52 protein-coding genes (1 of these 52 running past the window's edge) are annotated in these 54,721 nt (G+C 63.3%); 6 read left to right on the forward strand and 46 right to left on the reverse strand.

Going from position 1 to position 54,721, the window contains the following annotated elements; all coding sequences use genetic code 11:
* Positions 1-119: 119 nt before the first annotated feature.
* The 16 genes from LJ737_RS10545 to LJ737_RS10620 form a co-directional block, all read right to left on the reverse strand.
* Entirely contained in the window at positions 120-560 is a 441-nt protein-coding gene (locus LJ737_RS10545; protein ID WP_227765453.1) for an Hsp20/alpha crystallin family protein, read from the reverse strand.
* 220 nt (positions 561-780) lie between these two features.
* On the reverse strand, positions 781-1,593 hold the full coding sequence (locus tag LJ737_RS10550) for a hypothetical protein (RefSeq protein ID WP_227765455.1): 813 nt from the start codon (positions 1,591-1,593) through the stop codon (positions 781-783).
* A 20-nt stretch (positions 1,594-1,613) separates the two neighbouring features.
* Positions 1,614-2,807 (reverse strand): M20 metallopeptidase family protein, encoded by a 1,194-nt coding sequence (locus LJ737_RS10555; protein WP_227765457.1) that lies wholly within the window; start codon positions 2,805-2,807, stop codon positions 1,614-1,616.
* Between the two features lie 57 nt (positions 2,808-2,864).
* Positions 2,865-3,260, reverse strand: a complete 396-nt coding sequence (locus tag LJ737_RS10560) for a hypothetical protein (protein ID WP_227765459.1) — start codon at positions 3,258-3,260, stop codon at positions 2,865-2,867.
* A 3-nt stretch (positions 3,261-3,263) separates the two neighbouring features.
* On the reverse strand, positions 3,264-3,821 hold the full coding sequence (locus LJ737_RS10565; protein ID WP_227765461.1) for a sporulation protein: 558 nt from the start codon (positions 3,819-3,821) through the stop codon (positions 3,264-3,266).
* Positions 3,802-4,497: a deoxyribose-phosphate aldolase gene (gene deoC, locus LJ737_RS10570; protein ID WP_227765463.1), complete on the reverse strand. Its 696-nt coding sequence runs from the start codon at positions 4,495-4,497 to the stop codon at positions 3,802-3,804. Before deoC ends, LJ737_RS10565 begins: the two co-directional genes overlap by 20 nt.
* 39 nt (positions 4,498-4,536) lie before the next feature.
* A complete protein-coding gene (locus tag LJ737_RS10575) occupies positions 4,537-5,523 on the reverse strand; it encodes a helix-turn-helix transcriptional regulator (protein ID WP_227765465.1) in 987 nt (328 codons plus the stop codon).
* Between the two features lie 146 nt (positions 5,524-5,669).
* Positions 5,670-9,071: a preprotein translocase subunit SecA gene (gene secA / locus LJ737_RS10580; protein ID WP_227765467.1), complete on the reverse strand. Its 3,402-nt coding sequence runs from the start codon at positions 9,069-9,071 to the stop codon at positions 5,670-5,672.
* A gap of 256 nt (positions 9,072-9,327) precedes the next feature.
* The gene (locus tag LJ737_RS10585) at positions 9,328-10,239 is read right to left on the reverse strand and encodes an SDR family oxidoreductase (RefSeq protein ID WP_227765469.1); all 912 of its coding nucleotides are present in this window, start codon (positions 10,237-10,239) and stop codon (positions 9,328-9,330) included.
* Positions 10,236-11,534, reverse strand: a complete 1,299-nt coding sequence (locus LJ737_RS10590; RefSeq protein WP_227765471.1) for a family 1 glycosylhydrolase — start codon at positions 11,532-11,534, stop codon at positions 10,236-10,238. The genes LJ737_RS10585 and LJ737_RS10590 overlap by 4 nt, the downstream gene beginning before the upstream one ends.
* A gap of 69 nt (positions 11,535-11,603) precedes the next feature.
* Positions 11,604-12,788, reverse strand: coding sequence for a UDP-galactopyranose mutase (glf, locus tag LJ737_RS10595; RefSeq protein ID WP_227765476.1), 1,185 nt, complete (start codon positions 12,786-12,788; stop codon positions 11,604-11,606).
* Positions 12,789-12,855: 67 nt separating this feature from the next.
* On the reverse strand, positions 12,856-14,076 hold the full coding sequence (locus tag LJ737_RS10600; RefSeq protein ID WP_227765478.1) for a glycosyltransferase family 1 protein: 1,221 nt from the start codon (positions 14,074-14,076) through the stop codon (positions 12,856-12,858).
* A gap of 177 nt (positions 14,077-14,253) precedes the next feature.
* Entirely contained in the window at positions 14,254-14,781 is a 528-nt protein-coding gene (locus LJ737_RS10605; protein WP_227765481.1) for a GNAT family N-acetyltransferase, read from the reverse strand.
* A 1-nt stretch (position 14,782) separates the two neighbouring features.
* Positions 14,783-15,571: a diaminopimelate epimerase gene (dapF, locus tag LJ737_RS10610; RefSeq protein WP_227765484.1), complete on the reverse strand. Its 789-nt coding sequence runs from the start codon at positions 15,569-15,571 to the stop codon at positions 14,783-14,785.
* Between the two features lie 22 nt (positions 15,572-15,593).
* Positions 15,594-16,076 (reverse strand): DinB family protein, encoded by a 483-nt coding sequence (locus LJ737_RS10615; RefSeq protein ID WP_227765486.1) that lies wholly within the window; start codon positions 16,074-16,076, stop codon positions 15,594-15,596.
* A 13-nt stretch (positions 16,077-16,089) separates the two neighbouring features.
* Entirely contained in the window at positions 16,090-16,461 is a 372-nt protein-coding gene (locus LJ737_RS10620) for a hypothetical protein (protein WP_227765488.1), read from the reverse strand.
* A gap of 89 nt (positions 16,462-16,550) precedes the next feature.
* Here LJ737_RS10620 and LJ737_RS10625 point away from each other — a divergent pair, with 89 nt between their 5' ends.
* From LJ737_RS10625 to LJ737_RS10635, 3 genes are all read left to right on the forward strand, one after another.
* A complete protein-coding gene (locus LJ737_RS10625) occupies positions 16,551-17,444 on the forward strand; it encodes a class I SAM-dependent methyltransferase (RefSeq protein ID WP_227765490.1) in 894 nt (297 codons plus the stop codon).
* 150 nt (positions 17,445-17,594) lie between these two features.
* Positions 17,595-18,536 (forward strand): Ppx/GppA phosphatase family protein, encoded by a 942-nt coding sequence (locus LJ737_RS10630; protein WP_227765491.1) that lies wholly within the window; start codon positions 17,595-17,597, stop codon positions 18,534-18,536.
* A 185-nt stretch (positions 18,537-18,721) separates the two neighbouring features.
* A complete protein-coding gene (locus LJ737_RS10635; RefSeq protein WP_227765492.1) occupies positions 18,722-19,783 on the forward strand; it encodes an Ldh family oxidoreductase in 1,062 nt (353 codons plus the stop codon).
* 82 nt (positions 19,784-19,865) lie between these two features.
* Here the strand turns inward: LJ737_RS10635 and LJ737_RS10640 are convergent, their stop codons facing one another.
* Together LJ737_RS10640 and LJ737_RS10645 are read right to left on the reverse strand one after the other, a co-directional pair.
* Positions 19,866-20,942 (reverse strand): FUSC family protein, encoded by a 1,077-nt coding sequence (locus tag LJ737_RS10640; RefSeq protein WP_227765494.1) that lies wholly within the window; start codon positions 20,940-20,942, stop codon positions 19,866-19,868.
* 245 nt (positions 20,943-21,187) lie between these two features.
* Complete coding sequence (locus LJ737_RS10645; protein WP_227765496.1) at positions 21,188-22,036, reverse strand: murein L,D-transpeptidase catalytic domain family protein; 849 nt, start codon at positions 22,034-22,036, stop codon at positions 21,188-21,190.
* A gap of 241 nt (positions 22,037-22,277) precedes the next feature.
* Between LJ737_RS10645 and LJ737_RS10650 the strand changes: the two genes are divergently transcribed.
* Positions 22,278-24,653: an alpha-amylase family glycosyl hydrolase gene (locus tag LJ737_RS10650; RefSeq protein ID WP_227765498.1), complete on the forward strand. Its 2,376-nt coding sequence runs from the start codon at positions 22,278-22,280 to the stop codon at positions 24,651-24,653.
* A 282-nt stretch (positions 24,654-24,935) separates the two neighbouring features.
* Here the strand turns inward: LJ737_RS10650 and LJ737_RS10655 are convergent, their stop codons facing one another.
* From LJ737_RS10655 to LJ737_RS10680, 6 genes are all read right to left on the reverse strand, one after another.
* Positions 24,936-27,254, reverse strand: a complete 2,319-nt coding sequence (locus LJ737_RS10655; protein ID WP_227765500.1) for a TonB-dependent receptor — start codon at positions 27,252-27,254, stop codon at positions 24,936-24,938.
* A 167-nt stretch (positions 27,255-27,421) separates the two neighbouring features.
* Positions 27,422-27,817, reverse strand: a complete 396-nt coding sequence (locus LJ737_RS10660; RefSeq protein WP_227765501.1) for a hypothetical protein — start codon at positions 27,815-27,817, stop codon at positions 27,422-27,424.
* A 151-nt stretch (positions 27,818-27,968) separates the two neighbouring features.
* Positions 27,969-28,661, reverse strand: coding sequence for a HupE/UreJ family protein (locus LJ737_RS10665; protein WP_227765503.1), 693 nt, complete (start codon positions 28,659-28,661; stop codon positions 27,969-27,971).
* 19 nt (positions 28,662-28,680) lie between these two features.
* The gene (locus LJ737_RS10670; RefSeq protein ID WP_227765505.1) at positions 28,681-30,018 is read right to left on the reverse strand and encodes a tetratricopeptide repeat protein; all 1,338 of its coding nucleotides are present in this window, start codon (positions 30,016-30,018) and stop codon (positions 28,681-28,683) included.
* Between the two features lie 143 nt (positions 30,019-30,161).
* Positions 30,162-32,276: a DUF4331 family protein gene (locus LJ737_RS10675; protein ID WP_227765509.1), complete on the reverse strand. Its 2,115-nt coding sequence runs from the start codon at positions 32,274-32,276 to the stop codon at positions 30,162-30,164.
* Positions 32,277-32,666: 390 nt separating this feature from the next.
* A complete protein-coding gene (locus LJ737_RS10680) occupies positions 32,667-33,503 on the reverse strand; it encodes a murein L,D-transpeptidase catalytic domain family protein (protein ID WP_227765511.1) in 837 nt (278 codons plus the stop codon).
* 99 nt (positions 33,504-33,602) lie between these two features.
* Between LJ737_RS10680 and hscA the strand changes: the two genes are divergently transcribed.
* On the forward strand, positions 33,603-35,465 hold the full coding sequence (gene hscA / locus LJ737_RS10685) for a Fe-S protein assembly chaperone HscA (protein WP_227765513.1): 1,863 nt from the start codon (positions 33,603-33,605) through the stop codon (positions 35,463-35,465).
* Positions 35,466-35,653: 188 nt separating this feature from the next.
* On the opposite strand, the gene LJ737_RS10690 is transcribed toward hscA, so the two are convergent.
* On the reverse strand, positions 35,654-36,514 hold the full coding sequence (locus tag LJ737_RS10690) for an aldo/keto reductase (protein ID WP_227765515.1): 861 nt from the start codon (positions 36,512-36,514) through the stop codon (positions 35,654-35,656).
* Between the two features lie 92 nt (positions 36,515-36,606).
* Positions 36,607-37,218 carry a YdeI/OmpD-associated family protein gene (locus LJ737_RS10695; RefSeq protein ID WP_227765518.1) on the reverse strand — a complete coding sequence of 204 codons (612 nt, stop codon included), beginning with the start codon at positions 37,216-37,218 and terminating at the stop codon, positions 36,607-36,609.
* Positions 37,219-37,283: 65 nt separating this feature from the next.
* Here LJ737_RS10695 and LJ737_RS10700 point away from each other — a divergent pair, with 65 nt between their 5' ends.
* On the forward strand, positions 37,284-38,489 hold the full coding sequence (locus LJ737_RS10700; protein WP_227765520.1) for an anhydro-N-acetylmuramic acid kinase: 1,206 nt from the start codon (positions 37,284-37,286) through the stop codon (positions 38,487-38,489).
* On the opposite strand, the gene LJ737_RS10705 is transcribed toward LJ737_RS10700, so the two are convergent.
* From LJ737_RS10705 to LJ737_RS10800, 20 genes are all read right to left on the reverse strand, one after another.
* Positions 38,486-38,938 (reverse strand): hypothetical protein, encoded by a 453-nt coding sequence (locus tag LJ737_RS10705; protein WP_227765522.1) that lies wholly within the window; start codon positions 38,936-38,938, stop codon positions 38,486-38,488. The genes LJ737_RS10700 and LJ737_RS10705 overlap by 4 nt on opposite strands.
* 126 nt (positions 38,939-39,064) lie before the next feature.
* Positions 39,065-43,075, reverse strand: coding sequence for a CARDB domain-containing protein (locus LJ737_RS10710; RefSeq protein ID WP_227765524.1), 4,011 nt, complete (start codon positions 43,073-43,075; stop codon positions 39,065-39,067).
* Positions 43,076-43,267: 192 nt separating this feature from the next.
* Positions 43,268-43,582, reverse strand: a complete 315-nt coding sequence (locus LJ737_RS10715) for an FtsB family cell division protein (RefSeq protein ID WP_227765526.1) — start codon at positions 43,580-43,582, stop codon at positions 43,268-43,270.
* Between the two features lie 361 nt (positions 43,583-43,943).
* Complete coding sequence (eno, locus tag LJ737_RS10720) at positions 43,944-45,215, reverse strand: phosphopyruvate hydratase (RefSeq protein WP_227765528.1); 1,272 nt, start codon at positions 45,213-45,215, stop codon at positions 43,944-43,946.
* A 370-nt stretch (positions 45,216-45,585) separates the two neighbouring features.
* On the reverse strand, positions 45,586-46,158 hold the full coding sequence (gene rplQ / locus LJ737_RS10725) for a 50S ribosomal protein L17 (protein WP_227765531.1): 573 nt from the start codon (positions 46,156-46,158) through the stop codon (positions 45,586-45,588).
* 155 nt (positions 46,159-46,313) lie between these two features.
* A complete protein-coding gene (locus tag LJ737_RS10730; protein ID WP_111478212.1) occupies positions 46,314-47,303 on the reverse strand; it encodes a DNA-directed RNA polymerase subunit alpha in 990 nt (329 codons plus the stop codon).
* A gap of 103 nt (positions 47,304-47,406) precedes the next feature.
* Positions 47,407-48,012, reverse strand: a complete 606-nt coding sequence (gene rpsD / locus LJ737_RS10735) for a 30S ribosomal protein S4 (protein WP_078013175.1) — start codon at positions 48,010-48,012, stop codon at positions 47,407-47,409.
* A 92-nt stretch (positions 48,013-48,104) separates the two neighbouring features.
* Positions 48,105-48,497 carry a 30S ribosomal protein S11 gene (gene rpsK / locus LJ737_RS10740; protein WP_078013176.1) on the reverse strand — a complete coding sequence of 131 codons (393 nt, stop codon included), beginning with the start codon at positions 48,495-48,497 and terminating at the stop codon, positions 48,105-48,107.
* 81 nt (positions 48,498-48,578) lie between these two features.
* Positions 48,579-48,956, reverse strand: coding sequence for a 30S ribosomal protein S13 (rpsM, locus tag LJ737_RS10745; protein WP_059072190.1), 378 nt, complete (start codon positions 48,954-48,956; stop codon positions 48,579-48,581).
* 21 nt (positions 48,957-48,977) lie between these two features.
* Positions 48,978-49,094, reverse strand: a complete 117-nt coding sequence (gene rpmJ, locus LJ737_RS10750) for a 50S ribosomal protein L36 (protein WP_071890035.1) — start codon at positions 49,092-49,094, stop codon at positions 48,978-48,980.
* A gap of 9 nt (positions 49,095-49,103) precedes the next feature.
* Entirely contained in the window at positions 49,104-49,322 is a 219-nt protein-coding gene (gene infA / locus LJ737_RS10755) for a translation initiation factor IF-1 (RefSeq protein WP_078013177.1), read from the reverse strand.
* Positions 49,300-50,106 (reverse strand): type I methionyl aminopeptidase, encoded by an 807-nt coding sequence (gene map, locus LJ737_RS10760; RefSeq protein ID WP_227765533.1) that lies wholly within the window; start codon positions 50,104-50,106, stop codon positions 49,300-49,302. Before map ends, infA begins: the two co-directional genes overlap by 23 nt.
* Positions 50,107-50,109: 3 nt before the next feature.
* Complete coding sequence (secY, locus tag LJ737_RS10765) at positions 50,110-51,423, reverse strand: preprotein translocase subunit SecY (RefSeq protein WP_227765535.1); 1,314 nt, start codon at positions 51,421-51,423, stop codon at positions 50,110-50,112.
* A 17-nt stretch (positions 51,424-51,440) separates the two neighbouring features.
* Positions 51,441-51,887 carry a 50S ribosomal protein L15 gene (gene rplO / locus LJ737_RS10770; RefSeq protein WP_111478208.1) on the reverse strand — a complete coding sequence of 149 codons (447 nt, stop codon included), beginning with the start codon at positions 51,885-51,887 and terminating at the stop codon, positions 51,441-51,443.
* Between the two features lie 13 nt (positions 51,888-51,900).
* Complete coding sequence (rpmD, locus tag LJ737_RS10775; protein WP_126691129.1) at positions 51,901-52,080, reverse strand: 50S ribosomal protein L30; 180 nt, start codon at positions 52,078-52,080, stop codon at positions 51,901-51,903.
* Positions 52,081-52,086: 6 nt separating this feature from the next.
* Positions 52,087-52,605 (reverse strand): 30S ribosomal protein S5, encoded by a 519-nt coding sequence (rpsE, locus tag LJ737_RS10780; RefSeq protein WP_078013182.1) that lies wholly within the window; start codon positions 52,603-52,605, stop codon positions 52,087-52,089.
* A gap of 6 nt (positions 52,606-52,611) precedes the next feature.
* Positions 52,612-52,959 (reverse strand): 50S ribosomal protein L18, encoded by a 348-nt coding sequence (rplR, locus tag LJ737_RS10785; RefSeq protein WP_227765537.1) that lies wholly within the window; start codon positions 52,957-52,959, stop codon positions 52,612-52,614.
* A 9-nt stretch (positions 52,960-52,968) separates the two neighbouring features.
* Positions 52,969-53,523, reverse strand: coding sequence for a 50S ribosomal protein L6 (gene rplF, locus LJ737_RS10790; protein WP_078013184.1), 555 nt, complete (start codon positions 53,521-53,523; stop codon positions 52,969-52,971).
* A gap of 29 nt (positions 53,524-53,552) precedes the next feature.
* Positions 53,553-53,951 carry a 30S ribosomal protein S8 gene (rpsH, locus tag LJ737_RS10795; protein ID WP_059072181.1) on the reverse strand — a complete coding sequence of 133 codons (399 nt, stop codon included), beginning with the start codon at positions 53,949-53,951 and terminating at the stop codon, positions 53,553-53,555.
* A 278-nt stretch (positions 53,952-54,229) separates the two neighbouring features.
* Positions 54,230-54,721, reverse strand: partial view of a suppressor of fused domain protein gene (locus tag LJ737_RS10800; RefSeq protein WP_227765540.1) — the 3' portion only. It continues 48 nt past the right edge of the window; only the last 492 of its 540 coding nucleotides appear in the window; its start codon lies off the right edge, out of view; its stop codon occupies positions 54,230-54,232.

The following is a 54,721-nucleotide window of genomic DNA, read 5'->3' on the forward strand; positions in this document are numbered from 1 at the left end:
CTTTAACGGTAGATACCCGCCGGCTCGTACAGGGTTGCATCGATTTGCTATTGCTACAACACGCGTACCAACAAAAAAGGCACCAACGAACGGTGCCTTTTTTGCAGTCTGGTAGCCGCTTAGCGCACCTCGATGAGGCGCTTGGTGGTTTTATCCGTGTCGAAGGGCAGCGTCAGGCGCAGCACGCCGTCGGTCAATTCGGCTTGGATGGCGTTGGCATTGACGGTTTCGGGCAGGCGGAATTTGCGCGAGAACGTGCCGTAGCTCGACTCGGCGCGGCGGACTTTCACGGCGTTTTCGCCTTCGGTCACGGGGGCTTTCCGCTCGCCGCTCACCGTCAGGAAACCTTCCTGCACGTCGATGGTCAGGGCTTCCTTAGCTACGCCGGGGAGTGTCAGCTGCAGCTCAAAGCCGGCAGCAGTTTCAAACACGTCGGCGGCGGGCATGAAGCCAGTCCCGGTGGCGAAACCAGGTAGGGTATCGTTAAACAACTGGTTAAACACGGCGTCGAAGGGACGCACAACACGACGGGCGGGCAGGGTGTTGAACATGGTTGCCATAGTAGTATGCGGTTGGGTTGAGTTCGAAAGTGAATGACATCCGCCGTTGCGCGGACGACTGTCTACTTATCAATTTCGTACCAACTGATTTTACCAGACAAAATGTCTTAAACCAAGATTATTTATTACAACTTGCATTTACTCAATCTGACATTTTCTGCCTTACGAACTCCCATTGCCCAAAATTTGCGCAAACCACTTTACGACAAAAAGGCAGAACCTAGTGCTGCGTGGGCAGTTGTATACGTTTGAAAGGCTCCTTGTCTTCAAATAGCGTGAAACGCAGATCAACTCCTACGACAGGCGTGCGCACGTTGGTTCGGCCGCCAGACACGATGTTGCCGTCGGCGTCGAATTGGGGCAAATACACGGCGAAGTCGCTTTGCCGGGCCACGTAGGGCGTCAGGTCGACGTGGTCAGACAGGCGGAGGCCGATTTCGGCCCGCCAGATGCCTTGTTCCAAAGTCCGCTCGTCGGGCTGGTCATCGGGCGGCTGCAGGCGGATGTTAGCGGCGGCCTCGTAAGCCACGCGCGGCCGGAGCTTCACTCGCTCGTTCACGCTGTACACGCGCTCCAGGTCGAGGCGCAGACGGGCTTGGCCGAGGTTGCGCTGCGGTTCGGGACGGAATTCGTAATCCAAGCTCAGGCGCTGGCCGAAGGTAAAACCAAACACGTCGCCGCGGTGGCGCACCAGCAGCTCGGGCCGCGGCAGAAATTGCAGACCGCGGTTGTCGTAGTCGCGGCTATAGAACGCCGCGCGCAGGTTGGCGCCCCAGCTCCAGCGCTCCGACCAGAAATGCTCGTAGCCGGCCTGTACCCAGTTGTATTCAAACAGCTCCCCGTACTTACCGAAGCTGTGCTGGCCGTGCAAGCTGCCCCAGAAAAAGTCTCCGTTCTGGCGGGCCAGCTCCAATTGCAGCTCGGTGCGGCCGGTCCAGGGGTTACGCAGTGTGCGCTGGGCCTGGGCCGCTTCGGGCAGCAACAGCCCCAGCAGGCCGCCGGCCAGTAGTACGCGAGTCAACGTAGCTTTCATAAACAACGAATAAAAGGCGGCTAGTGCGCGGCCAGCTCGTGCAGGGCCAGCCAAGCCATCAGGCCCGGGCCCACGGTCAGGGCTTGGGCTTCTACGTCGAACGTGGGCGTGTGGACGGAGGAGGCGAAGCGGCCGTCGAGGGCGCGGGTGCCGAGGCGGTAGAAGCAGCTCGGGGCCTGCTGCGAGTAAAAGGCGAAGTCCTCGGAAGCCATCCACTGGTCGATGTCGACGACGTTGTCCTCGCCGAGGTAATCGACCATGGCGGCGCGCACGCGGGCGGTTACGGTCAGGTCGTTGTCGAGGCAGGGGTAGCCGCGGCGGATTTCCAGCTCGCAGGTGGCGCCCATGGCGGCGGCCAACCCTTCGCAGAGCTGGCGCAGGTGCACGTGGGCCTGCTCGCGCCAGGCTTCGTCCATGGTGCGGAACGTGCCTTCGATGTAGACCTCGTTCGGAATGACGTTGGTAGCGCCGTTGGCAATGACTTTGCCGAAGGACAGCACCGAGGGAATTTTGGGGTTGGCCCGGCGGCTCACCAGCTGCTGGGCGGCCACAATCAGGTTGGCTGCCACCAGCACCGTGTCGATGTTCTGCTCGGGCATGGCGCCGTGTCCGCCCTTGCCGCGCACCGTCAGGTACAGCTCGTCGGCCGAGGCCATGTAGCGGCCCGCGTGAATGCCCACTTTGCCGGCCGGCAGCTGCGGAAACACGTGCTGCCCGAGCACCGACTGCGGCGCGGGGTTTTCCAGCACGCCTTCCTTGATCATGATGGAGGCGCCGCCCGGCACCAGCTCCTCGCCCGGCTGAAACATGAGCTTGATGGTGCCCTCAAACTCGTCGCGCAGCTGGGTGAGGATGCGCGCGGCGCCGAGCAGGGACGAGGTGTGCACGTCGTGGCCGCAGGCGTGCATCACGCCGGGGTTCTGGGAGCGGTAGGGCACGTCGTTCTGCTCCTGAATGGGCAGCGCGTCCATGTCGGCGCGCAGGGCCACGGTGCGGCGGCCGGGGTTGCGGCCTTCGATGTGGGCCACAAGGCCGGTGGTGGCAATGGGCTGGGGCTCCAGGCCGAGCTTGCGCAGCTCGGCGGCCACGAAGGCGGCGGTTTCAAACTCCTTGAACGACAGCTCGGGGTGAGCGTGCAGGTGGTGGCGTTGCGCGACCACGTCGGCGGCCTGGGCGGCGGCTAGTTCCTGGATGCGGGAAAGCAAATGCTGCATAGCCCGCAAGGTACGGCGGAAACGGCGCGGCGCGTGCGGGTCGGCCGGCCGCCGCCCCTACTCAAACAGCACGCTCACGTGCGGCTTGCTGGCCAGCAGCATGGTGCGGCCCTGCAGGTTGGGGCTGAAGGCGGCGTCCAGCTGCTCCTCGGCCAACGTCACGCGGCTCACGAGCACGCAGTCGGCAAACTCCAGGTACTCGCCGCGCTTGTCGTTGTTGTAGCGGATGCGGCCGCGTACGGCGACGGTGAGGTCGAGCAGAATGGCCTCGGTGGCTGTCTGCACCAGCGTCACGTCGACCAGCCCCAAGTCGGGCCAGAGCGACACGAGCAGTACCAGCCCGTCGTGGCGCACGCGGTAATGCGTGCCGCCGTTGTCGTCCTCGGTCGGTATGGCTTCCAGGCCCTGCAACAAATCCAACTCCTCCCACTGCAGCTGGCGGATGAGCGGCATGGGCTAGAAGCGGGTTTTGTTGATGAGCACCTGCGCCGGCTGCAGCTCCGCCTTGGGCGCCAGCGGCCGGATGCGCAGCATGGCCCGCTCGGCGTCGAGGCGGGTGGGGTAGTCGCCGATGAAGAGGCGGTAAATGGGCTGCTTGAATACCACGTAGTCGGTTTCCTCGGGGTAGCGGCTGATGACGGCCCGGCGGATGGCCATGGCCTCGTCGCGCTCCAGGCCCACGTAGGCCTGAATGCGGTAGCCCGAGGTGTACTTGACGTTCTGGTTGGTGTAGGCTTGGTCGCGCAGGCGCTGGTCAATCAGGGCGTTGACGCTGGCCGTGGGCGTGACGAAGGTTTTGCCCGTGAGCGGCTTGGGCGCGGGCGGCGGGCTGAATTTCGGCCGGTACTTGCTCAAATCCTCGGCCGGCTGGGTGGCGCGGCCGGCCGTCGTGGCGGGCCTGGTGGTATCGGGGGCAGCGGTGGTGGCACTGGGCGCGGCCGGGCCCGAGGCGGCGCAGCCGGCCAGGGCAAGCGTAGCGAAGAGCACGGGCACGTTAGTAAGCAGTCGGTTCATGGGCGGTGGAGTCAGCGGCGGGCGTGAGCAGGGCGAGGCCAGCGGAGGCCCCGAGGCGGTCGGCACCGGCTTGCACCAGCGCCACGGCCTGCTCGTGGGTCCGGATTCCGCCGGAAGCTTTGATACGGATGTGCGCCGGCAGTTGGTCGCGCATGATCTGAATATCCTCGACCGAGGCGCCGCGGGTGCTGAAGCCGGTGGAGGTCTTCACGAAATCGGCTCCGGCGGCGGCGCACAGGTCGCAGGCCTGCCGAATTTCGGCTTCCGACAGCAGGGCCGTTTCGATGATGACTTTCAGGATGCCCCCGCGGAAGTGGCACAGTTCGGCCAGCTGGCCCAGCTCGTCTTCCACTTCCTCGTAGCGCCCCGACTTAAACGCGGCCACGTTCATCACCACGTCGATTTCGGTGGCGCCCTCGCTCAGGGCCTGGTGCGCTTCGAAAAACTTCACCTTGGTGAGCTGGTAGCCCAGCGGGAAGCCCACCACCGTGCACACGGCCACGCCGGAATCATACAGCTCGTTGGCGGCCACGCTCACGTAGCACGGCGGCACGCAGGCGCTGGCAAAGTGGGCTTGCCGCGCCTCGGCGCAGAGCTGCACAATTTGAGCGCGGGTGGCCTCGGGCTTGAGCAGCGTGTGGTCGATGCGGGCGGCCAGGTTGTCGGTGGAAAGCATGGGGCAAAGGTACAGAATCCGCGGCCCGACGCCGGGCCGCTAGCGCAGCTGCGAGGGCGGCACGCCGAACTTGCGGCGAAAACAGGTGGCGAAGTGCGCCGCGTTGGCAAAGCCCACCTGCTCGCCCACTTCCTGCACGGGCAGGGCGGTGGTTTCGAGCAGGCACTTGGCTTCGGTCAGGCGCTTTTCAGCCACGTAGCCGAACACGGTGGTGCCGCACACCTCCTTGAAGCCCTTCTTCAGCTTGAAGTCGTTGATGCCAAACGTGCGGGCCAGTTCCAGCAGGCTGGGCGGCGCGGCGTAGTGCTCGTCCAGGTAGGCCCGAATGGCGTGAAACAATTCGTGCTGGCTTCGGGGCCGGGTGGCGCTGGCCCCGGCCTGGAATATCTGCTGGTACTGGCGCTGCTGCTCGGCAAACAGGTCGAGAAAGCGGCCCTCGATGAACATGCGCCGCAACACGCCGCTGTAGGGGCACTGCCGCAGCTGCTCCACCAGCTGCCGAATCACCGGCAGCGCCGCCACCGGGTCGGGCAAACTCATAAACGACTGCTCTGCTCCCAAGCGCCGCTCGTACAGCGGCAGCCACTCGTCGTTGTGCTCGATCAGCTGCCGAAAGAACTCCGGTGCCAGGCCCAGGTGCACGGCGCGGAACTGCCCCTGCCGGTCGGGCCGCATGACGTGGCGGGTGGTCGTGCCCGGGTCGTGGATGGAGTTGTGGTAGCCGCCCCCGACTTCGTGGCCCGGCATGCGGTCGGCGCTGGACTGGCTGCTGCCCTGCAACTGGTACAGAAAGCCCACCCAGGGCTGCACTTCTTGCTCCTGAATTTCGAGCGGCCGTTGCAGCTCCCCGCTCATTTCCATCACCAGCAGCCCGCCCGGCAGCACCACCTCGCTCGACTCAATGCGGCCCACGTGCGCGGGCACGTCCCAGCGCATGCGGCCGACCAGCAGGTCGGCTTCCGCCTGAAACCGGCTGGTATCCCGCAGCCCCAGTTCTTCAATGCGCGCAACGTAAGTGGCAGCCATACGGACGAAAATAGCCCGGTTTCGGCAAAGCAAAAACCCCGACGGCCAAGCTATCCAGTCCAGAGCCTGCCGGTGCCCGGGCGTGGAAAGCAAAAGCGCCCCGGCGGAGTAGCCGGGGCGCTTTTATTCATGCGTCCAGTCAATGCTTAGTCGATGATGACGGCGCGGTTGCTGAGCACGTCTTCTTCCACGCTCTTAAACTTCACGTCTCGCACGATGCGGCCGTCCATGTACTGCACGCTCACTTTGTCGTTGCGGTTGGCAATTTTCTGCGAACGGGCCGGCTCCTGCTTTTCCACGATGGTTTCGGCGTTGTCGTCCTCGGCCGTGTAGCCCGACTCCAGCTGCGAGTGCACCTGCTCCTTTTCGGCCTTCACGCGGGGCTGCGGCATGCGCGGCACGGTGTCGGCTTCCTCGAAGAAAATTTCCGGCTCCTGGCCGGGGGCCTGCGTGGTGGCCGGAATGTCGGCGTGGAACAGGAAGGTCACGGTGTCCTCGTTGACCTTGCTGATCATGCGCTTGAACAGCTCGAACGACTCGAACTTGTAGACCAGCAGCGGGTCTTTCTGCTCGTACACGGCGTTCTGCACCACCTGCTTCAGGTCGTCCATGGCGCGCAGGTGCTGGGTCCAGGCTTCGTCGATGAGCGACAGCACGATGACCTTTTCCATGGCGCGGATCAGCTCCTGCCCGTTGGTTTGCTGGGCCTTGCGCAGGCTGGCCACAGCAGTTACTTGCTTGCGCTGATCGGAGAACGGCACGGCAATGTTTTCGAACGGGGCGTTCTGGGCCAGCAGGTCGTTGATGAGCGGCAGCGCCGACTCGCCGATGACCTCGTTCTTGGAGTGGTAGTAGCCCAGGGCTTCGTCGTAGAGCTTCTGCACCAGGGCCGGAGCCGGCTGGGCGGCAAACTCGTTGGCCGAAATGTGGGTGTCGTAGCCAAACACGCGGATGATGGCCAGCTGGAAGTCGTCGTAGTTGCCGCTGATTTTGTGGCCGGCCACGATGTCCTCCGACACCTCGTAGATCATGTTCCACACGTCCAGCTCCAGACGCTCACCAAAGAGGGCGTTGCGGCGGCGGCGGTACACCACCTCGCGCTGGGCGTTCATCACGTCGTCGTACTCCAGCAGGCGCTTGCGCATGCCGAAGTTGTTCTCTTCGACTTTCTTCTGAGCGCGCTCAATCGAGGAAGTAATCATCGAGTGCTGAATCACCTCGCCTTCCTCCAGGCCCATGCGGTCCATGAGGCGGGCAATGCGGTCGGAGCCGAACAGGCGCATCAGGTTGTCTTCGAGCGACACGAAGAACTGCGAGGTGCCCGGGTCACCTTGGCGGCCGGCACGGCCGCGCAGCTGCCGGTCGACGCGGCGCGATTCGTGACGCTCCGTGCCGATGATGGCCAGACCGCCCGCTTCCTTGGAGGTTTCCTTCAGCTTGATGTCGGTACCGCGGCCGGCCATGTTGGTGGCGATGGTCACGGTGCCGGGGTAGCCGGCATTCGACACGATTTCGGCCTCGCGCTGGTTTTGCTTGGCGTTCAGTACTTGGTGCGGAATCTTGCGCAGCTGCAGCAGTCGGCTGATGATTTCCGAGTTTTCCACCGTGGTGGTACCCACCAGCACCGGGCGGCCGGCCTTCACCAGCTCCTGGATTTCCTCGGCCACGGCGTTGTACTTCTCGCGCGTGGTTTTGTACACCTTGTCGTGCTGGTCTTTGCGGGCAATGCCGCGGTTGGTGGGGATGACCACCACGTCCAGCTTGTAGATCTGCCAGAACTCGCCCGCTTCCGTTTCGGCCGTACCGGTCATGCCGGCCAGCTTGTGGTACATGCGGAAGTAGTTCTGCAGGGTCACCGTGGCGTAGGTCTGCGTGGCGTCTTCGATGCGCACGTTTTCCTTGGCTTCGATGGCCTGGTGCAGGCCGTCGGAGTAGCGGCGGCCTTCCATCACGCGGCCGGTCTGCTCGTCCACAATCTTCACCTTGTGGTCCTCGCTCACGATGTACTGGTCGTTGAGTTCGAACAGGGTGTAGGCCTTCAGCAGCTGGTTGACGGTGTGGATGCGCTCCGACTTCTCCTGGAAGTCCTGCATCAGGTGTTCCTTCTGGTGCAGGCGCTCCTCGGCCGTCAGGGCCTTGTTGTTTTCGATGGCGGCCAGGTCGGTGCCGATATCGGGCATGATGAAGAAGTGCGGGTCTTCGCCCTGCCCGGTAATCAGGTCGATGCCCTTTTCCGTCAGTTCAATCTGGTTGTTCTTCTCGTCGATGGTGAAGAGCAGCGGCATGTCGGCCTGCGGCATCTGGCGCGAGTTGTCGGCCAGGTAGTGGTTTTCCACTTTCTGCAGGATGGCGCGGTTGCCGGTTTCCGAGAGGAACTTGATGAGCGGTTTGCTCTTGGGCAGGCCGCGGAAGGCGCGGAACAGCGCCAGGCCGCCCTCCCCTTCTTTGGGGCCGTCTTTGCCCTCTTTGATGAGGCGCTTGGCGTCGAGCAGGTACTGCTGCACGAGCTTCTTCTGCTCGTTTACCAGCCGCTCGATGCGGGGTTTCAGAATCAAGAATTCGTGCACGTCGCCGCGCGGCACCGGACCGCTGATGATGAGCGGGGTCCGGGCGTCGTCGATGAGCACCGAGTCCACTTCGTCGACCATGGCGTAGTGGTGCTTGCGTTGCACCAGCTCTTCCGGGTCGCGCGCCATGTTGTCGCGCAGGTAGTCGAAGCCGAATTCGTTGTTGGTGCCGTAGGTGATGTCGGCCAGGTACGCCTGGCGGCGGGCATCCGTGTTGGGCTGGTGCTTGTCGATGCAGTCACAACGCATGTTGTGAAACTCGTACAGCGGGCCCATCCATTCCGAGTCACGCTTGGCGAGGTAATCGTTCACCGTCACCACGTGCACGCCGCGGCGGGCCAGGGCGTTCAGGAAGGCGGGCAGCGTGGCCACCAGCGTCTTGCCTTCACCCGTGGCCATTTCCGAAATCTTGCCCTGGTGCAGCACCAGGCCGCCGATGAGCTGCACGTCGTAGTGCACCATCTCCCAGGTCATTTCCGAACCGCCGGCCATCCACTTGTTCGGCCAGATGGCTTTGTCGCCCTCCAGACGAATGTGCGGCCGGGTGCGCGCCAAGCTCCGGTCGTGCTCGGTGGCCGTAACCACCAGCTGGCCATTTTCCTTGTAGCGGCGGGCCGTTTCCTTCACGATGGCAAAGGAGCGCGGCGCAATTTCCATCAGCACTTCTTCCAGCTGCACGTTGCGCTGCTTTTCCAGCGCGTCGATCTGGTCGAAGATCTGTTCCTTTTCCTGAATGTCGAGGTTGGGCTGGTCGTTGATACGCGCGTGCAAGCCAGCAATCTGGGCATCCACGGCTTGCAGGCGCTCATCGATAATGGCGCGCAGCTCGTCGGACTGGCCGCGCAGCTCGTCATCCGAGATGCCTGCCAGTTTGGCGTATTCGGCGTTGATGGTCGCCACGTAAGGGATGATGCCTTTCAAGTCCCGCTCCGACTTGGTGCCGAAGACTTTCGTGACGGCCTTCCCGATAAAATCGAACATGCTGTAGAGGAAAATGTACTGAATGCGCTGGGGCGCACCTCAAAAATACGTTTTCTAAGGGAAAAGCCCCAGACGCATTATCAGATGTCCCAGAAATGAACAACCCCGCTTCCTCAAAAAGAGTGCGGGGTTGAGTTAGAAAGCCCTATTGACAGGTTTGGGCGGCGGCTGGCGCCGGGCTCGTGCCAAAGTTGCCGCCCGCTGCGGGGCGCCAGCCCGCGCATCCGCGCAGCTCCGGACGTTAACCCGGCGCGGGCTAGGCTTCGACGGCTTCGCCTTTTAGTGCGCAGTGGCTCACCGCGCCCAGGTGCACGTCGTGCATATAGCGGCCCAAGCCGTCTTCGACGCTGGGCAGCACAATGCCGCGGCTGCTGCTCAGGGCGCTGAAGGCCGGGCGCGGCGCGGGCCAGCCAAAGGCCGCGGCCGGCTGCGGCTGCACCAACGCGGTGTCGAGGCCGGCGGCTTCGGCGGCCAGCTGCGCCAGCCGGGCCCAGGTGTAGGCGCCGCGGTTGGCCACGTGCCAGATGCCGTGCTCCTCGTCGATGAGCAGGTCCAGCGCAGTGTTGACGAGGTCGGGCACGTAGGTGGGCGACACTTGCAGGTCGGCGGCGGCTTCGAACGTGCGGCCGCCGCGCAGGGCCTGCAGCGCAAAGTGCACGAAGTTGTACTCGTCCCAGGGGCCAAAAAAGGCGCTGGTCCGCACTACCAAGGCACCAGGCATGGCGGTGAGCACGTCGCGCTCGGCGAGGCTTTTGCTGCGGCCATACACGTTGAGCGGGCCCTTGGTGTCGTCCTCGGTGTAGGGCACCGACTGCTGCCCGTCGAACACTAAATCGGACGAAAAGGTGAGCAGTTGCACGCCGCGGTGGGCGCAGGCTTGGGCCAGCACCTTGGGGCCGGTGGTATTCGCGCGGTAGCACTGCGCGGGGTCTCGCTCGGCTTCATCGACGCGCACGTAGCCGGCGGCGTTGACCACGGCCCAGGGCTGGTGGGCGGCCAAAGCCAGTTCAACGGCTACGGGGTCGGCAATATCCAGCTCGTGCCGGCTTAGGGCCACGTAGTGCAGGTTGCGCACCTCGCACACACGGCGGAAGGCCCGGCCAAGGGTGCCTTGGGCACCAGTGATGAGCAGCGGCCGAGCAACGGGCGTAAGTTGAGGTGCCATCATGGCTGGGTCGGTTGGGTGTGGCGGTAGGCAAATCGGTCGGGGCGCTGCCACCAGCCGGCACCGTGCAGCACGGGATGGTCGTAGGCCCGGCCCTGCGCTAGGTGCTGGGCCATGCGAAACAAAGCCGTGCGGCGGGGCTGCCCGCCGCGGACGTCGAACACTCCGGTTTCGTAATGGCCGTCGTCGCGGGTCAGCAGCGTGTTCCAGTTGTAAGCGCCGAAGAGGGCCCAGACGGTAACGGCCCGCACGTCGGCGCCGGCGCGGCGGGCGGCCTGGGCTTGCTGCCAGGCCTGCTGCAACCAGCGCATCTGCTCCTCGCGGGTGCAAGCCAGCTGCACTTCGGTAACGGCCAGCGGGAGGCGGTACCGCTCCCAGGCTTCCAGCAGCAGATTTTCGAGGCCGGCCAGCTCCAGCGGCGCCACGCGCACGGCTTCCACGTCGGCGTAGTGCTCCTGGTGGTTGCGCCCGACGCTGTGCGCGGGGTAGTGTTCCAGCCGCTCGTCAAGAAACCGTTCACTGGTCACGTAGTAGTTGATGCCGAGCACATCGGGCGGCAGCGGTGCACTCACCAGCTCGGCCAATTCCTCCGCGCGGGCGCCGTGCTCGAGGAGGTATGGGTAGAGCGCGTGCTCGGGCGTGACGCGGCCGCAGAGCAAATCGAAGCTGAGCCAGCGGCGGTGGTTTTCGAACTCGGCCTGGTAAGCCAAGTGCGGCGTGCTGTGAATCTTGCCCAGGTCTTCGGTTTGCACCAGCTGGGCCCGCGGATTCACTTCCCGGATGGCCAGCATGGCCGCTTTGGTGGCCTGCACCTGGTGCAGCAGCATGCGCACAAACGCGTCGTCGTCGTGGCGGTGCGGGTACCAGAGGCCGTAGAGGCCGCTGAAGCGGGCGGTGGTCAGCGGCTCGTTAACGGGCGTGTACTGCATCACCCACGGGTAACGCTCGGCCACCATGCGGGCGTAGCGCGCCAGGCCCGTCACGAAGCTGGGTTGGTCCATGGCTGTGTAGCGCGGGCCGCTGCCGTGGTGCACCAGCCCCGCAATGGGGGCAATGCCCAGCTCGCGCAGGCGGTTCATTCGCTCGTCGGTCCACGACCAGTCGGGCGCGTCCAGGCTGTCGGGCGCCACGTTTTCCCAGAGCACGGGGTAGCGCAGCCGGCGCAGGCCCAGCTCGGCAATTTCCTCAAGGTCGGTCAGCCGCTCGCGGTGCCCGCTCAGGCGCGTCTGATCCGAAAAGTCATTCTGCACGCGCCGAATGCTGCATTCGACGCCGCCCCACAATTCCAACTTTGCCATGCGCAGTAAATAACCGCGGGGTGTAGCAAGCACGGCAAACTGCTACACCCCGCGGGATTGGTACGAAACTTATGCTTTCTTCTTGTCCGGGTCGCGGGGAAGCAGTTTTTCCATCAGCGTGGCCGAACCGGTAATGGCCGGCTTCTTGGGCTGGGCTTCCTCCGACTTCTCGGTGAGCTTCTTGTACAAAGTCAGGGCCTGGGCTACCACCTGGTCCATGTTGTAGTACTTGTAGGTGGCCAGGCGGCCTACGAAGTGCACGTTGGGCGTTTCGTCGGCCAGCTTCTTGTACTTGTTGTAGAGCTCCGCGTTTTCGGGCTTCGGAATCGGGTAGTACGGGTCGCCCTCGGCGCGCGGGAACTCATACACCAGGCTGGTCTTGGGGTGTTGTTGCCCGGTAAGGGCCTTGAACTCCGTGATGCGGGTGTAGAGGTGCTCGTTGGGGTAGTTCACCACCGGGGCTTCCAGGTGCTGCTCCTTGTTGAGCGTCTCGTGCTTGAACTCCAACGAGCGGTAAGGCAGCTTGCCGAATTTGAAGTCGAAGTACTCGTCCACGGGGCCGGTGAAAATCATTTCCTTGAAGGGAATGACGTTCACGATTTCGTGGTAGTCCACGTTGAGCATGATCTTGATGTTCGGGTGGTCGAGCATCTTCTCGAACATCTTGGTGTAGCCGTGCAGGGGCATGGCTTGGTACGTGTCGGTGAAGTAGCGCCGGTCGCGGTTGGTGCGGGTGGGCACGCGCGAGGTCACCGACTTATCCAGCTCCGAGGGGTCGAGGCCCCACTGCTTGCGGGTGTAGTTGCGGAAGAACTTCTCGTACAGCTCGCGGCCGACTTTGCTCACCACCACGTCCTCCGAGGTCTTGATTACCGGCACTTCCTCGGCCTGCGACTCGAAGAACGCGTCGACCTCGAAGGAAGTCATGTTGGTGCCGTAGAGCTTGTTGATGGTGTCCAGGTTGATCGGAATCGGCACGTGCTGCCCGTCCACCGAGGCCAGCACCCAGTGCTCGTAGGGGCGCCAATCGGTGAAGTTGGAGAGGTACTCGAACACATCCTTCGAGTTGGTGTGGAAGATGTGCGGGCCGTACTTGTGCACGAGGATGCCGTCCTCGTTGTAGTGGTCGTAAGCGTTGCCACCGATGTGGTTGCGCTTGTCGATAATCAGCACTTTTTTGTTTGAGCGCGTGGCGAGGCGTTCAGCGAGGACGCTGCCAGCGAAGCCGGCTCCGACGATGAGGTAATCAAACATAGCTCCGGGGGCAGTTAGGTGATTGGTTGGGATGAGGGGGATTGGTGTGGTAAGCGGCGGAAACAGGCTAAGCGCGGGTCTTTTTCAATTCGCTCTGCATCAGGTCGACCATGCCTTGCCAGGTCTGGTCCCAGGAGATGGTAGCGAGGTACTCGTCAACGCGCTTGAGCCAAGCGGGGTCGGTGCCGTCCTGCAGGGCCTTCTCGATGGCCTGCTCGAACTCGGGGGCTTGGGCGGCGATGTGCACGAGGCCCAGTTCGCCGTAGGGGCGCACCACGTCGCGGATGGGCGTGCTGACCACGGGGCGGCCGGCGGATAGGTACTCGGGCGTCTTGGTGGGCGAAATGAACTTGGTGCTTTCGTTGTCGGCGAAGAGCAGGGTGGCCACGTCCCAGCCGCGCAGGTAGTCGGGCAGTTCCTTGTAGTCCTTGCCGCCGAGGTAGTGGATGTTCTTCGCCTGGGGCAGCGTGGCCGGGTCGATTTTCACCACCGGCCCGATGATGACGAACTGCCAGTCGGGGCGGGCGGTGGCCAGCTGGCCCAGCAGCTCAATGTCGAGGCGCTCATCGACCACGCCGAAGAAGCCCACGCGCGGATGCGCAATGCCGGCTTGGTCGGCGGGTTCGGCAGCCGCCCGGCGGGCCTGGCCAAAGTGTGCCTTGTCGATGCTGCTCGGGAAGGCGTGGGCGCTGGGATGCTGCTTGGTTTTAGCTTCGTAGAGGCTCTGGCCGCCGGTGAAAACGAGCTGGGCTTTCCGGAACAGCTCCTGCTCGCGGCTGCGCAGCTCGGGGTGCGCGCCTTTGAAATTGGCCAGTTCGTCCATGCAGTCGTAGATGGTCAGCGCGGGCTGGAATTGCCGCGACTTGGCCAGGAACATGGGCGAATAGTACCAGGCCACGAAGTCCTGGATATTTTCCTTCCGGAAGTACTCGGTCAGGATGTCCGCCTGGGTTTTGTCGGCGGCCTCCTCGCTCAACCCCTCGGGCAGGTGCACCACCACGATTTTCAGTTTGCCCTCTTCGCGGTCCTTGATTTCCAGCCACGGCGCCATCGTTTTGTCGCCGTAATGCGTGCAGGGCTCTTCCACGTAAAACACGCGGGTGTGCTTGGCAAAGCGGGAGAGCAAATGCTGCGGGCGTTGCCACACAAAGTCCCAGTGCAGGTGCGCGAAGCACACCAAGTCGGGCAGGGTCGAAGAGTTGGTGGCCTCAGCGGCGGCCTCGGTCGTGGCGTCTGAGGGAGAGTTGGCGTTTGCCGGCGCGTAGGAGGGGACGTCGAGTAGGGACATGCGTTAAAGCGTCAAAAAAATTTGGCGGTAGGTGCGGCAATAAGAAATTGGTCGGCTCGGTCACACGGCCCTTCTCAACCAAGCGCGGCAAATAAGCATACGCAGCCCCCCCGAAAAAGGATACCTGCCGACCAGCTCGACCCGGAAAAGGCCGGGTATGGGCCAAAAAAAACGGGCCTAGTGGCCCGTTGCAACGCACTGCATTTCCACGGCGTCTTCCCACCCCTCGTCGGTGCTGAGCCACTGGTGGCGCACGCCCACGCGCCGAAACCCGGCCCCGCGAAACAGCCGCAAGCTGGCCCGGTTGCTGGCCGCGACGGTGCAATACACCTGGTGCAGGTGCAGGGTGCGGCGAGCGTACTGCAGCGTCAGGCGCAGGGCTTCGGCGGCGTAGCCGGCGCGGCGGCGGTTTTGCAGCACCATGATGCCCACGGCCGCGCGCCGGTGGTGGGGCTCGAAGTTGAAGAGGTCCACCGTGCCCACGGCCGCGTCGTCGGCGCGGGCGCAGATAACCAGGCGCAGCTGCCGCACTTCGTAGAAATCAGCGGCGGCCGCGACGAGGTAGCGCTCCAGCGAGTAGTGCGAAATCGGCGTGAGCGTGTCGGAAGCCAGGCCCCACACGCTCGGGTCGTTTTCGATTTCGTAAAGAAACGCGAGGTCGTCGGCCTCGAGGGCGCGCAGGTAAACGGAGTGGCCGCGCAGCATACTACAGCGAAATATCGCCTTCGAATACGTACGCCGCCGGGCCGTTCAAATACACCTCGGTAAAAGAGCCGTCGGGGTGCTGCCGGAAGCTTACCGACAGGTCGCCGCCGATGGTGCGCAGGGGCACCGGGCTGGCGGCGCCGCGGCGGGCGGCGGCCAGGGCCACGGCTGTTACGCCGGTGCCGCAGGAGTGCGTTTCGTCCTCCACACCGCGCTCGTAAGTACGCACCTGCCAGGGCTGCCCGCTGGCTTGCGGCGCTTCCACGAAGTTGACGTTGGTGCCACCGCGGGCGCCAAAAAACTCGCCGTAGCGGATGGCGCGGCCCTCGGCGTAGACGTTGTGCTCGGCCAGGGAGCTGGCGGGCAGAAAGCGGACGATGTGCGGGCTGCCGGTGTTGAGAAAAATCCCGTCAGGCATTTCCTGCTGACCGGCCACGTCCATCATGCGCAGGCGCACGGTGCCGTCGGCATCCACCGTGGCTTCGTGCGGGCCGTCGGCGGCGAGGAAGCGGGCTTGGTTCTGAATCACGCCGAGCTGCCGGGCAAAGGCCACGGTGCAGCGGCCGCCGTTGCCGCACATCGAGCCCAGGTAGCCGTCGGCGTTGTAGTACACCATTTCGAAGTCGTAGCCGGGCAGGGTGCGCAGCAGGATGAGGCCGTCGGCGCCGATGCCGCGGCGCCGCTCGCAGAGGCGGCGCACCAGGGCGTAGTCGTCGGCCGGAAAGGTGCGGGCGCGGTCGTCAATCATGACGAAGTCGTTGCCGGTGCCCTGGTATTTGTAGAAACGCATGGAAAAGCGGAAGTGAAAGCGGTCAGACCAGCTTGCGCAGCAGCGCCACCTGGCCGGCGTGGTAGAGGTAGTGCTGCGCCGTGCCGTGCAACAATACGTAAATGGAAACACCCGAACCGTCCGGGCGGTTGCGTTCGGCACCGAGCACTTGGCTAAGGTCTTTTTCAGGCAGCGCCTGCGCCGCCGTCACGAGTTGTTCGTGCGCTTTGGACAGCTCGCCCAGGGCCGTTTGCCAGGCTACTTCGTCGGCCACCAGGGGCACGGCGGGCCAGTCTTCGCCCTCGATGGCCACGTTGTAGCGCTGCTCGATGCGGGCGCGCACGGTGTCGGCCCAGGTGCGCAGGTGCAGCACCAGCTCCCAGATGCTGTGGGCCGGCGGGATGGGCCGGGCCGCGGCTTGGTCGGCCGAGAGGCCAACCAGCGTGGCCAACAGCGAGGGGCCGGACCAGGCGTCGCCGTGGAAGGCGCGTTCGAGCTGGTCGACGAGGCGGGGAAGTTCGGCCATAACGGCGGCAAGGTTAGCGGAGAAACAACAGCGCGTAATTCAGCGCGCAAAACGACAGCACCACGTACACCAGCACCCACGGCATGCACCGGGTGGCGCGCGGCTGCCGGTACAACGCATAAAACTCCGCCACCGCGTCGCGGCGCCAGTATACCACGCCGTAATTGATCAGCGGCGCTATCACCAAGCCCAAGATGGTTATTGCGGCCACGTCGGCGTCGTAGCCACTGCTCCGCTCCCGCAGCAGCTGCGGCAGGGCGCAGTGCAGCATCAAGACCCAGCTGACGGCCAACAAGGTCTTGTGGCGGGCTTTGCTATCGTCTTGCCACATCAGGTCCATCACCCGAAAGACGACGGCATTCAATAAAACCAGGGGCTGGCGCATACGTTACGTGGCCGGGGCCGGCGGCTCCTTGTTCTGCAGCAGGCCGTACCTTTGCCGGCCCGCCCCGCGGGGCTCACCAAAGGTAGCGCATGTACTCCTTCCTCACCACCAGTCCCTGGCCCGACTACGAGCTGCTCGACAGCGGCAACTTTCAAAAGCTGGAGCGCTTCGGGCGCTACGTGCTCAGCCGCCCCGAGCCGCAAGCCGTGTGGGACCCGCACCTGCCCAAGAGCGAGTGGGACCGGGCCCACGCCACCTTCACCCGCGAAAAAGGCGCCAACGCGGCCACCGAAAAAGGCCAGTGGCGCCTCAAGCCGGGCATGGCCGAGCAGTGGGTTATCAGCTACGAGCGGCCCGACGGGCTGAAGCTGCGCTTCCGCCTGGGGTTGTCGTCGTTTAAGCACGTGGGGCTGTTTCCGGAGCAGGACCCCAACTGGCAGTTCATCTACGAACAGACGCAGAAGCGCCGCGCCGAAAAGCCGCGGGTGCTCAACCTGTTTGCCTACACCGGCGCGGCCACCCTGGCGGCCCGCGCCGCCGGCGCCGACGTGACCCACCTCGACTCGGTGAAGCAGGTCAACTTTTGGGCCCGCGACAACATGGAAGCCTCCGGCCTCGACGGGGTACGTTGGCTGGTGGAAGACGCCTTCAAGTACGTGCAGCGCGAGGTGAAGCGCGGCAACAAGTACCAGGGCCTCATCCTCGACCCGCCCGCCTACGGCCGCGGCCCCACCGGCGAGAAGTGGCAGCTTGAAGACCAACTCAACGAGATGCTCAAGCTCTGCCGCGAGCTGCTCGACCCGCAGGACCATTTCTACGTCATCAACCTCTACTCCATCGGCTATTCCGCGCTGATTCTGGACAACCTCATCGACACGATTTACGCGCCCTACGGCCGGCAGCGCGAAATCGGGGAAATCTACCTGCACGACAAGGGCCAGCGCAAGCTGCCGCTGGGCACCTTCTGCCGGTTTGCGAATTAGAAATTCGTTTTTCGTTATTGGTTGTTCGTTTTTCGTCTGCCAATAGCACCCACGCTCCTGCCGGCGCCCCAAGCGCCCCAGCGTGGCACCAAGTCCGGTCTTGTCCTGCTGTCAGCGCCCGAAAAACCCCTCACCAGTAACGAAAACCGAATGATACGTCACCAGCGCCTGGCCCTGATTGACATGGGCACCAACACGTTTCACCTGCTCATCGTGGAGCTGTCCGAGCGGCGCGGCGAGGCACCGCGGGTGCTGCTGCGTACCAAGGTGGGCGTGAAGCTGGGCGAGGGCGGCATCAGCAACGGCGAAATTGCGCCGGCCGCTTTCGACCGGGCCCTGCACACCTTGCAGGCGTTTCAGGAGGAAATCGAGCTGCACCAGGTGACGGATGTGCGCGCCACGGCCACCAGCGCGGTGCGCGTGGCCCGCAACGGGGCCGAGCTGGTCAAGGCCATTTTCGAGCAAACCGGCATCCGCGTCGAAGTCATTGCTGGCGCCCGCGAGGCCGAGCTGATTTGCAAGGGCATCCGGCAGGCGGTGCCGCTGGGCGACGAGCCGCACCTGCTCATGGACATCGGCGGGGGCTCGGTGGAATTCATTATTGCCAACGACCAGCAGATTTTCTGGAAGCAGAGCTTTGAAATCGGGGCTCAGCGCCTGCTCGACCAGTTTTTCCGCCACGACCCGCTCACGCAGGACGACGTGCGCGCCGAACAGGAGTTTTTACGCCACGCGCTGGTGCCCATGCTCTCGGCCGTGGAGCACTTTCGCCCCAGCACCCTGGTGGGCGCCTCCGGCTCGTTCGATACGCTCGGCGACTTGGAAGCCGCCCGGCAAGGCCAGGACCTCGCGCAACAGCCCGCCGCCCGCGACGTGTCGCTCGACAGCTTTTACCGTAGCTACGACGAGCTGCTGAGCACCACCCACGAGCAGCGCCTAGCCCTGCCCGGCATGACGCCCATGCGCGCCGACATGATTGTGGTGGCCTGCGTGCTCATCGACTTCGTGCTCAACGCCTGCCGCCTCACCCGCATCAAAGCCTCCGCCTACGCGCTGAAAGAGGGCTTGCTGGCCGAAATGCTGGAGCGGTAACGCCGCCATGCCCGGGGCGGCGGGCGGCCCCGGGCCGCACCGGGGTGCGGGGACTAGCTCGCGTTTGTGCGCGTGCGGCTCCTCGCAATAGGCTTTAACAGCCATTTTTGCGTCCGCCGAATTGTGAGCGGTGGGCACCGCTGGTGCCGCCCTCCCACCCTTCTACCTCATTTACTTCTGCCTCCTTGACTTTCGAGTACCAGCGTCTGTTTGATTTTGCCGAGGGCGTGTTTCGCGCCATGGGCTGCCCCGCCGAGGACGCCCGCCAAGCTACCGAAACCCTGCTGTCCGCCGATTTGCGCGGCGTCGACTCGCACGGTGTGGCCCGCCTGAGCGGCTACGTGCGCCTCTGGGAAGCCCAACGCATCAACGCCGCCCCACGCGTCGCCACGGTGCACGAGACGCCGAGCACGGCCGTGGTCGACGGCGACGCCGGCCTGGGCTTGGTGGTGGCCCCGCACGCCATGCGTCTGGCCATCGAGAAGGCGCAGGTGGCGGGCACGGGCTGGGTGGCGGTGCGCAATTCCAACCACTTCGGCATTGCCGGCTACCACGCCATGCTGGCCCTGCCCCACGACATGATTGGCATTGCCCTCACCAATGCCTCGCCGCTGGTGGCGCCTACCTACTCGCTGGAGCGCCTGCTCGGCACCAACCCGATTTCCGTCGCCATTCCGGCCGGGGAGCAGCCGCCCTTCGTGCTCGACATGGCCACCACCACGGCCGCCCAGGGCAAAATGGAAATCCTGGAGCGCAAGGGCCTGCCCGCCCCCGCCGGCTGGATCCAGGACAAAGAGGGCCAACCGAGCAGCAACCCCACCGAAACCCGCAACGGCGGCGCGCTGGTGCCGCTGGGCGGCGAAACCGGCTCGCACAAGGGCTACGGCCTGGGCGCCACCGTCGACATTCTTTCCGCGGTGCTGTCGGGCGCCAACTACGGGCCCTGGGTGCCGCCCTTCGTGGCCTTCCTGCAGCCGCCCGCCGACCCGGTGGGCCAGGGCATTGGGCACTTCTTCGGGGTGATGCGCGTGGACGCCTTCCGCCCCGCCGCCGAGTTCAAGGCGCACATGGACAAGTGGATTGAGACCTTCCGCCAGGCCAAGGCCGTGCCCGGCCAGCAGGTGCTCATCCCCGGCGACCCGGAGCGCCGCATGACGGAGGAGCGCCTCACGCACGGCATTCCGCTGCTGCAGAAAGTGGTGGACGACTTGCAGAGCGTCGGGCAAAAGTTCGGCGTGACGCTCTAAGGCCCACTACCGTGCCCCAAGTGCCGTCTGGCTACCGCTGGGCGGCGCTGGTGCGTTGTGGTCTGCCTTCGTTCATTTCGGGTTACGCCTTCCCTTTGGCTTCTTCCGGTTCCTGCCTATCGGGTTCCGCTGTGCCGGCGCGCAGGTGCAGCAGCGCCTCCCCGAGCCAGAATACGCCCAGCGCAATGCCCGAGCCCAGCAAGGTATCAAACACCCGGCCCTGCACCGTGGGCAGCGTGGCGCCGGGGTGGCCGAGGGTGGCGTTGAGCAGGGCCATCGGGGTGATGAACAACAGGGCTAGGGCGTAATTGCGCGCCACTACCACTTCGGTCAGCCCCTGTAGCACCATCAGCGCCGCCACGGCCAGCATGCCCGCCGGGTGCAGCAGCCACAGGGCTTCGAAAACCAAAATGCCGAGCACCGTGCCCACGACGCGGTGCAGCCCGCGGATGATGGTCAGCCGCCGCGAGGGGCTGGACTGCAGCACGGCCACCGCGCTGAGCACCACCCAGTAGCTGCGGTAGGCGCCCAAGGGCCGGCTGAGCAGCACCGCCACCAGCACCGCGCCCACCATGCGCACCGCCAGCACCGCCGTATCGGGCGGTAATTTGAAGCCGGGAAACAAAGCCTTCAAGCCCTGGCCTGGGCTGCGGCGCCTCACCGTCGGCAGCGCCAGCGGGGCCACGATGACCAGGTACGACAGCGCGGCCCCCAGCGCGGCCAGCCCCCACAGCCGCAGCCCGGGCAAGCCCACGCCGCCCAGGGCCACGGGCGCCGTCAGGCGCCCCGCCACCGCGGCCACCAGCACAAACATCATGGGCCCCGGCGGCCCCAGCCGGTAGCCCAGGACCAGCACCCCGGCCAGCCCGCTGACGACGAGCAAGCAAGCCCCGGTCAGCCATAGGTTGCCGGCGCACAACACGCCCAGGGCCGCCGCCAGCAGCAGGCCCACGGCCACCAGCGGCAGCAAGCGGGCCCGGTCGATGCGGGCGAGGCTGGCGCCATAGAGGGCCGTGAAGCTGCCCAGCGCCGCCTGCAGACCCAGTGGCTGCTGGCCTAGCAGCGTGAACAGCCCCACGGGCAGCCCCAGGGCCAGCGCAGCTTCTAGGCCAGCCTGCCAGCGCCAAGGGGCTTGCTGCAGCTGGACCAGGCTGCGCACCGCGCGCCGGGTGCGGGGAACATACCGTTGCAGAGAACTTCGCATAAGCACCAAGCGCATGGGAAAGCGCCCGTGTTTGTACGGGGCGCTGGTCTTGGTGGCTTGCTAGGTGTGTGGCTGCAGCCGTGGGGCGCGGCCCACCGCTGCGCTAGGCCCCAAAAAAGCCCGGTGCACCGAGGAAATCCTCGCGCACCGGGCCAACGGGTCGGCAGGCAATTGCCTTCGACCCATTCAAGCGTTGGGCGTTACACCGATTGGCCGACACTGCCTACGGCCGCGTACACGCGGGCGGCTTCGTCGGTATCGAGGTACTGCGACTGGTAGTTCGGGTCGTTGCCGTTCAGGAACAAGCAGGCGCCCTTGCCCAGCGTGTCGATGATCTGGGCGTACTGGTCCATGGGCAGGGCCGGGCAGCCGAGGCTGCGGCCCAGGCGGCCATTTTGCTTGATAAAATCTTCGCTGACGTAGTCGGCGCCGTGCATCACCACGGCCCGTTCGCGGGCGTTGTCGTTGAAGCCCAGATCTTGGCCGTCGAGCTTGAGGGAGCGGCCGTGTTTGCCGTAGTACTCGGTATCGGTTACGTAGAAGCCCAAACTGCTCATGTTCGACTCGTTCTGGTTCGAAAAGGTGGTGGCCACGTTTTCGCCGGAGTTGTGGCCGTGGGCTACCAGCGTGTGATAGAGCACTTCCTTTTTGTCCAGATCGAGCACCCACAGCCGCTTTTCGGTGCTGGGCAGGTCGAAATCGGCCACGGCCAGCAGCTGGCGGTTAGGGTCGAGCTTATCTTCAGCGCGCAGGTTCAGAAAGCCGGTGTAAGCCTTTTCGAACACGTCGAAGCGCAGGCCCTGGGCCCCGAGGTTCAGTTCGTCGTAGAGCTGGCGCGTGCCCTGGGTGAGCAGCGTCACCGGCGAAGGGGCGGCGGGGCGGCTCAGGGCCACCGGCAGCTGGTGCCCGTGGGCTTGGCTGGTGCGCACCGGGCCGGCCAGCGGCGTGGCCAAGAACAGAGAAGCCACAAACGGCAGCGCCCGGCGGGCAAGGCGGCGCGCTTTGGCTTTCAGGCGGAGACGGTGAACGACGCTATTATGCTTTTCCATCGGAGGGGTTTCGTTTGGGCCACAGGGCCTTGCGACCCTTCGGAGTTCTATACGAGGCGGCCCCGATATAGGCTGCAACTGATATTCTTAACGGCCGGCGGCGGCGGATGATTCCGCTGCGCGGGAAAAACCTTCGCAAACGATTGTGGCAGCTAAAAATATTCCGCAACTTACCAGCCCGGCTTGCGTGCACACATCCCGGTTTTGTCCTTTTTTCTTACCGCATTCCCGACCTTTACTCATGTTGAAAATCTGGCGCACCGCGTCCCGTTTGGGGGCGCTGGCCGCAGTCGGTGTGGCCCTGCTGCTGGGCCCCGCCGCACAGGCACAGTCCAAAGTCGTCCTCCAGGGCTTCTGGTGGGACTACTGGAATTCCAACTACCCCAACGGCTGGGCCAACTACCTCGCCGAGCTGGCCCCGCGCCTCAAGGCCATGGGCGTCGACGCCGTCTGGATTCCGCCGAGCATCAAGAACGGCAACCAGGGCAACGGCTACTCCCCGTTCGACCAGTACGACCTCGGCGACAAGTACCAAAAGGGTTTCGTGGGCACGCGCCTGGGCACCAAAGATGAGCTGCTGCGCATGGTGGCCGTGCTCCACGCCAACGGCATCGAAGTGGTGCAGGACGTGGTGCTCAACCACGTCGACGGGGCCGGCTCCCAGTCGGGCGCGGGCGGGCAGGACCCGGCCGCCTGGGAAGACTACAGCACGAGTAAGTACAAAAACTTCCGCTACGTCTCCTACAACTCCCCGGCCTCGGCGGAGGACGCGGCCAATTACCTGGCCCGCTCGGGCCGCTGGCCCAAAAACTGGCAGAACTTCAACCCCAACCCCGGCAATAATTCTACTTCCGGCGACTGGAACGCGGTGTATTTCGGGCCGGACGTGAGCTACTATTCGGGCTCCTACGGCACCAGCTCCAACGCCACCTACAACCCGGCGCAAACCTCGGACTACATGCGCGCCCAGGCCCGCAACTGGCTGATCTGGTACAAGAAGCAGGTGGGCTTCGACGGGGTGCGTCTCGACGCGGTAAAGCACTTCCCGGACTTCGCCACCGAAGACTTCCTGTATAACCTGCAGAGCAACGCCGGCTGGGCCTCGGGCGGGGCCACCATGTTTGCCGTGGGCGAATGGGTGGGGTCGGCCTCGCAGATGGACGGCTGGTGCACCAACGTGCAGAACCGCTCCGGCACCTTCGACTTCTCGCTGCGCAATGGTATCTACAACATCGTCAGCGGCGGCGGCAACTTCGACCTGGGTTCCTTGCCCAGCTACCAGCAGGGCACGCGCGTGGTCAACATCAACGGCAGCTACGTGCACCGCACGGCCCCGTTCGTGAACAACCACGACACCTTCCGGCCCAGTACCGACGCCAACGGCAACTACACCGGCTGGAACTCGGGCTCGGAGCTGGCCCCGCACATCGACCCGTTCGACCCGCGCCTCTCGGCCGCTTACGCCGCCGCCTTCGCCGTGGACGGCAACCCGCAGGTTTTCTTCGAGGACCTCTTCAACATCGGCAGCACCAGCAAGCGGTACTCGCACCGCCCCACCAGCACCACCGATTTGCCGGTGCGCGACGATCTGAACAACCTGATCTGGTGCCACCAGAACCTGCACTTTAAGGACGGGGCCTACAAGGTGCGCTACCAGGCGGCCGACCACCTCGTCATCGAGCGCAGCAGCAAGGCCATTATTGGCATCAACGACAACTACTCGACCTGGCAGAACAACACCGTGTCGTGCGACTTCGCCCCGGGCACGGTGCTCAAGGACTACTCCGGCGCCAACGGCACGGCCACCGTGACGGTGAGCAGCGCGCAAACGGTGAGCATCAACACGCCGCCCTGCAACGGCACAGCTACCGGCGGGCGCCGCGGCTACTCGGTGTGGGCGCCGGTGAACATCGGCACCAACTACGTGCGCACTGCCCTGAGCACCACCCAGGAATGGGAGCTGGCCGACGACCTGGGCGACCGGGACAGCCGCTCCCTGGGCCAGGGCGGGCAGCTGCCGGCGGCCTCCACGGCCTGGCGCACGGCCGGCCGCATCTACGTGGGCGCCAACAAGACGGTGAGCTATAACCTGTTCCCCTCGGACGGCACCCGCTCGTTGGTCGTGGCCCTGTTCAACGCCAGCGGCACGCAGGTGGCCAGCGCTTCGGGCACGGGCACGCTGACCGGCTCCTACACGCCCACGGCCGACGGCTGGATTACGCTCAAAGCCCGCCAGAACAGCACCGCCAACCCCGCGCAGAAAGCCTTCGTGAAGGTGACTTACACGGCCCCCACGGTTATCAACACCGCCACGGCCGGCCGCAGCAGCACCGTCACGGCCGCCACCGACGCCAAGCTGGCCCTGGCCGCCGACCTGCAGCTGTACCCCAACCCCACCGCTGCCGACCGCATCGAGCTGACGCTGGTGGCACCCGAGGAACAAACGGTGACCCTGCAACTGCACGACCTCACCGGCCGCCGCGTGCACCAGGAAGCCGTGAAGCTCTACCCCGGCTCGACCACCACGCGCCTGCAGCCCGGCAAGCAGTTGCCCGCCGGCGTGTACACGGTGAGCGTACCCGAGCTGCACCTCACGCGCAAGCTGGTGGTGAAGTAACGTTCGTAGTAATGCATTAAAAAAGCCGCTTCCGGAATCCGGGAGCGGCTTTTTTAATGGCGTCATTCAATCAGTCCATCATCCTGAGGCTTAGCCGAAGGACCTTCCTCCAACCCCGCACCGCCGCTGCCGACGAAGTGCAAACGCTTTTCACTGTTGTAGCAAAGAAGCGCAGCTACCGGTACCCTTACGAAGAGGCGTCGGTGGCTGCGCTTGTTAGTTTGGTGCAGGGTGCGAGGAGGGTCCTTCGCTGCGCTCAGGATGACACGTTTTTTATTTCGCTCAAAAGAAAAAGCTTCCCGTCAGCTTGGCGAAGAAGGGCGTACCGGGCGTGAAGTGCAGCTCCGACACGGGGGCCGCCTCGCCGCGCAGCTGGCTTTCGGTGTCGAATTGGGCCTCGTTCCAGTCGGCGTTCAGCAGGTTTTCGATGGTCAGCCCCAGCTGGTAGCGGCGGTGGGTGTAGTTGGCCACGGCATCCACGAGCGTGTAGCCGCGGGCGCGCACCGAGTTGCCCTCGTTGGCCGGGCGGCTGTCGACGTGGCGGTAGCGCAAGCTGGCGCTGAAGCCGCCGGGGCGCTTCCACGTCAGCCCGCCGATGCTGGTGAGCGTGGGTGCCAGCGGAATGTAGTTCTGGCCCGCGGGGTCGTCCACCGAGCGGCCGCGGTTCAGGTTCAGGTCCACGTCGGCGAAAACAGAAGGCGTGAGTTGGTAGCGCACGGCCAGATCCACCCCCACGCGGCGGGTGCGGCCGGCGCTTTCCACCACGGCCTCGTCGCCCACGTAAATCAGCTCGTCCTGCAGGTGCAGGGCCCACACGGCTAGGTTCACCACCAACTCAGGCGCGGGCTTGAAATTCGAGCCGACTTCGTAGCCGATGGCCCGGGGCAAGGCGCCGGCCTTGTCGAGCACCACCGAGCGGGCGTCGTTCGAGTGGAAGCCCACGCCGGAGCGGGCAAACAGCTGCACGGCCGGGCTGAGCTGGTAATACAGGTTCAGCTTGGGGCTGACGCGGGCCTTGGCGGCCCGGCCCGAGAGCGAATCAAACCGGTCTTCGCGGAAGCGGAAGCGGAAGTAATCGAGGCGGGCAGCGGCGTTCAGCGTAAGGCGGTCCGACAGCGGCAGCGTGGCGTCGAGCCAGGAGAAATAGCTCTGCTCCTGCACCCGGCCGCTCACCAGCGTATCGGTCACGGCGCGCCGTACGCTGTGGCGCAGGGCCAGGTCCACGTCGTCGAAGCGGGTGCCCACGCCCAGGTTGGTGCGCAGGGTGCGGCCGCCGACGGCGAATCCCCGCTCGTAGGTGCCGCGGTAGCCGGCCAGGTTACGCGCTTCGTTTTGCCGGATTTGGTCCCCGTCCGCGGGGTTGTCGCGGTAGAAGGTGAAGTTGGAGTAGAGGTTGAAGCCGTAGCGCGAGTAGTACGCCTGCTGGGTGAGCACCGCGTCGTGCGGCAAATCCACCGTGAGCTGCACGTTGGCGTTGGTGCGGGCCGTGTTGCCGCCCTCCGTGGGGTCGATGGAGCCGAAACGGGTAATCAGCCCCTCGCGGATGGCGCGCTCCGGCACCTGGCCCGAAGCGTCCCAACGCGAGGTAAAGTGCCAGCCGCTCACCGACAAGGTGGTGCGCTCCGAGAGCTGGCCGGTGTACTTGAGCAGGCCGTTGAAGCGGTTGAAGTGCTGCTTTTGCTCGAAGTAGGAGTTGGTGAAGTTGTACTCCGAGGCGAGGTAGGCGCTTTCGCGGCCGCGCTGGCTGAAGAGGTGACCGTTTTTGCCCAGCAAGTCGAGCAGCAGCACCGCGCGGCGCGTGTCGAAGCGGCCGACTTCTAGCTTGACCTGGCTTTGCTCCAGGCTGGTTTTGGTGGTGAATTCGCCGGCGCCGGCCGTGGCAAAATCGCCGAAGCGGGCCGAGTACGGGCCTTTGTACACGCGCAGCTGCTCCACTACTTCGGGGATGACGAAGTGAAAGTCGGCGTAGCCCTGCCCGTGGGCGTGCGAAACCATGTTCACTGGCATGCCGTCGATGCTCACGTTGAAGTCGGTGCCGTGGTCACAGTCGAAGCCGCGCAGGTAGATCTGCTCGGCCTTGCCCCCGCCCGCGTGCTGGGCAATGAAGAGGCCCGGCACCAGCCGCAGCAGGTCCTGGGCGGAGTTGACGGGCCGCAGCTGCCGGTCGATGCCGCTGATGGCGGCCACGCTCTGGTTCAGGTCGCGGGGCTGGGCCACGGTGACTTCGGCCAGCTGCAGCGCCGTGGGCACCAGGGCCAGGGTCAGCGGCTCGGGCGCGGCACCGGTGGCGGGTACGGTCAGGGCCGCCGTCTGACCGCGGTAGCCCAGCGCCGACACGCGCACCTGATACGAGCCGGCCGGCAAGCCGCCGAGGCGGAAGCGGCCGAGGGCGTCGGTAGTGGCGCCGTCGGTGGGGCGGCCGTCAAGGCGTACCGTCACGCCGGGCAGCGGGCGGTGCGAGGCCGAATCGAGCACCGAGCCGCGCAACGCGGTTACCGTCTGGGCATTGGCCGGGGCAACCAGCGTCAGCGACATCAACAGAAAGGGCAACAGCAGGCTTAGCTGCCGGGCCAGGTGGCCGGAGCGTAGCAGTGAGGGCATAGCGGCAATTGAGGGTGACGCCGGGCCGGCCCGCGGTTACGCGGCGGCCAGCCGGTTGTCGGATGACGAGAATAAGACCTACGCCGAACCCTCCGCGGCAAGCAGGCGGACGGGGCGGGCCGGAAACGGACTGCTGCCGGCACCTGGGCCGGTGAGCAGTTTGGGTCTTATCCTAATCGGGGCGGCGCCTCGGGCTCAGCCAACAAACCCAAGGCCAGCGCGGGCGTCCACCTGGGGAAGGTAGGCCGGGGCTGGTGCGGGGCGGGGCGCGGCGGCAGCAGTGCTGTTTCCGCCAGCAAGTGCACGTCCGTGCCGTTCACTTGAGCCGCAATGTGGTGCCAGATATCTTCGCCGGCCTGCCGGGGCGTCCAGCGGTGCTGGTCGCCGTTGCAGCGGTCGAAGCAGTCGAGGCGCAGCGCGTTGTCGCGCTGGCAGGTGGTGCGGTGCACGTAGGCCCGCTTGGGCCGGTACCGCTCCCAGTCGTCGGTGCGCCGGCCCACGCAGCCGCAAGCCACTACCAGCAGGTAGTTGCACAGCAGCAGCACGATGAAGGCTTGGCGCATCGGGGTGTGAGTGATTAGCTGGTTGAATTGCTCACCGGCGGCTCGTGTTGGCGCCTTAGGCAATTCGGGTGGACGATGCAGCAGGTGGCAACCAGGCTTCCGAAATCAATCGGACGAGGATCCGTAATTACCGGACCGGGCCCGCGGGGTGTCAGACGAAGAACACGCGCTCCAGCGTCCACCAGCCCGCCACCAGGGCAATGACGATGGACGCGGGCATCATTACCCGCTGCCGGTACCAGGGCCGCGGGGCCGACCACCAGCCGATGATCAGCCAGCAGAGCAGAATAATGCTGACCTGGCCCAGCTCCACGCCCACGTTGAAGCTCACCAGAGCTTCGTAGAACAGGTGCCGGGGCAGGCCGATGTCGCGCAGGATGCCGGCAAATCCCAGTCCGTGCAGCAGGCCGAAGCCAAACACCACCGCCAGCCGCCAGGGCCGCAGCCGGTCGGTAATCAGGTTTTCCAGCGCCACGAAAAGGATGGACAGCGCAATCAGCGGCTCCACCACGCTCGGGGCCACCGAAATCAGCCCGGCCGCGGCCAGGCCCAGCGTGATGCTGTGGGCCACCGTGAAGGCCGTGGCCTGCAGCAGCACCGGCTTCAGGCGCGGCTCCAGCACAAACAGGCTTACGATGAACAGGATGTGGTCGAGGCCCCAGGCCATGTCGGCCGAGAGCGGAATGATGTGCTGAAAGCCCAGCTGCAGGTAGTCCCATACGGCCTGCGGCCGCGAGAGGGAGCTGATGTCGACGTTGCTAAACGGGTGCGCCCCGGCCAGCAGCGGCAACAGCAGCAGCCCGAGCAAGAAAACGCCGGCACGAAGCGGGAAAGTCGGTTTCATCGCAGCGGATCAGAGCAGGTTAGCGGCGGGCCACCAGCACGGCGGGCGCGGGGTCGGTCGGGTCGGGCTTGAAGTTCGGGTTCTGCTCCCGGGCCTGCCGCAGCCACGACTCGCCCTGGGCCACTTCGCCGTTGCGCAGGGCAATGCAGCCGGCGCGGTACAGCAGCTGGGGGTTGCGCGAGTGGGTGCGCAGGGCCTGCGTGAGGTACTTGCGGGCTTCGGCGTAGTCGCCGCGCTTGAAATGCACCCAGGCCATGGTTTCGCACACGTCGATGTTGGCCGGGCGCCGCTCGTACTCGGTTTTGGCGTGCTGCAGGGCTTGGTCTAGGTCGCCGGCTTTCAGGTAGGCGTAGGCCAGCTCCCGGTCGGTGTAGTGGCCCTGGCCGTCTTCCTGGTCGTTGGTGTTGGCGTGGGCCTGCAGCTGCTTGATGACCTTTTGGGCCGAGGCGTTGGCCTGCGTCGGTTGGTTGTTGAGGCGGTAGAGGTCGGTCAGTTCGTCGTCGAAGGCGAAGTCGCGCACTTGGGCGCGGGCTTGCTTGAGCAGGCGAATGGCGGTATTGTAGTCGCCCTGGGCCTGGGCCACGCGGGCCAGTCCGGCCTGGGCGTAGGCGTAGCCGGGGCGCACTTGCAGGGATTGTTTGTAGGCGTCGGTGGCGCGGGCCAGGTCGCCGGAGTTTTCGTAGAGGCGGCCCAGCATCACGCGGCACCACTCCGTCTGCTCCAGCCCGGCCACGCCGGCGCGCACGGCCAGGTCCATGGCTTGCTTGGCGCCGTCCACGTCGCCGTGGATTTCGCGCAGGTACGACACGCGGGAGTAAGCCCGCAGGTCGGGGCGCAGTTCGTTCATCCGGTCGGCGGCCTTGATGGCCTGCGGGTAATGGCCCAGCTCGACATGGGCGTCGCAGAGCAGGCCCTGCACGAAGCCGTTGTAGGGGTTCAGCTCGGCGGCGCGCTCGGCCAGCATCAGGCCCTGCCCGAAGTGGTGCTGCGAGAGGCTGATGACGGCTTTGGTACACAGCGCCTCAAAATCGTCGGGGCGCTTGAGCAGCACTTCGTCCACGAGCTTGAGGGCGGCCGCGTCGTAGTAGGTATGGTCGCCGGTGACGCGGCTTTCCTGCACGTAGGCCTGAGCCAGCTGCAGGCGCGCTTCGTAGTCGTCGGGGTTGCGGCGCAGCTTTCCCTGCAGGCCCGCTACGGCCTGCTTGGTATTCAGCCACTCGCCGCCCACGGCTAGGGCGCCGCGGCGCTCCTTGAGCTGCGGCACGGGGGCCTCCTTGCGGGCCAGCAGCACCGCCGCTACCGACACGGCAAAACCCACCAGCAACAAGGCGTACAGTATGCGTCGAGGTAGGGACATAGAAATGAAAATGCGGGAAATGGAGAAGGACAGCACCATACGGCTGGTGCCCCCGGCCACGCCATCAGCTGACGCCAATGACGCGGCCGGAGGCCGCCGCGGGTGGGGCAGCGCTGGGCCGCCCCACCACTGAGCATCGTGGGCTATTCGCCGCGGTGCAGAATGTGCACCGACTGCAGCGTGGTGTTGCCGGTGCGGATGGTGGCAATGTATTCGCCGGCGGCCAGCTTACCGGCCTCCCAGCGGAACTCGTGCACGCCGGGCGCTTCTACCTTGTTGCGCACGGGCGTGGCCACCACGCGGCCCATCAGGTCCATGATGGTGATGGTCACGGGCATTTTCACGGCCGTTTCGTAGCGGATGGTAGCGCTGGCACCGAAGGGGTTCGGGTACACCTGCGCCGACATCAACTGGGGCTGCATGTTCAGGCTGCCGCTACGCTGGGCCAGGGCCGTCTGCTGAGCCTTGGTACCGCTCCAGGGCGTCTGCACGTACGGGAAGGCGGCTTTCAGCGTGGTGTCGTTGGCGGTGATGCCGGCGTTGAAGCCCACCACGCCCAGCAGGCGCGGCGTCAGCGGGCTGGTCGAGGTAGCAGTGTAGTCGTCGTACCACAGACCGATGGCGGCCAGCACGGCGCCACCCACGGCTTGCAGCTCAATGCGGGTCACGTCGTCTTCCAAGCGGCGGCCGTTCGGGAAGCCGTCCATGTTCGGAATGTTCTGCAGCGTGGCGTTGGCGTTGAAACGAGCGTCCGTCAGACCCAGTACGGCGGCCTGCAGCAGGCCTTCCGAGCTGAAGTCGGCCGAGTTGCGCGGCGTTACGGGCACGGCCATGTTCAGGCGCAGCATGTCGCCGCCGGGGTTAGCGGCGGTGGCGTTGGCCAGCAGGAAGTTGTTGATGAAGGGCTTACCGGCCGTCAGCGGGTTGCGGGCGGTTTTGCCGGTGGCCAGCTGGTACGGAATGGCGTTCGGCACGCCGGTGTGGAAGATGGGCAGAATGTCGACCGAACGGGGCTTTCCGGCGCGCAGCAGGTACGGGCCGTAGGCGGTGGCGGCCAGGGCCGTGCCGTTCAGGGCCGCGTTGCCGGCCAGGCCGGACAGACCGGCGGCACCGTTGCGGAAGTCGAAGCCGGCGGCGGGCAGGCCGGGGCTACCGGCCAGCGAAGCCGATTGAATGCGCAGCGCGCCCAGGCCGGGCACGGCAGTGCCGTAGTAAGTCTGGCCGTTGGCAGTGCCTTCCGCCATGTACAGGCCCAGCTCCGGGTTGGAGAGGTAGTCGTCGGTGACGGTGGCTTCGTTGTAGGGCGTCTTGGCGTTCCAGGCGTCCTTGGCCCCGATGGGGTTGATGACTTCGTTGGTCAGCGGCATGCCCAGGCGCGATACCTGCACCCAGCTACCCGAGTGGGTTTGGGTACCGTCGGCGTTCAGGGTGCGCAGGGCCGGGCGGCTGGCCGAAGCCCACACGCCAATGACGAAGTCCGGGTCGAGGATGTTGACGGCTTGCGCGGCCGTCTTGCCGTCCTTCTGCAGCACCGAAATCGGGATTTGCAGGGCAATGGCGTGGGTATTCTTGCGGGCCAATCCGTCGCGGGCCTGACCGGGGGCGCGGATACCGCCCAGATCGAAGATGCCGCCCAGATCAGCAAAGAACGGGTCATCTACCGGGCCGCAGAAGACTTTCGTGCCGTTGCCCAGCGTCTGAATGGCGTTGGTCATCAGCGTATTGTACTGCGTACCCAGGCCAGCCGGCGTGCTGGTGATGGAGCGCGGGCCCACGTTGGGCGGCGGCACCACGCCATTGGTAATCACGGAGGTAAACGCCGCGCCACCAATGCTCTGCTCCAGCGTGTAGGTGGTCTTCAAGTTCTGCTGTCCAAGCCGGATGTTGAAAAACGTCGTCGGGTCTTGGTTGACGCGCGTAAACGTGAAGCGGTAGGTGATGTCGTCGCCCGTGGTGGTCGACTTGTTCTTGATGTGGATTTCGTACCGCACGTTTTCGCCGAACGTGTTGTAGTTCGGCCCGCCCTGGGGCAGCTCCAGCGGAATGTAGTTGGCAATGATGGTAATCTTGGTGTCGTCGTCCGGCGAGCGGAAGGCGTAGAGGTCGGTGTTGTCGGCCAGCGGGTCGTCGGCAATCAACGGGGCTTCGCGGTGGCTTGAGGCTTCCAGCGGGGCTTGCTGCCCGCTGTAGGCCACGACGCCAAGCGCCGCGGCTGCCGACAAGCCCAGGAAGAATAACGGGCGGAAACCGTTCTTCATAGGATTGGGGTGTTTGGTTGGGGTATATGAATCATGCACCGGGCAACGTCGCCCGACGACACATTCCAGGATAAAATGAGCGCGCTGCCCGCCGGCAACCGGCAGGTTCGACTCGACGCTAGGGTGCCCCGGCAGTGGGGCGGTAAGGGAGGGGCGCGGCTGGGGCTTCGTAGGCGAAGCCACCAGGCAATAGAAGAATAAGACGAACGACAGCCGGTGCGGCAGCCAGCGTGCCTTAGTATTCGATTACGGCGTCAGATACGTAACGAATCCGCGGAAAGATTGGAGGATTTGAAAATATTTCTTACCCTAGTCTGCGTCAAACCACAGGCAGGGGTAAGTATTTGTCCCTTCCTACTTGACTGTAAGCAGCTTCCTAGCTTGCAGGCATCAGGGCTGCGCAGGCAACCACGCGGAGGCATAGGCCGCATCGGGCCCGTAAATGAACAAACAGCTGCCTTCTTCCAGGCTGTTGATGATGGCCCGGTACTGGGCGGGCGGCAAGGCCGGGCAGCCGCGGCTGTTGCCCAGCTGCCCGTGTTGGGCCAGGTAGTCGGCGCTGGCATAATCGGCGGCGTGCAGCACCACGTAGCGGCTGCTGGCGTGGCCATTTTGGCCCCGGTCGAGGCCGTGCAGGCGGCGCGAGAGGCCGTGCTTGCCGCGGTAGGTATCGCCGGTGCGGTAGAAGCCCAGCGCCGTGCAGGCCGACTTCAGCCGGTCGGAAAAGCGCTGGGCGCGCAGGCCGCCCGAGCCGCGGCCGTGCGTGACGTGGCTGTGGTGCAGCAGGCGGCTTTCCTGCACGTCGATAACCCAGAGGCGCGGCTCCGACGAGGGCAGCTCCATATCGGCCACGGCCAGCACGCGCGGGCCACGCAGCTGCCGGGCGCGGCGCAGACGCTGGTAGCCGGCGTAGGCCCGCTCCAGCACCGCCGGGCGCAGGGTGGCGGCTTCCGGCCCGAGGGCCGCGTGCAGGCGCCGCACCTGCGCCCGCACCGAATCGGCGAGACCGGGCAGCGGGGCCAGCGGCTGCGGTTGCAGTGAATCGGGCAAGCCCGGCAATAGCTTCGCCGGGGCGGGCTGCGTAGTAGCTACGGGCGACTGGGCGCTGATGCGCGTGCGCGGGGGCGCGGCCACCTGGCCGGGGTCCGATGATTGGCAGGCCGGCAGCACGCCCAGGGCGCCGAACAGGCATAACCCCAGGCCCAGGATGGTTGTTGTGCTGCGCATACGCGGCAAAGATAAGCCACCCGACCGGGCGGCGGTTTCCGTTGTACTTTTGCGCCCCGGCGCGGCAGTCCCCCACGGGCTGCGTTCTGAGCACTTAATATGGCCAAAGTTTCCATCAACCTGTCAACCGGCGCCCTCCAGCAGGAGGAAATCATCGTCGGCATCGACCTGGGTACCACCAATAGCCTCGTCGCCTACATCCACCCCGAGTCGCGGCAGCCCATTGCCATCAACGACCAGGGCCGCGGCACCATCGTGCCCTCGGTGGTGCATTTCCCGGCGGACGGCGCCGCGCCGCTCGTCGGCACCGACGCCAAGGACTACCTCGAAACCGACCCCGAGCGCACCATCTACTCGGTGAAGCGCCTGCTCGGCAAGTCGTACCGCGACTTGGGCAACCACGCCGGCGAGCTGGGCTACAAGGTTATCGACGACGACTCCGAGGGACTGGTGAAAATCCGCGTGGAGGACCGGTTCTACTCCCCCATCGAGCTGTCGAGCGAGATTCTCAAGGAGCTGCGCGCCCGCGCCGAGCACGCGCTTAAGACGCCCGTCAACAAGGCCGTCATCACCGTGCCGGCCTACTTCAACGACTCGCAGCGGCAAGCTACCCGCGACGCCGGCCGCCTGGCCGGGCTGGAAGTGCTGCGCATCGTCAACGAACCCACGGCGGCTGCGCTGGCCTATGGCATCGGGCTGAATCCCGAGGAGGAGAAAACCGTGGCCGTGTACGACCTCGGCGGCGGCACCTTCGACATCAGCATCCTGAGCCTGCACCAGGGCATCTTCGAGGTGCTCAGCACCAACGGCGACACCTACCTGGGCGGCGACGACTTCGACCGCGCCATCGTCAACCACTGGGTGCACCGCCACGAGCTGCAGCAGGCCGTGGCCGATAGCCCGCAGCTCAAGCAACGCCTGCGCCTGCTCGCCGAGCAAGCCAAGCGTTACCTCTCCGACAACGACCTGTTCGGCGCCCAGCTCGACCAAGCCAATAACCTCACCCTAAACCGCACAGAGTTCGACGAGCTGATCCGGCCGCTGGTCGAGCGCACGATTGACTCGTGCCGCCGGGCCCTGCACGACGCCAAGCTCACGGCCGACAAGCTCGACGCGGTGCTGCTGGTGGGCGGCTCCACCCGCGTGCCGCTGGTGTACGATTCGGTGTCAGCCTTCTTCGGGCAGCCGGCCAACGCCTCGCTCAATCCCGACGAAGTAGTAGCCCTGGGCGCCGCCATTCAGGCCGACATCCTGGCCGGCAACCGCCGCGACATCCTGCTGCTCGACGTGACGCCGCTCACGCTCGGCATCGAAACCATGGGCGGGCTCATGGACCCGATCATCCCGCGCAACTCCAAGATACCGACCAAGGCCGGCCGCCAGTACACCACCTCCGTCGACGGGCAGGTGAACATGAAGATTTCGGTGTTTCAGGGCGAGCGGGACTTGGTGAAGGAAAACCGCAAGCTGGCCGAATTCGATTTGCGCGGCATCCCGGCCATGCCCGCCGGCCTGCCCAAAATTGACGTCAACTTCATCCTCAACGCCGACGGCATCTTGAAAGTCGAGGCCATCGAGCTGCGCTCGGGCACCCAGCAGAGCGTGGAAATCAAGCCGCAGTACGGCCTCACCGACGAGCAAGTGGAGCAGATGCTGATGGACTCGCTCACCCACGCCAAGGATGACGTGGCCGCCCGCATGGTCATCGAAGCCCGCACCGCCGCCGAGCAGATGCTCTACCAGGTGGACCGCTTCGTGCAGAACAACGGGCAGCACCTGACGGAAGAGGAAATCACCCAGACCCGCCAGAAAGCCGAAGCGCTGCGCGGCACGCTCATCTCCGGCGACAAGGACCTTATCTACCGCGCCGTCGACGACCTGGAAGAGCTGACGCGCCCCTTCGCCGAGCGCGTGATGCAAATCAGCATCAAGCAGGCCATGTCGGGCAAGAAGATTATCTAACTCCCTGCCAGCTGCACGAAAAGGCCCCGCAACGATAAGTTGCGGGGCCTTTTGTTTTTAACCGGCCGTCATGTCGAGCTTGTCGAGACATCTCGCGGGCTGATGGCCGATAGTAAACTCACAAGAGGATTTACTATCCGGCGAGATGCCTCGGCTGCGCTCGACATGACGGCCTGGAGTGTTCAAGCTTAGCCCAGCTGATCCAGCGCGGCCAGGTCTTCGGCTGTCAACTGAATATCGGCGGCTTTCACGTTCTCCTCCAGGTGTTTCACCTTGGAGGTGCCGGGGATGAGCAGGATGTTGGGCGAACGGTGCAGCAGCCACGCCAGGGCCACCTGCTGCGGGCTGGCGCCGAGGCGCTGGCCGATGCCGGTGAGCTTGTTGAGCGCATCCTGGTTACCGCCGGCCAGCGGATACCACGGGATGAAGGCAATGTTGTTCTGCTCGCAGTAATCCAGTTCGGCTTCCCACTTGCGGTTGTCCACGCTGTACATGTTCTGCACCGATACTACCGGGAAAAACTCCTGGGCCTTTTTGATCTGCTCCACCGTCACCTCCGAGAGGCCGATGTGGCGAATCAGGCCCTTCTGCTGGTTGCGCTGCAGCCACGCAAAGCTTTCCTCGGCGGGCACGTTCGGGTCGATGCGGTGCAGCTGGTAGAGGTCGATGCGCTCCTGCTTGAGGCGCTTGAGGCTGCCGTGCAGGGCTTCTTCCAGGTGCTTGGGGCTGGCGTCAATAGGCCACTGGTTGGGGCCGGTGCGCAGCAGCGCGCCCTTGGTGCCGATAATAAGGTCCTGCGGGTACGGGTACAAGGCTTCGGCAATCAGCTCCTCCGACACGTTCGGGCCGTAGCTGTCGGCCGTGTCGATGAAGTTGATGCCCAGCTCCACGGCGCGCTTGAGCACGCGGATAGCTTCGTCGTGGTCTTTGGGCGGGCCCCAGATGCCCTCCCCGGTGATGCGCATGGCGCCGAAGCCCATGCGGTTGATGGTCAGGTCGCCCCCGAGGGCGAAGGTTTTGGAAGTGGTGTTGGTGGTTGGTTCGGCCATGGGAATAAGGTTGCGTACGCGGCGCCGGAATCGGCGGCCGTGGTGTATAACCGCGCCGGCCCGAAAAAGCTTAAGCCCGACTGTAATCTTGCCTACTCGGTCGCGGCGGGCCCCGGCTTGCGCACCTTCGGCGGGGTCAGCGCGGCTTCCTGCACGATGAGGGCAATGCGCCGGGCCCGGGTTTCGGGGCGCTTCATGGCCAGCAGCCCCTGCAGGTACATCTTGCGGCGCGAAGGGCTCAGGGCGGCAAAGTGACGCGCGGCCGTTTCGTGGGCCGCCAGCGCCGCCGCCAGGTCGGCGGGCACTTCCAGGTTTTCCGCCGAATCAATGGCCGACCAGGAGCCGTTTTGCCGGGCCACTTCCACGGCGCGCAGGCCCGCGGGCATCATCTTGCCCGCCGCTTGCAGCCGCTCCAGGCTGGCCTTGTTGATTTTCGACCACACGCTGCGGGGTTTGCGGGGCGTAAACACCTGCTTGTAGCGCTGCGCGTCGATGGTCAGGGACTTGGAATCAATCCAGCCAAAGCATAACGCTTCCTCCACGGCCTCGGCCCAGGTAATGCTCGGCTGCCCGCTGCCTTTCTTGAAGTACACCAACCAGACGCCGGCGGCGGTGTCGTGGTGGTCCAGCAGCCACTGCCGCCACTCCTCGCGGGTGGCAGCGGCAACTAAGGGCAGATCGGCAAGGACAGTTTTAGGCGGCATGGCGGTGGGCAGTTGGTAGCGGCGGAAGATACGGCGGGCCGCCCCGAGGCGCTACCTTCACCGGCATGAACCCGCACCTCGCCCGCCTCTGCCGCGTCGCCGCCCAGCCCAGCCGCCGCATCCTCGGCCTGATGTCCGGCACTTCCCTCGACGGCCTCGATCTGGCCCTGTGCCGCTTCGAGGGCCACGGCCCGGCCACCCGCCTCACGTTGGAACAGTTCGTCACCCTGCCCTACGCGGAAGACGTACGCCACCGCATTCGGCGGGTTTTCGCGCAGGACATGGTGTCGCTGGAAGAACTGACCTTGCTCAACGCCTGGATCGGTACGCTGCACGGCCAACTCGTGCTCGACGCGCTGCGCAGCTGGGGCGTCGAACCGGCGGCAGTCGACGCGCTGGCCAGCCACGGGCAGACGGTGTACCACGCCCCGCGGCACCAGCACCAGCGCCCCGAGTACCCGCTCGACGCCACCCTGCAGATCGGCGACGGGGACCACCTGGCCGTGCGCACCGGCATTATTACGCTCAGCGACTTTCGGCAGAAGCACGTGGCCGCGGGCGGCGAAGGTGCCCCGCTGGCCGCTTACGGCGACGTGCTGCTGTTTTCGAGCCCGGCCGAAGACCGGCTGCTGCTCAACCTCGGCGGCATTGCCAACTTTACCTATTTGCCCGCCTCCGGCGACACCACCCAGGTGTTCAGCACCGACGTAGGCCCCGGCAACACCCTGCTCGATGCCTTCGTGCGCGAGCTGTATCCCGGCCACGGCTTCGACCCCGACGGGCAATTTGCCGCCGCCGGCACCGTCAATACGCCCCTGCTGACTGCCCTGCTCGACCACCCGTTTTTCGCCGCGCCGCTACCCAAAACCACCGGCCCCGAGCTGTTCGGCCCCGCCTACGTGCGCGCCGCGCAAGAGCGCAGCGCCACCACTGCCCTGTCGCCCGCCGACTTGCTAGCCTCGCTCACGGCCTTCAGCGCCGCGGGCATTCAGAAGGCCGTGGAGCAGGCACTAGGCAGCGCCCCCCAAGCCGCCGTGTACGTCAGCGGCGGCGGCATGCACAACCCCACGCTGCTGGCCTCGATTCGCCGGGCCCTCCCCCACTGCCGCTTTGCCGATACGCAAACTCTGGGCGTGGCGCCCGACGCTAAGGAAGCCGTGCTGTTTGCCGTGCTGGCCAACGAGGCCCTGGCCGGCTCCGCCCTCTCCATCGGCCAAGGGCGGCAGCGCGTACCCGCCGTGACGATGGGCAAAATCTCCCTGCCCGCCTAGCGCGCCGAATCGGCCGCCAACCGGATCAGGCTAAACCCTTGCACCAGCCGGGCTTGCTGGCTGCCAAAGGTCACGTCCAGCTGCACCTGCGGCTTGGCGGCGGTGGAGTCGCTGCGAAACATAAACGCGCAGAATGGCTGGGTATCCACGTCGCCGATGCGAAATCCAAACTTATAGAGGTCGATAGTGGGGCCGCGGCGTTGGCCCTCGGCGTAGAGTGGCTGCGCGGCCGCCGCAAATTGCTTGGTCGACCATTGCACCTTGGCTTCGGGCGCGAGCAGGCGGTACGCGGCACCCAAGTGCCCTGCCAGCACGGCCAGCAGAAAACGCCGCGCTACCTGCACTTGCGACGGTGCTTCCGCCGGCTTGGCCACCTGCGGCGCCAGCAGCATTGCTCCCCACAGGCTGGCCGCTAGCCAGGTCCGGTACTTGCGTGCGTGTTGCTCCATGCGTGCCTAACGCGTCAGCGCAAATCATAAGTTGCGCCCGGCCCAAAATCAATCGGCGGCACCGGCCGCGGGCTCGAAAACCCACTGCCGATGCCGCCGATGCAAGCGGCCGAACACTGCCTCGCGTTAGTCGATGATGACTTGGCGCGTAGCGTTCAGTTTCTCGCCGCTGATGCGCAGCGTGTACACCCCCCGAGCCAGACCCGCGGTTTGGATGCTCACCGGAGCGGCGTTGCCGCGCAGCGTTACCTGCTGCTGGCTGACCAGCTGCCCCAGGCTGTTGTACAGCGCCAGGTGCGCGGCCGCCGCCGACCCGTTGCCCTCAAACGACACCAGGAAGGGCTGGCCCGTCGCGGTGGGGTTCGGGTGCAGGCTGATGGCGAAGCCAGCCGTCTGCTCGCGGGCAGCCGTGTTGACGGTCACCGTCACCGCTTGGCTTACCACGTTGTTGGTTTCACTGCCCTCGGTAATCTGGCCCTGCGAGTCGGCTACGTAGAGCACGTAGTAGTTGCCGGCAGCGGTAGCGGCCGGGATGGTGCAGGTAGCCACGCGCGTCAGGCCGCTGCCCGCCGGCATCGACGCGATGCTGATGCTGTTCAGCAGCACGTCGTTGCTGCTGAACTGGTTGTCGGTGGAGAGGTAGAAGCCCAGCGTGTGCGCGCCGGCGCTTACCAAGCCGGTGTTTTCGTGGAAGCAGGTAGCCGTCACGTTGTTGCCGGCCATAACGGTGGTCGGCGTCAGCGTGGGCGAGCTGACCACCAGATCAGCCGCAGCACCGGTGACGGTAATGGCCACCGCCGTAGCTATGTTGTTGCTTTCGCTGCTCTCGGCCACCACGTTGTTGATGTCGGCGGCGCAAATCAGGTAGTAGTTGCCGGCCGTCGTGGTGGTCGGAATCGTCACCACGTTGGTGCGCGTTACGCTGGTGCTGGCGTTGAGCGAAGCGCCCGTTACGTTGCCGAGCAAACGGTCGGCGGCGTCCAGGGTGTTGTCGGCCGAGAGGTAGTAAGCCACCGGCGTCGACGAAGCGGCGCCGACGCCCACGTTGTTCACGCTCAGGCTTACAGAGGTCGAGTTACCGGCCATGACGGTCGTGGGCGTAGCCACTACCTGGGTTAGGGTCAGGTCGGGCAGTGCCGTCGTCACGCAGGATACGGTGGCGTCGAAGCCCGCGTACGTGCCGCTGCCGTCGGAGTGGAAGCGCACCGTCAGCGCGCCGCTGGTGTTGGTGCTCGAAGCCGTCACGACGCCGGGGCTGTAGACGTACGTGCCGAGCAGCGGAGCGCTGGTGCTCGTCCCGTCGTAGATCGAAACGTAGTCGCAGCAGGTTTCCAGCACGAACGTGTTAAACGTCAGGCGCACTTTGCTGCCGGTCGTGCCGGGGTTGATGGTCAGCGTACCTTCCGAGTTGTCGGCGTAGTTGCCGTTGCCGCCGTTGTCGTAGATGGTGGTGCTGCAGCTGGTGATGCTGGCCGAGCCCGAAGCCGGTACCAGCGTTCCGTTGACGGGCGCCACGTTGGTGACGTAGATCGAGTAGTACGAAACGTTGTTGGTCTCGTCGCTTTCCGTCACTTGGCCCTGGTTATCCGCCACGAACAACAGGTAGTAGTAGCCGGTGGTGGTGGCGGCCGGGATGGTCACCGTAGCCGTGCGGTAGCTGGAGCTGCCCGAGGCCAGGGCACCGCCGGTGCTCGAAGCCAGCAGCACGTCGCTGGTGCTGAAGCTCATGTCGGTGGAGAGGTACACGCCGGCGTTGCTCGAGGCGGCGCTGGCCAGGCCCTGGTTGTACACGTAAGCCGATACCGTCGTGCTGGCACCCGAGTTCAGGTAGTACGACGACGGGTAGAAGCTGCTCACCGTCAGGTCGGGGCTGGGCGGGGTTACCGTCAGCGCCACGGCAGCCACGTTGTTGGTTTCGTTGGTTTCCGATACCTGCGCCGCGTAGTCCGCCACGAACAGGATGTAGTAGTTGCCGGCGGCCGTGCCGCTCGGAATGTATACCGAGCCCGTACGCGAGGAGCTGAAGCCGCCCGAAAGCGTGCTGCCGTACGTGTAGTTCAGGTAGGTATCCGAAGTGCTCAGCGTGTTGTCCGTCGAGAGGTAGTAGCCCACGTAGGAGGAAGCCGCCGTCGTCGTGCCCGCGTTGTAAATGCTGCAGCTCGTGTACACCGTGCCGCCAGCCGTCGTCGACGTGGGCGACAGGGTGGCTTGCTGGATTTGCAGGTCCACGCTGGGCGCCGTAATCGTAAGGGCCGCCGAAGCCACGTTGTTGGTCTCGTTGGTTTCACCCACCTGCGCCGAGTAGTCGGCCACGAACAGGATGTAGTAGCTACCGCTCGCCGTCGAAGCCGGAATCGACAACGTCATGGCGCGCGTCGAGCTGAAGCCGCCCGAGAGAGTGCTGCCGTACGCGTAGTTCAGGTACGTGTCCGAAGCGTCGAGCGTGGTATTGGTCGAGAGGTAGTAGCCCACGTAGGAGTAGGAAGCCGCCGTGGTGCCCGCGTTGTAGATGCTGCAGCTGGCGTACACGCTGCCGCCCGCCGAAGTGGTATTGGGCGACAGGGTGGCTTGCTGAATTTGCAGGTCCACGTTGGGCTGCGTCACCGACAGCGCCACCGAGGCGACGTTGTTGGTTTCGTTGGTTTCCGTCACCTGCCCCTGGTCGTCGGCCACAAACAGCACGTAGTAGCTACCGGTGGTGGTGGTCGAGGGAATCGTCAGCGTCGGGTACAGCGAGTAGTACTGGCCGGCCGTCAGGCTGCTCATCGAGGTGCTCGACAGCAGCACGTCCGAAGCATCAAACGTGGTGTTGGTCGAGAGGTAGTAGCCCACGCGGCTGGCGGTGGCGTTCATGTTGCCCAGGTTGTAGAGGTAAGCCGAAGCGTAAATGCTCGACCCCGCCAGCGTGGAGCTGCTGCCCAGCTGGGCCTGCTGAATTGCCAGGTCGACGCCGGGCGGCGACACCGTAATGGCTACCGAGGCGACGTTGTTGGTTTCGTTGGTTTCCGTCACCAAGTCCTGGTAGTCGGCCACAAACAGCACGTAGTAGCTGCCCGTCGGCGTCGTCGCCGGAATGTTGGTGTAGCCGTAGCGGCTGGCCCCAAACGAGGAGGGCGACAAGGAACCGCCGTAGGTCGAAGTCAGCAGCACGTCCGTCGCGTCGAGCGTGGTGTTGCTGGAGAGGTAGTACCCCACGCTGCTCGACGCTGCCGTGGCGTTGCCGGTGTTGCTAATGTAGCACGACAACGAAAGCGTACCGCCCTGCGCCACCGCCGTCGGCGTCGCACTCGGCGTCTGAATAATCAGGTCGTAGCTCGGGGCGCTGACCGTAAACGACACGCTGGCAATGTTGTTATTCTCGTTGCTTTCACTGACGAGGTTGTCGTAGTCGCCCACAAACAGCAGGTAGTACGAGCCGGGCGTTACCGTCGTCGGAATCTGCACCGAGCTGCTACGCGTTGAAGAGCCACCCACCGCCAGCGAGTAGCCCGACGAGTACCCCAGCAATTGGTCTGAAGTGCTCAGCGTGTTGTCCGTCGAGAGGTAGTAGCCCACGTTGCTGCTCGTGGCGGTGGTGCCCGAGAGGTTGTAAATGCTGCAGCTCAGCGAGAGGTAGCTGCCCGCCACCGCCGACAGCGGGTAAGCCGAAGCGCCCTGCACGGCGAGGTCGGGCTGCGGCACGCTGGTTACGCAGGCAATGCTGGCCGAAAAGCCGGCGTAGCTGTAGTAGTTGCTGCCGGTCAGGCGCAGCGTGATGGCGCCGCTGCTCGACGTGCCGTACACCGTGCCGATGCTGGTGCTGCCGTAGTAGGTGCCGATGACCGGTGCCGACGTGCTGGTGCCATCGTAGATGGTCAGGTAGTCGTAGTAGTCAATGGACACCGACGTGAAGTTCAGCTGCACCTTGTTGCCGGTGGTGGCCGGCATAATGGTCAGCGTACCGGTGTTGCCCACGTACGGCCCGCTGGCGCCCCCGTTGTCGTAGAGGGTGCCCGCGCAGGTGGTGATGGTATTGCTGCCGGTCACCGGCATTGTGTACGTCTGAGCGGCGGCCTGTTGCAGGCCCAACCAGCTCATTACCAGCAAGAAAAGTAGCTGGATTTTCCTACCGTACCCCGAAAAGTAAGGTTTCTTCATATCCAAGAACTATTGGTTTATTAGAATGAACTCCGAAAGTTAGTGCTAAAAAGACACTCGTAGTTTTACTGCGCCCACAAATATTACAATAAAAAGCACCGCGAAAGGCGGTGCTTACAGACTAGCTTATTTTCTGGTAAGTCTTTGCTGCTCGGGCGCAAACCAGCTGACAGTCAGCCGCCGCGCGGCGCGCTACTTTTGCTCTTCCGGCATCAGCAGGAACACATCCTCGCCCGGCCGCTTCATCACGTATTTCTCGCGGGCAAACTTTTCCAACATTTCCGGGCTGCTCAGCAGCTCGGCCCGGTCCTGCTTTACTTCCTCGATTTTACCCGTGTAATACTGCTTTTGTTCCTGCAGTTCGCGGTACTTGCTGTACATCTCGTACTGCTTCAACAAGTCGTTGGAGTCGAACAACAACATCCAGACTAGGAAAGCCAGCCCGGTCAGCAAGTAAAAATTGCGCAGGAAGCTGGGAATGCGGTTAAACCACGACGACCAATTCATAAGCTAAAGATAAAGCAAACGCGGCAGCATTAGGGTTGGAGCGCTTGAATTACGGCCTACCGGCGCAATCGATGGCTATGGGCCGTTGGGGCAGCCATCATTGCCGCAGTAAACAGATACCCTACCCGCTGCCTCCGTCGACACGCGTTGGCTCCACTTGCGCCACCAGATGCCGTAGCGGGGCAGGCTTGCCCCCTACGGCGCGCTGCCCCGCTCGTCAGCACGGTCCGCGCTTTTTGGGTTGAGGCCCAATCGTGTCATCCCAGAGTTATTGCTGCGCGCGACTCCGCTTTAAAAGCAAGGGAGCCTGATTTCCGTTGAAACCAGGCTCCCTTGGTTGCTGACCTAGCGGCCAATCAAATTACATGTTGCGGCCGGGGAAGTAAGCCACTTCGCCCAGTTCTTCCTCGATGCGGAGCAACTGGTTGTACTTGGCCATGCGGTCCGAGCGCGACATCGAGCCGGTTTTGATCTGGCCGGTGTTCAGCGCCACGGCCAGGTCGGCGATGGTGCTGTCCTCCGTTTCGCCCGAGCGGTGCGACATGATGCTCTTGTACTTGAAGCGGCGGCCCAGGTTTACGGCATCGATGGTTTCCGACAGCGAACCGATCTGGTTCACCTTGATCAAAATGGCGTTTGCCACGCCCTTGTCGATGCCTTCCTGTAGGCGCTTCACGTTGGTCACGAACAGGTCATCGCCCACCAGCTGCACCTTGTCGCCCACGGCGTCGGTCAGCTGCTTCCAGCCGCTCCAGTCGTCCTCGTCCAGGCCGTCCTCGATGCTGATGATGGGGTATTTGCGAGTCCACTCAGCCCAGTAGTTCGCCATTTCCGAGGAGGTCAGCTTGTCGCCGGTGCTCTTCTTGAAGTGGTAGTGACCATCCGAGTAGAATTCGGAGGCCGCTGCGTCCAGCGCAATCATCACGTCGTCACCCGGCTTGTAGCCCGCGGCCTCGATAGCCTGCAGCACTACCTCGATAGCGGCTTCGTTCGATTCGATGTTCGGGGCAAAACCGCCTTCGTCGCCCACGTTGGTGCTCAGGCCCTTCTTCTTCAACACCGATTTCAGGTGGTGGAAGATTTCTGAGCCCCAGCGCATGGCTTCCGTGAACGACTTGGCGCCCACCGGCATGATCATGAACTCCTGGAAGTCAATCGAGTTGTCGGCGTGCGAGCCGCCGTTCAGGATGTTCATCATCGGCACCGGCAGCGTGTTGGCGCCGACGCCACCCACGTAGCGGTACAGCGGCATGCCGGCTTCCTGCGCCGCCGCGCGGGCCGCCGCCAGCGAAACGCCCAGGATGGCATTGGCGCCCAGGTTAGCCTTATTCGGCGTTCCGTCCAGCTCCAGCATGATGCGGTCCAGCAACGCCTGCTCGAACACGGAGAAACCAACCAGCTCCTCGGCAATCTTGCTGTTCACGTTGTCGACGGCCGTCAGCACGCCCTTGCCCATGTACTTGGACTTGTCGTCGTCGCGCAGCTCCACGGCTTCGTGCTTGCCCGTTGAAGCACCCGAAGGCACCGCGGCGCGGCCTACCACCCCGCTGTCGGTGGTCACATCTACTTCCACGGTCGGGTTACCGCGCGAGTCAAAAATTTGCCGGGCGTTGATGGCGGCGATGATGCTCATAATCGGAGAATGAAAAGTGAGTTGTGGGCCTGACCAGCCCATGGGGAATCAGTCAGCTGAGCCCGTCCCACACGGGCCCGACGGCAAAGAAACACAAGTGCCGGGGATTGACCTAAGCGGCTTCCTAAATCAACCGTTTGCGCAACCGCAGAACGTTATACTGAGCGTAGCTACCCATCTCTATTGCCTCGTCAGCATGTCGCACCAGGCCGTCATGCTTCGACTACGCTTGGCATGACGGCTAGAGTTTGATAACAACCTCTTCCTTATTCGGAGAGGGCTGAAGTGTGAGGCGCACTGCAGACGCAAAAAAGGGACGGCCCCGTGAGGAACCGTCCCTTTCAACTCTAAGCGCGGTCAGCGCGGCGAGTTACGAAGCCGACTCTTCGGTCTTGCCTTCGCGGGTCTCGCCTTCTTTCAGCGTCTCAGTAGCCGTATCAGCCGGAGCCGACGTTTCTACCTGCGTGGTCGAAGCAGCGGGGGCAGCCGTGGTGGCAGCACCTTCCTTCTTAGCACCACCGCGGCGCGAACGACGGGTCGTAGCCTTGGCTTCGCCGGCCGACTTAGCTTCCAGCAGCGTGGTGTTGTAGTCCACCAGTTCGATTACGCACATGTCAGCGTTGTCACCAGCACGGCCGGCGCTCAGCTTGATGATGCGGGTGTAACCGCCCGGACGGCCGGCAATTTTGCCAGCTACTTCGCCGTACAGCTCCTTGATGGCTTCTTTGTTCTGCAGCTCAGCAAATACGATGCGGCGCGAGTGCGTCGTGTCGTCTTTCGAGCGGGTCAGAATCGGCTCTACGTACTTACGCAGTTCCTTAGCCTTAGCCGTCGTCGTCGTGATGCGCTTGTGCAGGATCAGCGAGATGGCCAAGTTCGACAGCATGGCGCTGCGGTGGGCGGTGGTCCGGCCCAGGTGGTTGTCTTTTTTACCGTGACGCATTGGTCAAGAAAAGTTAGTGGTGTGCTTGCGGACGACGACCACGGCGGGCCGAAACCTCATTAGAACCGTCGCCCCGGAGGGCACACCGAGAAGTGTGAAAAAGGAAAAAAGAATGAACGAGCCGAAGGTTTCAGCCCATTCATTCTTCAAAGATACTAGTCTTCTTCGAGACGGAACTTCGCCACGTCCATGCCGAAGTGCAAGCCTTTTTCCTCGACGAGGTTTTCCAGCTCGGTCAGCGACTTCTTACCGAAGTTGCGGAACTTCATCATGTCGGCCAGGTCCAGCTGCACCAGGTCGCCGAGGGTCTTAATGTCGGCGGCCTTGAGGCAGTTGTAAGCGCGTACCGACAGGTCCATGTCCTGCAGCGGGGTCTTGAGGACCTTGCGCATGTGCAGCGTCTCTTCGTCCACGCTGGTCTCCTCTTCGGCTTTGGCCGTTTCGAAGGTCATCGTGTTATCCGAGAACAACATGAAGTGTTGGATCAGGATGTTGGCGGCGCCTTTCAGCGCGTCCTCGGGGTGAATCGAGCCGTCCGTGTGGATTTCCAGCAACAACCGCTCGTAGTCGGTCTTCTGCTCCACACGGGTGTTTTCGATGCTGTACTTCACGTTCTTAATGGGCGTGAAGATGGCGTCGATGGCAATCTGACCGAATACTTGGTCAGCCGGCTTGTTTTCTTCGGCGGGCACGTAGCCACGGCCCTTCTGAACCGTGAATTCGAACTCCAGCGAGGTGCTCGGGTCGATGTTGCAAATCACCAGGTCCGGGTTCAGCACCTGGAAGCCGTTGGTGAACTTGTTGATGTCGCCGGCCGTGAAGGACTCCTGGCCGCTGATGCGAACCGTGATTTTGTCTTCAATGACGTCGTTGATCTTCTTGAACCGAACTTGCTTCAGGTTCAGGATGATTTCTGACATGTCCTCGATAACGCCTTCGATGGTCTGGAACTCGTGCAGCACGTTGCTCGTGCGGACCGAGGTAATCGCGTACCCCTCGAGCGACGAGAGCAGGATGCGCCGCAGCGCGTTGCCGATCGTCACGCCGTAACCCTTCTCCAGCGGTTTAAACTCAAACGTTCCGTAGAAGTCGTCGGATTTCTCCATCACGACCTTCTCCGGCATTTGAAAAGCGAGAATTGACATAGATGCGGATGTAAGGGATGTTGAAGGAAGGAGGCAAGCCAATGCAGGAGCCGGCCGCTGCCAATGGAGGACTCCAGGCAGCGGCCGGCTCTGCAGCTCAGGCTTACTTCGAATACAGTTCGACGATCAGCTGCTCCTCGATTTTCTCGGGGATCTGGTCGCGCTGGGGCGTCGAGATAACCTTACCGGTCAGCTCTTTCGCGTCCCACTCGAGCCAGCCGAACTGACGGGCGTTGCGCACCGACAGGCTGTTCGTGATTACTTCCAGCGACTTCGACTTTTCACGCACGGCTACAATGGTGCCGGGCTTCACGTGGTACGACGGGATGTTAACCACCTCGCCGTTCACGGTGATATGCTGGTGCGACACAAGCTGGCGGGCAGCGCGACGCGTCGGGGCGATGCCCAGACGGTATACTACGTTGTCCAGACGCGTCTCCAGGAAAGCCAGCAGGTTTTCGCCGGTGATACCGGGTACGCGAGCGGCTTTGTCGAAGAGGTTAGCGAACTGCTTTTCCAGTACCCCATAGAGGTACTTCACTTTTTGCTTCTCCATCAGCTGCACGGCGTATTCCGACTGCTTCTTGCGGCGGCCACGGCCGTGCTGGCCCGGAGGATATGCTTTCTTGGTGAGTGCCTTGCTCGGGCCGAAAATGGCTTCCCCGAAGCGACGGGCAATCTTGGTTTTGGGGCCGGTATAACGTGCCATTCTAGAGAGGTGATTTTTCTGGGAAGAAAAGAAAACTGCCTGGCCACATTAGCTCCCTCACGGGGCGGTAGCGGCCACGCGTCTGCCGTTACTCAGACGCGGCGACGTTTGGGGGGGCGGCAGCCGTTGTGCGGCAGCGGCGTCACGTCGCGGATGGTCTGCACCTCAATACCCATGTTCTGGAACGCACGGATAGCCGACTCGCGGCCAGCGCCCGGACCTTTCACGAACACTTCGCACTTGCGCATGCCCAAGTCGTAGGCTACTTTGCCGCAGTCTTGAGCAGCAGTTTGGGCGGCGTAGGGCGTGTTCTTTTTGGAACCACGGAAGCCCATTTTGCCGGCCGAAGCCCACGAAATCACCTGGCCATTGTTGTTGGTGACCGAGATGATGATGTTGTTGAACGAAGCCTTGATGTGCACCTGACCGGTGGCTTCCACCTGGACGACGCGCTTCTTGGCTTTGTCTTTTCTCTTTTGTGCCATTTGGTTTTCGCAGAAAACGAGCGAGAGGTGTTGGCGGCAGTTGGAAAGTCATGAAGGCCCGCCGCCGATTCCCGCTATGAATTATTTCGTAGCCTTCTTTTTGCCGGCAACGGTTTTCCGTTTGCCTTTGCGGGTACGCGAGTTGTTCTTGGTGCGCTGACCCCGAACCGGCAGCCCCTTGCGGTGACGGAGGCCACGGTAGCAACCGATGTCCATCAGACGCTTGATGTTGAGCTGAACCTCCGAGCGCAGTACACCCTCAGTCTTGTACTCCGAAGCAATGATGCTACGGATTTCACCCGACTCGGCTTCCGTCCACTCGCTAACCTTCTTGTTCAGGTCAACGCCTGCTTTGGTCAGGATAGCGGCGGCCGACGAACGACCGATGCCGAAGATGTAGGTGAGGGCGATTTCGCCGCGCTTTTTGTCCGGGATGTCTACCCCTGCAATACGTGCCATGTTCTTCCTATTGCTTGTTGATTAGCCCTGACGCTGCTTGTAGCGGGGGTTCTTCTTGTTGATCACGTAAAGCTTCCCTTTACGGCGGATCACTTTGCAGTCGACGCTGCGTTTTTTGACCGAGGCTTTGACTTTCATGGCCGGGGGTTATTTGTAACGGTAAACGATTCGGCCCTTCGACAAATCGTAGGGCGACATTTCGAGCTTCACCTTATCGCCGGGCAGAATCTTGATGTAGTGCATGCGCATCTTTCCGGAGATGTGCGCAATCAGCTGGTGCCCGTTTTCCAGTTCCACCCGGAACATGGCATTAGACAAGGCTTCCAGGATGGTTCCGTCCTGCTCAATCGATGACTGTTTGGCCATAAGGCTGCGAGGTCTGCTGTAACGCTTTTTCTATGTGGGCGAAAGAGGTTAGTATCTCCGCTTTATTCTGACGAACCACTACGGTGTGCTCGAAATGCGCCGAGGGCTGTCGGTCTTTGGTCCGGATGGTCCAGCCGTCCTGTTCCTGCACCACTGCTTTCGTACCCAGGTTCACCATCGGTTCGATGGCCATAACCAAGCCGCTTTGCAGTTTCAGGCCTGAGCCACGCTTGCCGTAGTTTGGTACCTCGGGCTTTTCGTGCAGACTCTTACCGATGCCGTGCCCAACAAGTTCCCGAACCACCGAATACCCACGTTTTTCCACGTAGCTCTGGATGGCGTAGCCGACGTCACCCATGCGGTTGCCAGCTACGGCCTGCTCGATGCCTTCGTACAAGGACTGCTTGGTGGCTTCGAGCAAGGCCAACACTTCCGGTTTCACCTCCCCTACCGGGTAGGTATAGGCGCTGTCGCTATGGTAGCCGTTGAGCTTCACGCCCGCGTCTACCGAAACGATGTCGCCGCTTTTCAATACATGATTACCGGGAAACCCGTGCACTACCACCGCATTGGGCGAAATGCACAGGCTGTATTTGAACCCGTTGTAGCCCTTGAAAGAAGGAACGCCGCCGTGGTCCCGAATGAATTCCTCGGCGCGCTTGTCCAGCTCAGCCGTGGTAATTCCTTCTCGGATCATGCCGGCTACTTCCCCATGGGCACGAGCCAGCACATCAGCACTGGCTCGGATCAATTCGATTTCTTCTTCGGTCTTGTACAGGATCATGGCTTAGGAGGCCAGCGCAATGTTTTGCGTCCGACCTTTCAGCTTGCCCGTTTTCATCATACCGTCGTAGTGGCGCATGAGCAGATAGCTTTCAATCTGGTTCATGGTATCGAGTACCACACCCACCATGATGATGAGCGACGTGCCGCCGTAGAAGGCCGAAAACGGACGAGTGACCCCAAACAACAACGCAATGGCCGGAAAGATTGCAATCAAGGCCAAAGCAATTGCGCCGGGCAGGGTGATGTGGGTCAGCACTTCATCGATGTACTCCGACGTAGCGTCACCCGGTTTCACGCCCGGTACAAAACCACCGCTGCGCTTCAGGTCATCAGCAATCTGCTTCGGGTTCACGCTGATGGCGGTGTAGAAGTACGTGAACAGGATGATCAGTACCGCAAACACCAGGTTGTATTGCCACGAGGTGTAGTCCGAAAACTTCTGGCCGATGAAGTTAGCCGTGTCGCTATCCTTCCAAGCCGAGGCGGCAATGGCCGGTACGAACATCAGCGACTGGGCGAAAATGATCGGCATAACGCCGGCCGCATTCACCTTCAGCGGAATGAACTGACGCTGCGCGTTCAGCTGGCTTACGCCGCCGACTTGCTTGGCGTACTGCACCGGAATCTGGCGTACAGCCTGCGTCAGGATGATTACGCCCATTACCACGAAGAACAGCACAGCCAGCTCGATCAGGAAGATGAGCGAACCGCGCATCCCTTTCGCCGCGGCTTCCCCGATGATAGCGCCGGGAAAGCGCGAAACGATACCGATCATAATGATCATGGAGATACCGTTGCCGATGCCCTTGTCAGTGATTTTCTCGCCCAGCCACATGCAGAAAAGCGTGCCGGCCGTGAGGATAACCATCGTCGAGACGGTGAAGAACACCCCTGGCGAAACCAGGGCGTCTTGGTTAATCGTGGCAATAAAGCCGACCGACTGCGCCATCACGATGGGGATGGTTAGCAAACGGGTGTACTGGTTGATCTTCTTACGACCCGACTCCCCTTCTTTCTGCAGCTTCTGGAAATACGGCACTGCGATGGTCAGCAGCTGCAGCACGATAGAGGCCGAGATGTAGGGCATGATGCCCAACGCGAAGATGGAAGCGTGGCTAAACGCGCCGCCGAGCAAGGTGTCGAGGATGCCGAAAATCCCGCCCGACTTGGTGTCGAGACGGGACGGATCGACGCCCGGCAGCACAACGTAAGAACCCAGCCGGTAAATGGCGATGAAAAAAAGCGTATTGAGAATCCGCGTACGCAGATCCTCAATCGCAAAAATGTTCTTAATCGTCGTGATAAACTTGTTCATCGCCGGCGTGCTTGAACTTACAGGGTCACTGCTTTGCCACCAGCCTTCTCAATGGCTTCGATAGCCGATTGCGAGAAAGCGTGGGCGTGTACTTCCACTGCGGCGGTCAGTTCGCCACGGCCGAGCACTTTGATCTTGGCGTTTTTCGACACCAGACCGTGCTGAATGAAGTAGGCCACATCCATCGTACCCGTTGCCGATTTCTCGTTCAGGGCTTGCAGTACGTCCAGGTTGATACCCTTGTACTCCACACGATTGATGTTTTTGAAGCCGAACTTCGGCACCCGGCGCTGCAGGGGCATCTGGCCACCTTCAAAGCCGATTTTCTTGGAGTAACCCGAACGCGACTTCTGGCCTTTGTGGCCACGCGTCGACGTACCGCCGCGGGTCGAGCCTTCACCACGACCCAGACGCTTGTTGTTGCGTACCGAGCCTTCAGCGGGCTTAAGATTGCTGAGATTCATGATGAGCTGAGGTCTACAGTTCGGTTACTTCTACCAGGTGGCCAACTTTGGCTACCATGCCGGCAATGGCCGCGGTGTTTTCCACTTCGCGGACAGCGCCGATTTTGTTGAGGCCCAGGGCCTGCATCGTGCGCTTCTGACGCTCGGGGCGGTCAATAACGCTACGCACTTGCTTGATTTGGATCCGTGCCATCGTCGCTTAGCCGTTAAATACTTTGGCGAGGGAGATGCCGCGCTGCTGTGCAATCTGCATCGGGTCGCGCATCTTGTTCAGGGCGTCGAAGGTAGCCTTCACCACGTTGTGGGGGTTCGAGGAGCCTTTCGACTTGGCCAGTACGTCCTTGATGCCGGCGCTTTCGAACACGGCACGCATGGCACCACCAGCAATTACGCCGGTACCGGCAGCAGCCGGCTGCACCAGCACGAAGCCACCCGAGTATTTGCCTTCCATCACGTGGGGAACGGTGTGCTTGTACAGCGGCACCTTCACCAGGTTCTTCTTGGCATCGTCAATGGCTTTGGCAATGGCGTCGGTTACTTCGTTGGCTTTGCCCAAGCCGTAGCCTACGGTACCAGCGCCGTCACCTACTACTACGATGGCCGAGAAGCTGAAGCGACGACCACCTTTTACCACCTTCGCTACGCGGTTGATGGCAACTACTTTTTCCTTCAGGTCCGACTCCGTGGTCTTCGCCGTGGGTTTATTTTGCTCGCGCATAGCTGCTTAGAAATTCAGGCCGCCTTCGCGGGCACCTTCTGCCAATGATTTAACACGACCGTGGTACAGGTAGCCCGAGCGGTCGAATACAACCGTCGTGATACCAGCGGCGGTAGCACGCGTAGCCAGCTCTTTGCCTACGGCGGCAGCGGTAGCTACCGGCGAGTCGCCAACGGTTACGTTCTTCGACGAAGCGGCTACCAGCGTACGGCCAGCGGTGTCGTCGATGATCTGGGCGTAGATGCCCTTGTTGCTGCGGAACACCGACAGGCGGGGGCGCTCAGCGGTACCCGACACTTTCGTGCGGATGTGGCGCTTGATCCGGAGTCTTCTCTCAGTTTTATTAAAAGCCATGATGCTCGGTTATTTCGAGGCAGTCTTACCAGCCTTACGACGAATCTGCTCACCAACGAAGCGCACACCTTTGCCTTTGTAGGGCTCAACCTTGCGCAGCGAACGAATCTTAGCGGCCACTTGGCCGATGAGTTCCTTGTCGATGCTGGTCAGGGTGATGATCGGGTTCTTGCCTTTTTCGGTAACGGCCGTAGCGGTTACTTCTTTCGGCAGCGCCAGGAAGATGTTGTGCGAGTAGCCCAGGGCCAGCTCCAGCGTCGAGCCGGTAGCGGTAGCCTTGAAACCTACGCCCACCAGTTCCAGCTGGTGCGTGTAGCCGGTGCTTACGCCGGTTACCATGTTGTTGAGCAGCGAACGGTAGAGGCCGTGCATGGCCTTGTGGCGCTTTTGCTCGGTAGGACGTTCTACGACTACGGTGTTGTCTTCGGAGCGTACCGTGATGTCGCGGTCGACAGCGGTTTTCAGTTCCCCTTTGGGGCCCTTAACCGTGATGGTGTTGTCGTTATCAACCGATACCTGCACGCCCGAGGGCAGGCTGATCGGGAGTTTACCAATGCGGGACATATTGTCGGGAGTTTACTGCTGCGTTGAGCTTAGTACACGTAGCACAGCACCTCGCCGCCTACGTTCTGGGTGCGAGCTTCCTTCTCCGTCATCACCCCTTTCGAGGTCGACAGGATGGCAATGCCCAGACCGCTCAGCACGCGCGGCAGGTTTTCAACGTGGGCGTACGTACGCAAGCCCGGGGTGCTGATCCGCTGCAGCTTCTGGATGGCGGGCTTCTTGGTCACGGGGTGGTACTTCAGCGCGATTTTGATCGTGCCTTGTACTGCCGAGTCATCAAAACGGTAGCTCTGAATGTACCCTTTTTCGTAGAGCACTTTCGTGATTTCCTTTTTGATTTTGTTAGCCGGAATTTCTACTACCCGGTGGTTGGCCTTGATGGCGTTGCGCACCCGGGTCAGGTAGTCGGCAATCGGATCTGTGTTCATTTGGATGATTTGAAGGGCACCCCGTGGTTAAGGGAACCGCAAAGGTAGGAAAATTTCGCAGCCATAGTTTTCCTATGACGGCGAAATCCTCGGTTAAGACTACTTGACATCCACAGCGTTTCCGCCGCAGCCAATGGTTTCTTGTGGCAACCTGCCAAATGGTGTGTGGGGCGTCCCCCACTGCCCTAGAGCATTTATGGGGTGCAAAGATACGTAAATGCTTAACACAAAAGCAATAGGCAACTTCGCTTAGTTACCATAATGTTCCGCGGCTAACTCTAGCGTAGCGGAATAGCTTGTCTATCCAAATCCCATAAATCAGCTTCCGAATGTTCCTCTAGATAATGCTCGAAGTAGCTCCAGCCTTCTTCGCGAATTACTTCGGCTTCTGATTTAACGACAGGCAGCAGCCAAACGAAAATGGTACTGGGTGTGCTGCCTCCAAACTCATGTAGCTCATCGGGCCAGAAAACTGGAACGGACGCGTATACTCCCGTCACCTCTACCCCATCTATCAGTGGCTTACCTTCTACAACTTCTCCTCGCAACAACCCTGTGCCACTATCAGCAACGCTTTCTGCAAACGTCATGAGAAACGAAGTCACATCATCAGGCGGATAAGTGTTGTAAGTGCTGAAGATTAACTCTTGCCTAAGCTGCTTTCCGTCACCTATATCAAGCACGAACTTATCCAATCCCAGCGTGCAGTAAGTGGACAGGTCCTCAGCTGGAGTTTGCTCGAACAACACCACTTGAATCCCATACTTTTT

Origin of the sequence: Hymenobacter sp. 15J16-1T3B (assembly GCF_020711235.1) — a bacterium.
Classification (GTDB): Bacteria; Bacteroidota; Bacteroidia; order Cytophagales; family Hymenobacteraceae; genus Solirubrum.

Bases quoted from the DNA above. Each gene is read 5' to 3' on its own strand.
- rpmD (WP_126691129.1), bottom strand. From the start codon at position 52,080: ATGGCACGGATCCAAATCAAGCAAGTGCGTAGCGTTATTGACCGCCCC.
- secA (WP_227765467.1), bottom strand. From the start codon at position 9,071: ATGTTCGATTTTATCGGGAAGGCCGTCACGAAAGTCTTCGGCACCAAG.
- map (WP_227765533.1), bottom strand. From the start codon at position 50,106: ATGATCCTGTACAAGACCGAAGAAGAAATCGAATTGATCCGAGCCAGT.
- infA (WP_078013177.1), bottom strand. From the start codon at position 49,322: ATGGCCAAACAGTCATCGATTGAGCAGGACGGAACCATCCTGGAAGCC.
- LJ737_RS10710 (WP_227765524.1), bottom strand. From the start codon at position 43,075: ATGAAGAAACCTTACTTTTCGGGGTACGGTAGGAAAATCCAGCTACTT.
- LJ737_RS10590 (WP_227765471.1), bottom strand. From the start codon at position 11,534: ATGGCAAAGTTGGAATTGTGGGGCGGCGTCGAATGCAGCATTCGGCGC.
- LJ737_RS10605 (WP_227765481.1), bottom strand. From the start codon at position 14,781: ATGCTGCGCGGCCACTCCGTTTACCTGCGCGCCCTCGAGGCCGACGAC.
- LJ737_RS10675 (WP_227765509.1), bottom strand. From the start codon at position 32,276: ATGAAGAACGGTTTCCGCCCGTTATTCTTCCTGGGCTTGTCGGCAGCC.
- hscA (WP_227765513.1), top strand. From the start codon at position 33,603: ATGGCCAAAGTTTCCATCAACCTGTCAACCGGCGCCCTCCAGCAGGAG.
- rpsE (WP_078013182.1), bottom strand. From the start codon at position 52,605: ATGCGCGAGCAAAATAAACCCACGGCGAAGACCACGGAGTCGGACCTG.
- LJ737_RS10615 (WP_227765486.1), bottom strand. From the start codon at position 16,076: ATGGCCGAACTTCCCCGCCTCGTCGACCAGCTCGAACGCGCCTTCCAC.
- LJ737_RS10695 (WP_227765518.1), bottom strand. From the start codon at position 37,218: ATGCCGCCTAAAACTGTCCTTGCCGATCTGCCCTTAGTTGCCGCTGCC.
- LJ737_RS10705 (WP_227765522.1), bottom strand. From the start codon at position 38,938: ATGGAGCAACACGCACGCAAGTACCGGACCTGGCTAGCGGCCAGCCTG.
- LJ737_RS10630 (WP_227765491.1), top strand. From the start codon at position 17,595: ATGATACGTCACCAGCGCCTGGCCCTGATTGACATGGGCACCAACACG.
- rpsM (WP_059072190.1), bottom strand. From the start codon at position 48,956: ATGGCACGTATTGCAGGGGTAGACATCCCGGACAAAAAGCGCGGCGAA.
- LJ737_RS10670 (WP_227765505.1), bottom strand. From the start codon at position 30,018: ATGTCCCTACCTCGACGCATACTGTACGCCTTGTTGCTGGTGGGTTTT.
- LJ737_RS10550 (WP_227765455.1), bottom strand. From the start codon at position 1,593: ATGAAAGCTACGTTGACTCGCGTACTACTGGCCGGCGGCCTGCTGGGG.
- LJ737_RS10560 (WP_227765459.1), bottom strand. From the start codon at position 3,260: ATGCCGCTCATCCGCCAGCTGCAGTGGGAGGAGTTGGATTTGTTGCAG.
- glf (WP_227765476.1), bottom strand. From the start codon at position 12,788: ATGTTTGATTACCTCATCGTCGGAGCCGGCTTCGCTGGCAGCGTCCTC.
- LJ737_RS10660 (WP_227765501.1), bottom strand. From the start codon at position 27,817: ATGCGCCAAGCCTTCATCGTGCTGCTGCTGTGCAACTACCTGCTGGTA.
- secY (WP_227765535.1), bottom strand. From the start codon at position 51,423: ATGAACAAGTTTATCACGACGATTAAGAACATTTTTGCGATTGAGGAT.
- LJ737_RS10730 (WP_111478212.1), bottom strand. From the start codon at position 47,303: ATGTCAATTCTCGCTTTTCAAATGCCGGAGAAGGTCGTGATGGAGAAA.
- rplF (WP_078013184.1), bottom strand. From the start codon at position 53,523: ATGTCCCGCATTGGTAAACTCCCGATCAGCCTGCCCTCGGGCGTGCAG.
- rpsD (WP_078013175.1), bottom strand. From the start codon at position 48,012: ATGGCACGTTATACCGGCCCCAAAACCAAGATTGCCCGTCGCTTCGGG.
- LJ737_RS10565 (WP_227765461.1), bottom strand. From the start codon at position 3,821: ATGAACCGACTGCTTACTAACGTGCCCGTGCTCTTCGCTACGCTTGCC.
- deoC (WP_227765463.1), bottom strand. From the start codon at position 4,497: ATGCTTTCCACCGACAACCTGGCCGCCCGCATCGACCACACGCTGCTC.
- LJ737_RS10700 (WP_227765520.1), top strand. From the start codon at position 37,284: ATGAACCCGCACCTCGCCCGCCTCTGCCGCGTCGCCGCCCAGCCCAGC.
- LJ737_RS10575 (WP_227765465.1), bottom strand. From the start codon at position 5,523: ATGGCTGCCACTTACGTTGCGCGCATTGAAGAACTGGGGCTGCGGGAT.
- LJ737_RS10625 (WP_227765490.1), top strand. From the start codon at position 16,551: ATGTACTCCTTCCTCACCACCAGTCCCTGGCCCGACTACGAGCTGCTC.
- eno (WP_227765528.1), bottom strand. From the start codon at position 45,215: ATGAGCATCATCGCCGCCATCAACGCCCGGCAAATTTTTGACTCGCGC.
- LJ737_RS10545 (WP_227765453.1), bottom strand. From the start codon at position 560: ATGGCAACCATGTTCAACACCCTGCCCGCCCGTCGTGTTGTGCGTCCC.
- LJ737_RS10650 (WP_227765498.1), top strand. From the start codon at position 22,278: ATGTTGAAAATCTGGCGCACCGCGTCCCGTTTGGGGGCGCTGGCCGCA.
- LJ737_RS10600 (WP_227765478.1), bottom strand. From the start codon at position 14,076: ATGTCCCTACTCGACGTCCCCTCCTACGCGCCGGCAAACGCCAACTCT.
- LJ737_RS10690 (WP_227765515.1), bottom strand. From the start codon at position 36,514: ATGGCCGAACCAACCACCAACACCACTTCCAAAACCTTCGCCCTCGGG.
- LJ737_RS10620 (WP_227765488.1), bottom strand. From the start codon at position 16,461: ATGCGCCAGCCCCTGGTTTTATTGAATGCCGTCGTCTTTCGGGTGATG.
- LJ737_RS10665 (WP_227765503.1), bottom strand. From the start codon at position 28,661: ATGAAACCGACTTTCCCGCTTCGTGCCGGCGTTTTCTTGCTCGGGCTG.
- LJ737_RS10555 (WP_227765457.1), bottom strand. From the start codon at position 2,807: ATGCAGCATTTGCTTTCCCGCATCCAGGAACTAGCCGCCGCCCAGGCC.
- LJ737_RS10655 (WP_227765500.1), bottom strand. From the start codon at position 27,254: ATGCCCTCACTGCTACGCTCCGGCCACCTGGCCCGGCAGCTAAGCCTG.
- rpsK (WP_078013176.1), bottom strand. From the start codon at position 48,497: ATGGCACAAAAGAGAAAAGACAAAGCCAAGAAGCGCGTCGTCCAGGTG.
- rplR (WP_227765537.1), bottom strand. From the start codon at position 52,959: ATGGCTTTTAATAAAACTGAGAGAAGACTCCGGATCAAGCGCCACATC.
- rpmJ (WP_071890035.1), bottom strand. From the start codon at position 49,094: ATGAAAGTCAAAGCCTCGGTCAAAAAACGCAGCGTCGACTGCAAAGTG.
- rplQ (WP_227765531.1), bottom strand. From the start codon at position 46,158: ATGCGTCACGGTAAAAAAGACAACCACCTGGGCCGGACCACCGCCCAC.
- rplO (WP_111478208.1), bottom strand. From the start codon at position 51,887: ATGAATCTCAGCAATCTTAAGCCCGCTGAAGGCTCGGTACGCAACAAC.
- LJ737_RS10680 (WP_227765511.1), bottom strand. From the start codon at position 33,503: ATGCGCAGCACAACAACCATCCTGGGCCTGGGGTTATGCCTGTTCGGC.
- LJ737_RS10645 (WP_227765496.1), bottom strand. From the start codon at position 22,036: ATGGAAAAGCATAATAGCGTCGTTCACCGTCTCCGCCTGAAAGCCAAA.
- LJ737_RS10715 (WP_227765526.1), bottom strand. From the start codon at position 43,582: ATGAATTGGTCGTCGTGGTTTAACCGCATTCCCAGCTTCCTGCGCAAT.
- rpsH (WP_059072181.1), bottom strand. From the start codon at position 53,951: ATGAACACAGATCCGATTGCCGACTACCTGACCCGGGTGCGCAACGCC.
- dapF (WP_227765484.1), bottom strand. From the start codon at position 15,571: ATGCGTTTCTACAAATACCAGGGCACCGGCAACGACTTCGTCATGATT.
- LJ737_RS10585 (WP_227765469.1), bottom strand. From the start codon at position 10,239: ATGATGGCACCTCAACTTACGCCCGTTGCTCGGCCGCTGCTCATCACT.